Raw genomic sequence first — 56,765 nt, 5'->3', positions numbered from 1 at the left:
CATGGCCGCTCAGATCTACAAATGGGTCGACGCCCAAGGTGTCACGCATTTCGATGCGCAGCCGCCAGCGGGTCAGCCATCCACCACGCTACAGACACCCTCCTCGCCCCCGCCCAAAGCTGCGCCAATGCCTGGCAGCGGCGTGCTCGGCGACCAGAAGGCGATTGATGACCAGGTGAAGAAACAGGTCGCGGATCAGCAGGCGCAGCTCAAGCAGTTTTGTCAGCAGGCACGGACTAACCTTGCGCAGTTGCAGAACAATCCGCGTTTGAGGGAGGAAGTGCAGGGACAGATGCGACGGCTGGATGATGCGCAGCGTCAGGAGCGGATTGTTGAGGCGCAGAAACAGATTGCACAGAATTGTGAATAGATATGTGTTGGAGCTGCCGAAGGCTGCGATCTTTTGATGTTGTTTTTAAAACAGGATCAAAAGATCGCAGCCTTCGGCAGCTCCTACAGTTTCCGGTGTACACGCCGACAGGGTCGGGGTTACCGGGCCCCGAAAAGGATCGGGGGTTAACGTGAGGCGGTGATCAGCAGGTCGAACTCTTTGAGCAGCACCTGCAACTGACGATCCTTGCCACCCAGGTTGCGCTGGGCGAAGACCATTTCGGCCATTTCCTGAATGCCCGAGGCATTCGGCAGTGGCAGATCCTGCTCAAGGATCATTTTCATGCGCGGCAGGAAGATCCATTGCAGCCATTGTTCGAAGTCCAGCGTATCGACCGAAAACGGTTCGACACTGCTCAAGGCTTCTGCCGACGGCTGCACCTCATCCCACCAGCCCTGTGTGCGCAGTTCGCGCTCGATCAGCAGTAACTGATCGGCGATTTTCGGGAAACGTGCATCCATCACAGCGAAACCTTGGCCTTCTGACGGGCCTGAGCGGCGCCGGCGGAATCGCCTTGTTTCTCACGGGACTGCGCGATCAGTTCCCACAGACTGGCCTGCAGATCCGGACGACCGTTGGCCATGGTCAACGCGCGACGGGCGAACTGCTCGGCTTGCGGTGCATCGCCTTGAGCCATGCGTACCTGCGCGAGGCGATAAAGCACTTGCGGCTCACGCGGCGCGACACGTTGCGCACGCTCGAGGCTGGAGGACGCACCGTTGAGGTCGCCACCGGCCTGTTGCTGTTGCGCAGTGGTCAGCAAGGCGAGCACCGGACCGTCCAGTTGCTCGTCAGCCGACAAACCGCCGCCGCTGCTGGCCGAAGGAATCCCGCTCGGCGTCGACGGCATGTTGTAGGTGCCGGTATTGACCGGCGCCGACTCGACTGGCGCAGGGTTGTAAGGCCCCGCCGTGATACCGCCGGACGCCGGGCCCGGCACGATCGGCGAAGAGCTGATCGGCGTCGACACGGCAGCGCCGCCACCCGGCACCATCACCACCACGCCGGTATCACCCTGCGGAATGGCCTGAGTCTGGCCCTGCGCAGGACGCTTCACCGTGGTTTGACGGAAACCGCCATTGGCCGAAATGCGTTCGCTGTTGGACACCGCAGTCCCGGAATCAACCACCGGAATCGAACCACGCTGTACGGTAGAGCAGCCGCTGAGCAAAGCCACGGCGGTCACCGCTGGAATCAACCACTTGTTCACTTGAAACCCTCTTTGCTTAATTCATCCAGCCCTTGACCCAATCCATCACCGACTCGCCGGAAGCAGGCGTTTCGCTTGCGCACGCGGCGCCGGGTGGTGGTTCGCTGCCGCGAATATACGGCATCTGCACCGCGCCCGGGCAGTTGGCATCGGAGCCTTGTCCGGTGCGCGAATCCACCCATGCCTGAACGATGTTGTCCGGTTGCGGCATGTCCAGCGGCAGCGGGTCGGCCTTGCGCATGAAACTGGTCCAGACCTGCAACGCACCGGTAGCACCGGTGAACGGCGTCTTGCCGTTATCGTCGCGACCCAGCCAGACCACGGCCAGCAAGTCTTGGCTGAAGCCGGCGAACCAGCTGTCCCGCGAATCGTTACTGGTACCGGTCTTGCCCGCCAGCGTCAGGGTTTTCGGCAAGACGTTGTAAACCGAGCTACCGGTACCTTCACGCATCACGCGCTGCATGGCGTTCTGGATCAGGTAGATCGACGCCGGATCGAAACGCTGCTCGATCTGGAACGGATAACGCTTGAGCGGTTCGCCCTCGGCGGTCAATACGCTGCGAATCCCGCGCATCGGCGTGTTGAAACCGCCGTTGGCGAGGGTCTGGTACATGGTTGCCACTTCGATCGGGGTCATGCCGCCGGCACCCAGCAACATTGACGGGAACGCCGGGAACTCACGGGTTACGCCGAGGCGCCCGAGGGTTTTCAGCACGTTCGGCACACCAACTTCCAGACCCAGACGCGAGGTCGACAGGTTGTAGGAATGCGCCAGACCTTGATAGAGGAACACCGTGCCGTGGGAGCGACGATCGTAGTTCTGCGGTTTCCACACCTGACCGTCCGCGCCTTTGACCGACAACGGGTCATCCGACAGCCAACTGGTCAGCGTGTACTTGCTCGGTTTTTCCAGCGCGGTCAGGTACACCGCCGGTTTGATCAACGAACCCACCGGCCGCACGGCATCGAGCGCGCGGTTGAAGCCTGCGTAACTGGCCTGACGGCTGCCGATCATCGCCTGCACTTCGCCGGTTTCCGGGTTGGTCACGACCATCGCCGCTTCGACATCGTCGGAGCCTTTGCGCCCGGACAGACGTTTGAAAGTGTCGTTGACCGAGGCTTCCGCCTTCATCTGCAGAATCGGGTCGAAACTGGTGAAGATGCGCAGGCCTTCTTCGGTCAAGTCTTCGTCGCGATAGTCTTCACGCAACTGACGTTTGACCAGATCGATAAAGCCCGGGAAGGAACTGTCGGCCAGTTTGCCGCGGGTGGTTACACCCAGCGGCATTTTCTTCGCCGCCGCGACTTGCTCGGCGGTCGCCACACCTTGTTGCTCAAGCACGTCGAGCACCAGGTTACGACGCTCCAGCGCACGCTCCGGGTTACGACGCGGGTTGTAGTAGGACGGGCCTTTGACCATGCCGACCAGCAGCGCAACCTGATGCAGCTTCAGCTCGGACAATGGCTGGCCGAAGAAGAACTGGCTGGCCAGACCGAAACCGTGCACCGCACGCTGACCGTCCTGACCGACAAAGACTTCGTTGAGGTAGGCCTCAAGAATTTCTTTTTTGTCGTAATGCAGCTCCAGCAGCATCGCCATCATCGCTTCGGTGAGCTTGCGGGTCAGACTGCGTTCGCTGGTCAGGTAGAAGTTTTTCACCAACTGCTGGGTCAGCGTACTGCCGCCCTGAGTCATTTTGCCGCCCGAGGTGTTGACCCAGACAGCGCGGGCAATCGACTTCGGCGACACGCCCCAGTGGCTATAGAAATCGCGGTCTTCGACAGCCACCAGGGTTTCGAGCAGGTACGGCGGCACTTGATCAAGTTTGATCAGAATGCGGTCTTCAAGATTTTTCGGATAAATGCCGCCGATCATCAGCGGTTCAAGACGCACCACCGACAGCTTGGAACCGTTGGTCGCCGACAACTCGGCGACGTAATCGCCGGAGAAGCGCACGCGCACCGGTTGCGGTTTTTCCAGGCCTTCATAGAACTGGAAGCCACGGGTGTTCAGATCAACCGTGTTGCCGTTGACCGCAGCAGCACCGGGGCCGTTGCTCACGGCTTCGCGGCGATAGCCGAGGGCATCGAGTTCAGTGAGGAAATCGTCCTTGCTGAGCTTCTGTCCGACGAACAGCTCAAGCGGGCGCGCGTAAACCTTGGCCGGGATGGTCCAGCGCTTGCCGGAGAACTTCTCCTGCACCACGGCATCGAGGTAAACGGCGAAGCCGGCCAGCACGACAAGGCCGACCAGACTGAGTTTAATGGCCCAGCTCAACCACGGGCTAAGGCCCTTGGAAGGTGGTTTTTTCTTGGTACGGGGAGATCGAGTTCGAGTCATGGCGGCGGATTATACGCACTTTATTCATCCTCAACAGGAGCGCTCCGAGGTTTGCGTCAGGCTGGCGAGCGGCCATAATAGCCGCCTCGAATTTCCCCCCTCTCTGAAGGATCGCCCGTGAGCCAGTCACTGATCGCTGCCCTGCAAAACCCGGCCCTCTACCCGCACCCTGTCGAAGGGTTTCAGGTCATCGAAACGCACATCTCGTGGGTAATCCTCACCGGTCCGTTTGCTTATAAAGTGAAGAAGCCAGTGAATTTCGGCTTCCTCGACTTCACCGGCCTCGAATCGCGCGCGCACTTTTGCGCCGAAGAACTGCGTCTGAACCAGCGCCTGACCGATGATTTGTATCTGGAAGTGTTGCCAGTCACCGGTAGCGTCGAAGCACCGCAACTGGGCGGTGACGGCCCGGCCATCGAATACCTGCTGAAAATGCGCCAGTTCCCGCAGACCGGTATGCTCAGCACCCTGCAAGCGAATGGCGAGCTGACCACCCAGCACATTGATGAGATGGCGCAGCAGATCGCGCACTTCCACCTCACCGCGCCAAAAGTCCCGGCCGAACACGATGCTGGCACCCCGGAAAGCGTGATGGCGCCGGTGTCGCAAAACTTCGAACAAATCCTGCCGTTCCTCAGCGACAAAAATGACCTGCTGCAACTCGACGCACTGAAAGCCTGGGCCGAAAGCAGCTTCGAGCGCCTCAAGCCGCTGTTCACCCAGCGCAAGGCCGACGGTTTCACCCGTGAATGTCACGGTGACATCCACCTCGGCAACGCTACCGTCATCGACGGCAAAGTGGTGATCTTCGACTGCATCGAATTCAACGAGCCTTTCCGTTTCACTGACGTCTGGGCCGACACCGGTTTCCTCGCGATGGACCTGGAAGACCGTGGCCTGAAATCCCTCGCGCGCCGCTTCATCAGCCAGTACCTGGAGTTGACCGGCGATTACCAGGGTCTGGAAGTGCTGAACTTCTATAAAGCCTACCGTGCAATGGTTCGCGCAAAAGTGGCGCTGTTCAGCATGCCGGCCGACGCGACTCCGGTGCAGCGCGCGACCACCCTGCGTCAGTACCGCAACTACGCCAACCTGGCGGAAAGTTACAGCACCATTCCTTCGCGTTTCATGGCCATCACTCACGGCGTTTCCGCTGTCGGCAAGAGCCACGTGGCCATGCGTCTGGTTGAAGCACTGGGTGCCATTCGCCTGCGTTCCGACGTTGAGCGCAAGCGTCTGTTCGGCGAGCAAACCGTTGCCAATGATGTACAGGCCGGCATTTATAGCGCCGACGCCAGCACCGCGACTTACGCGCGCCTGCATGAAATCGCTGAAGTGATCCTGCACGCCGGTTTCCCGGTGGTTATCGACGCGACTTACCTCAAGCGCGAACAACGCGACAACGCGGCAAAAATTGCTGAAGCCACTGGCACGCCGTTCCTGATCCTCGACTGCAACGCGCCGCAAGCGGTGATCGAGAGCTGGCTGGCGATTCGTCAGGCCGACAAACAGGATCCGTCCGACGCCACGCTGGCTGTGATTGAAGCGCAACAAGCCAATCGTGAAGCGCTGACGCCGGAAGAAATTCTGCGCAGCAAACGCGTGCAAACCAACGAATCCGGCACCCTCGACACCGTGGTCGCACAGATCCGTCAACGCCTGCCGGGCCTGTAAGAAACTATTTCGGCCGTGAAGCCCTCGCTTGCTTCACGGCCGTCAAATAGTGGCACTATACTGGCGTCATAAAACCAACAGGTGATGTGACATGAGCCAGCCGAAACTTCTCGACACCCCGCTGTATGCCTTGCTGCATAAAGACGACATCACTGGTTTCAACAAGGAACGCCCGCAGGACGGCCCGATCGACATGGTCGGCGGCGATTTTCGTGGTCTCGATCTGCGCGAGCTGAATGCTGATGGCGTGGACTTCCGTGATGCGTATTTCCGTTCTGCTGATTTGCGCGGGATTGATTTCCGTAATGCATCGCTTGAAGGGGCGAGCCTCGCTCATGCGCAGATTTCCGGGGCGTATTTCCCGGCGGAGTTGAGTGCGGACGAGATTTTGATGTCGATGAATTTTGGTACGCGTTTGCGTTATCGCACTCGCTGACATACTCATCAGTCCCTGACACAGCACATTTCCTGTAGGAGTGAGCCTGCTCGCGATAGCGGTTCAACATTCAACAAATGTGCTGTCTGGATGTCCGTCATCGCGAGCAGGCTCACTCCTACACTGATATGTGTTTATCCCTCCTTTCTGCGTTCGCAGCCCTTTCAAGCGCCCTTTCTTAGAAGCTTTTGCGTCGAATCCGACCAAACAACCACGCTTTTCCTACTGATGGCTACACTCCTGAGAAGCTCGCCCACGCACCGTTCGGCCGTCGCAAGGAGGCTTGATGAATGATGAACTGCAACACCTGAAGAATCTTGGCAAGACGTCGGCGCAATGGCTGCATGCTGTGGGCATCCACAGCGCCTCGGACTTGCGTCGCCTGGGCGCGGTGGACGCCTACCGGGCCGTGCGTACCCGCGGGTTTCGCGCATCGAAGGTGTTGTTGTATGCGATCGAAGGCGCGCTGATGGACGTGCACTGGAACGACATTCCCGCCGAGCGCAAAGACGCGTTGAACAAGCAGCTCGACGCCATCTCCGCGCGTCACAAGAACTGACCGCTATGTATTTGCTGGGGGAACAATCGGCGCCAGTGGATGCGCTGATCAATCGCTTGCAGAATCTGCCCGCGCAATGGCTGCAAGGCCTTGAGCCGTGCAGTTTGGAGATCGAAGTCGAGGCGACTGAGGATTTGCTGGGGCAACTGCCGAGTGATCAGCTGTTTCTGCTCAGCGAGGGCGTGATCAGCGGCAGCATCGCTGGTCGAGCCCTGTTCTATTGGCAGGAAGGCGACTTGATCGGTCTGCAACGTGGCGAAGCCTGGATGGATTGCCGCTTGAGCAGTGACGGCGCACTGCGTCTTCTGCCTTATCGGCGCCGTGATCTGTTTCAGCATTTGTATGCAGAGCCCGCTCGGGCCGAGCAATTTCTCGAATACCTGCTGGGGCACACCGCGATACTGGCCCACGCCGTAGCAGAACTGAAGCCGCGCGAGTTTCGTAGTACCAATGGTTTCAAACGGGTCGAGGCCGGCGAAATCCTGATTCAACAAGGTGACGCCGCTGATCATGTTTTCGTGATCATCGACGGGCACGCCGAAGCGTTTGTTGATGGGCAGAAAGTCGGCGAAGTGCCCAAGGATGAAATTTTCGGCGCGATGGCGGTGTTCACCCGCGAGCCGCGCAACGCCACGGTGATCGCCCGTGAACCGAGTACCATCATGCTGATCCCCGGTGATCAATTTTTGAGCATGACCCGCAGCAATCCAAAGATCGCCCACAGCCTGATCGAGAGCATGGCGCGGCGCATCGGCCAGTTGAACCGGCAGATCACCCAGTTGATGTCGACTAACGGTTAACGCTCAAGTCCCTTGTTTACGGGGCGTTCTGGCCATTTCTCAGACTAAATCAAATAAATCCAGAATCAGGTGTTGACTCGGTAATGAGAATCGCTATGATTATCACAACTGGTCGCGAGATCAGTCGATATTCTGAAAAGCCCTTGGTTCGGACTCTCAGATTATCTCCTCATCAGGCTAATCACGGTTATTTGACCCGGTTTTTACCGGGTCTTTTTTTGCCCGTGGAAAAGTCATTTGCCGAACTGTTTGCGCATTTGCTCGCAGTAATCCTGCTTCGGCGTGACAGGAGTGAACCAGACGTAATCGGCCATTGCCGCAGTCATCTCACTGCCCTGCTCTGCCAACATCAAAACCGTCGGTGCTGCAGTGGCACCCAAATCCTCGACATGCACCGGCACACCGACATCCTTGCGCGCATGCCAGGCACCGGCGAGCAACAGCGAAGGCGTCGGTGCCGCGAACAAACGCTCAGCCATACGCCGATCACGCTGTTGCTGCACCGCCAGCATCGCCGGCATTTGAGATTCCGGAAGCAGGCCACAGTGCGAATCACTGATCTGCTCAAGCAACGTGCTTTTTACCGAGGCGGCACTGCTACGCTCCCCCTTCAAAACCGGCGGGTTGCGGTAGAAGGTGTGGATTTCGGCGGTGTCCAGATTTGCCGCCAGCAGCGGATACGGTTGCGTGAGCGCGAAACGAACGATCGGCCCGTAGAGATTCCAGTCCCAACCGTCCTGCCAGGCCAATGCAGCAGGAAGATCAGCAGGAGGCGTAGCGGCATGGCGCACTTGATCAACTTTCGATTGCTGCTCCGGCGTGAGCATTTCCAGCAACAGACTGCCCTGCGGCCGTTGCTCGCCGAGTGCCTGCAATAACCACAACTGCACCGCGTGATGATCGGCATTGTCATGTTGCTCGCCGACGATCACACGCTCAGGCTCGGCCAGTCGCATCAGCAATTGCTGCGCTGTCAGCACCTGACCGTTGCGCAGATCAAGAATTTCTCCAGCGGGCGGCGGCGCCACAGCCACATGCTGACACCCCGCCAACCACAACACCGCCAACAACCAGAATGCGCGCATGCACTCACCTCGATGAAAAACTCAGCGGGCGATGATCAGCGGATGCCCACGCTCCGGGTGCGGTTGCACCAATACTTCGAGACCGAACACGGCTTTGAGTGCGTCCGGGCGCAGCACTTGCTCCGGCGTATCCAGCGCGACCGGGCGCCCACCTTCAAGCAGCAACACCCGATCACAATAGCGCGCCGCCAGATTCAGATCATGCAGGATGACCAACACGGCGGCGCCGCGATCAGCGAACTCGCGCACGGCTTGCAACGTGGTGTGTTGATGCAGCGGATCGAGCATCGAAGTCGGCTCATCCAGTAACAACGTTTGCCCGGCTTGCCCCGGCCACAGTTGCGCCAACACCCGAGCCAGATGCACGCGCTGACGTTCGCCGCCGGACAACGCCAGATAACTGCGTCCGCTCAAATGCCCGGCATCGGCGGCTGCCAGCGCGGCAGCAATAATCTCGTCATCGCGCACTCGACCGCTTTGATAAGGCAAGCGGCCCATGCCGACCACTTCTTCAACGCGAAACGCAAAATCCAGCGTCGACACTTGCGGCAGTACGGCCAGACGTTGCGCCCGTTGCGTGCCCGTCCAATGCGTCAGCGCCTGGCCGTCGAGTGACACCTCGCCCTCGCTCGGTTTCAATTCACCGCACAAGGCGCCGAGCAACGTACTTTTGCCGGCACCATTGGGCCCGAGCACGCCAAGCACTTCACCCGGTTCGAGTTGCAGCGAAACTTCGCTGAGCACCGTTTTGCGGCCGCGATGGATGTGCAGATCGTGCGCTCGCAGCATCAGGCACGTCCTCGCAACAGCAGGTAAAGAAAGAACGGCGCACCGATAAACGCGGTGACGATACCGATCGGCAATTCCGCCGGCGCCAGCGCCAGCCGCGCCACCAGATCGGCGAGCAACAACAGGCTCGCCCCCGCCAGCACCGACGCCGGCAACAACACCCGATGATCCGGCCCCGCCAGCAAGCGCACCAGATGCGGCACTACCAGGCCAACAAAACCGATCATCCCGGCCGCCGCCACCGCCGCGCCAACACCCAGCGCCGTGCAGAACACCAACTCACGCTTGAGCTTCTCGACATCGATACCCAAATGCCCGGCTTCCGACTCGCCGAGCAATAACGCATTCAACGCCCGCGCCCGACGCGGCAGCCACAAGGCGACAGCGGCGCTGATGATCAGCAACGGCCACAACCGCGCGTAACTCGCACCATTGAGGCTGCCCAGATTCCAGAATGTCAGCGTGCGCAGAGTCGCGTCGTCCGCCAGATAAGTGAACAGTCCCACCGCCGAACTGGCCAGTGCCGTCAGGGCAATACCCGCCAGCAGCATGGTGGCGACATTGGTCTGGCCATTACGGCGACCGAGTCGGTACACCAGCGCCGTCACACCGAGGCCGCCGAGAAACGCGCACACCGACAACAGGTAAGGCCCGAACCACTCCGGCATGCCACCAAAAAACGAGCCGCCGACAATCGCGATCGCCGCGCCCAACGCCGCGCCACTGGAAACGCCGACCAGGCCCGGATCCGCCAGCGGATTGCGAAACAGCCCCTGCATCGCCACGCCGGACAACGCCAACACACCGCCGACCGCCAGGCCAAGCAAGGTTCGCGGCAGACGAATCTGCCCGAGAATCAGCTCAGCCTGTTCCAGCCCGTCCGGCGCCAGCGGCACACCGATCAGGCGCAACGCCGCCCGCAGCGTATCGAACAGCGGCAGGCTGACCGGCCCCAATGCCAACGACAACCAAATCGCCAGCAAACAAAGGAGGGTCAGGCCGATGAACAAGCCGCGGGGTTTGACCAGTGTGGTCATTGGCCGCTCTTGGCCGGGTAGAAACCGTCAGACAGGGTTTTCAACGCCGCCGGCAAACGTGGGCCGAGGCCGCCGACCAACAGCGTCGGATCCAACTCCAGCACCCGCCCGGTTTTGGCCGCGCGGCTTGAATTGAGAATCGGGTTTTCCTTGAACAACGCCGCTTTCGCCGCGTCACCGGTCAAGGCACGGTCGGCGAATACCAGGACTTCCGGATCAAGACTGGCAAGGGATTCCACCGAGAACGGTTTGTAACCGGTGTGCGTCGCCAGGTTATGCCCGCCCGCCTGTTGCAGCAGCCAGTCGGCGGCGGTGTCCTTGCCGGCGATCAACGGTTTACCACCGGCATGCCCGAGCAAGAGCAGCACGCCCGGGGCTTTCTGTTTCGAATGCGCGCCGGCAACCCGCACTTTTTGTGCGTCGAGTTGCTGTTGATAACTTGCCAGCAGTTGTTTGGCCTGAGCTTCAGCGCCGAGCAATTGACCGAGACGGGTCACGTTTATCTCAACCGTCGGCAGATCGGGCTGCGCCGAGAACAATTCCACCTGCACCTTGGCCGCTTTGACTTGCGACAGTACCGGCGGCGGGCCCATTTCTTCGGTGCCGATCAGAATGTCCGGGCGCAAACTGAGAATGCCCTCGGCGGAAAGGCTGCGCTGATAGCCGATGCTCGGCAGCGCTTTCAAAGATTCCGGATGCTGACTGGTGGTGTCGACGCCGACCAGTTTCGCCTCGCCGCCCAAGGCCGAAACCCACTCCGACAGCGCGCCGCCGGCACTCACCCAACGTTGCGGCAACTCAGCCGCTGCAGCCTGGTGGCTGACGAAAAGTCCGACACACAGCACAGCAACGCGGGTACTCAGGCGCATACACAGCTTCCTTGAACGTGGTTTTCCCGGGCATCGGGACGACAGGCCAAGTATCCTCGGCATCTGCCAGCCGCCCTGCGGACGAAGGCCGTCATTTGATAATTGTTTGCATTTAAACGTCAAGCTCGGACATATCCGGACACGAGCGGACACTAGAGGATAGTCATGAAGTTTCTCTGCGCAGGCGCCGATCTGGCCGAAGCGAAAAGCCGTGGTTTCGAGATCGATGGCAACAAGCTGTTCGCCGTGCGCCGCAGCGGCCAGGCCTACGTCTACCTTAATCGCTGCCCGCACCGGGGCGTGGGGCTGGAATGGCAACCCGACCAGTTTCTCGATTCGAGCAACAGCCTGATTCAGTGCGCCACCCACGGCGCACTGTTTCTGATCGAGGACGGTGAATGCGTGGCCGGGCCTTGCGCCGGGCAATCACTCACCGCCATCCCTTGCCGCGAGGACGCGCAAGGCCTGTGGATCGATGTTTAGCCGTTGAGCAGCACATCGAGGCGCCGATCGATGACCATCTCTTCATGGCTCAAGCGCACACCGTACGCCAGCACCTCGACGCCACACGCGACCGCTTCATGCAGTGCTTCGGCATACGCTGAATCAATTTCCCTGGCCGGGCGCACCGCCTCGATCCCGCTGAGATTGACGCAATACAACTGCACCGCTCGAATTCCGTCCCGCGCCAGATGCGCCAGCTCCCGCAGATGCTTGGCGCCGCGCTGGGTCACCGCATCCGGAAACGCTGCCACCGGCGTACCGTCGAAACCCAGCGTGACACTTTTCACTTCCACGTAAGCTGGGCCGCTCGGGTATTCGAGGCGAAAATCGATGCGACTTTTTTCCTGACCATAAGCGACTTCACGCTTCAACGCGGTAAAGCCGTTTAGCTCGGTGATGACACCAGTCTGCAAGGCTTCCTCGACCAAACCATTGGCCCGCGCGGTATTCACGCAAAACAGCCGGCCCTGCGGGGTTTCGCCGATTTCCCAGGTGCCGGGCAACTTGCGTTTGGGGTCATTAGAGCGGCTGAACCAGACCTGCCCGCCCTCGACCTGACAATTGAGCATCGAACCGGTGTTCGGGCAGTGAATGGTCAGTAACTCACCGTTAACCGTTTCGATATCGGCGAGGAAACGTTTGTAACGACGGATCAGTCGCGCTTCTTCAAGCTCTGGATAAAAGCGCATCAGCCTTGCCAACTCTTCAAGCCACGCGCGATGCGTTCCACCGCTTCTTGTAGGCGAGGGAGGTTTTGCGTGTAGGCAAAACGCACATGATGACTGGCCTGATAGCGACCGAAATCCAGCCCAGGCGTAAAAGCGACGTGCTCGGTTTCGAGGAAATGTCGGCAGAACGCGAAGGCATCACCGCCGAACTGGCTGATATCGGCGTACAAATAGAACGCGCCTTCAGGCTCCACGGCAATGTTGAAACCCAACTCGCGCAAGGCCGGCAACAGGAAGTCGCGACGACGGCCGAACTCGGCGCGACGTTCTTCGAGAATGGCGATGGTGTCCGGTTCGAAACAGGCCAGCGCGGCGTACTGGGCCATGCTCGGGGCGCTGATGTAGAGGTTCTGCGCGAGTTTTTCCAACTCGCTGACCGCTGCGTCCGGTGCCACCAGCCAGCCGAGTCGCCAGCCGGTCATGCCGAAATATTTGGAGAAACTGTTCAGCACGAAAGCACTGTCATCGACCTCCAGAACACTCGCCGCATCGGTGCCGTAGGTCAGGCCGTGATAGATCTCGTCCACCACCAGATGCCCGTGTCTGGCCTTGATGGCTGTGGATAACCCGGCGAGTTCATCGCGGGTCAGGATGGTGCCAGTCGGATTGGCCGGTGAGGCGACCAGTGCGCCGACGCTGTCGTGATCCCAATGACGCTCGACCAGATCCGGGGTCAGTTGATAACGCACGTCAGGCCCGACCGGCACCAACTGCGCCGCGCCCTCGACCAGACGCAGAAAGTGGCGGTTGCACGGGTAACCCGGATCCGCCAACAGCCAGTGTTTCCCGGGATCGACCAGCAACGCACTGGCGAGCAGTAACGCCCCGGAACCGCCCGGCGTGATCAGAATCCGCCGTGGATCGATGTTCAAACCATAACGCGATTGATAGAACCCGGCGATCGCCTCGCGCAGCTCAGGAATGCCGCGCGCGGCGGTGTAACGGGTTTTCCCGGCAGTTAGCGCCGCCTGCCCTGCGCGAATGATCGGCTCGGCCGTGGTGAAGTCCGGTTCGCCGATCTCCAGATGGATCACGTCGTGGCCTTCCGCCTGCAACTCATTGGCCCGCGCCAGCAACGCCATGACATGAAACGGTTCGATCGCACGACTGCGCGCACTGTAGGGCTGAGCCATTGGGTCTTTCCTTCAACGGAAAAAAGAGACGATTCTACCCATCTGCCGGAACGAGCGAGAACCCGCAGCGGTCACAGCCTCAAGAACGCTGGACTGTAACGATACGAGCGTACGCTCCAGGATTGACTAAAATCAGTGATTGAACAGGTCTCCACCACCGCCAGACACAGCTTGCCTGACTTTTACAAGCGCCACCCGCCGGGGCCTCGACATCCGGGAGTAGCGCGGGCCGAATTGATCTGGTAAGTTCGCCCGCTTGCAGCCGCAGGGCCGGCAGGTGTCGGTGATGGAGCAATCCTGCGCAATGGATTACAAGAGTAGAGGCGGTCGATTTCATGCCCACCCAAGCAAAGCAACAGCAGCAAACCACGATCAGCGGTTTCGAACCTTACGTTCCGGCGAAAGGTGAAGAGTACATGGGCGCCCCGATGCGCGCGCACTTCACCAAGGTTCTGAACAAGTGGAAACAGGAGTTGATGCAGGAAGTCGACCGCACTGTTGACCACATGAAAGACGAAGCTGCGAATTTCCCGGATCCGGCCGACCGTGCCAGCCAGGAAGAAGAGTTCGCTCTTGAGCTGCGCGCCCGCGACCGCGAGCGCAAGTTGATCAAGAAGATCGACAAGACGCTGCAACTGATCGAAGACGAAGAGTACGGCTGGTGTGATTCGTGCGGCGTCGAGATTGGTGTGAAGCGCCTCGAAGCACGCCCTACAGCCGACATGTGTGTCGACTGCAAGACCCTGGCGGAAATCAAGGAAAAGCAGGTCGGCAAGTAATCTCGACCTGAACGAAGAACGGAGCGTGCGAACGCTCCGTTTTTGTTTCTGCCTTTTGTCTTTGCCTTTGCCTTTGCCTTTGCCTTTTGTAGGAGTGAGCCTGCTCGCGATAGCGGTGGGTCAGTCAATATCGGTGTTGAATGTCACACCGCTATCGCGAGCAGGCTCACTCCTACAGGTTGACCTGCGTATAGCCTGAAAAGTAGCTTCGTTTCCATGACTGCCAAAAAATCCCCCGCCTATATAGGCCGCTTCGCCCCGACCCCCAGTGGCCATCTGCATTTCGGCTCGCTGGTCGCCGCCCTCGCCTCTTACCTCGACGCCCGTTCAGTCGGCGGTCGCTGGCTGGTGCGCATGGAAGATCTCGATCCGCCGCGTGAAGAACCCGGTGCGCAGACCGCGATTCTCAAGGCGCTGGAAAGCTACGGGTTCGAGTGGGACGGCGACATGGTGCGCCAGAGTGATCGGCACGACGCCTACGCCGACGTGCTCAACAGCCTGTTCAATCACGGTCTGGCCTACGCCTGCACCTGTTCGCGCAAACAGCTCGAAGCGTACAACGGCATTTATCCGGGCCTGTGCCGCAACGCCGGCCATGATCAACAAGACGCGGCGATCCGCCTGCGCGTGCCGGAACTGGAATACCATTTCATCGACCGCGTGCAGGGCGAGTACCGCCAGCACCTAGGCCGCGACGTCGGCGATTTTGTCATCCGCCGTCGCGACGGCCTCTACGCCTATCAACTGGCCGTGGTGCTCGATGATGCGTGGCAAGGCATCACCCACATCGTCCGTGGTGCCGATCTGCTCGACTCGACACCGCGCCAGCTCTACCTGCAAGAACTGTTGGGGCTGCGCCAACCGCGCTACCTGCACCTGCCGCTGATTACCCAACCGGACGGCAACAAGCTCGGCAAGTCCTACCGTTCGCCGCCGCTTGAAGCAGATCAAGCCACGCCATTGCTGCTGCGGGCCCTGCGTGCTTTGGGGCAAAATCCCGGCGCCGAACTGGCCCACGCCTCGCCGCAAGAATTGCTCAGTTGGGGCAGCAAGCATTGGGATGCGACGAAGATCCCGCGCACACTGACCCTGCCCGAAGCGCAACTGCTATGACGACACTTGCAGTCGCGCGCCCATCCGTTACCATCGCCGCACGTTTTCGGGCACGCGCATAAAAAAGAGAGGCCGGGATGTACATCTATCGCTTGGTCCTGCTTTTAGTCGTGGGGATCTACCTGTTTTCCCCCGCCATCATGGATTGGTGGATCGACGCTACGGGCGCCTGGTATCGCCCCTATCTGCTTTGGCTGATCCTGATTGTTGTGACCTTCATCCTGCAGAGCCAAAAAGATGCCGATGAGCTTTAGCCTGACCCAGATGATCCTGATCAGCGCCGCGTACCTGGCGGTGCTGTTCGGCGTTGCCTGGGTCAGCGAACGGGGCATGATCCCGCGCGCGATCATTCGCCACCCGCTGACGTACACCTTGTCGCTGGGGGTTTACGCCAGTGCGTGGGCGTTCTACGGCACGGTCGGCCTCGCGTATCAGTACGGCTACGGCTTTCTGTCCAGTTACCTCGGCGTGTCCGGCGCGTTTCTGCTGGCGCCGGTGTTGCTCTATCCGATCCTGAAAATCACCCGCACCTATCAACTGTCGTCGCTGGCGGATCTGTTTGCCTTTCGCTTTCGCAGCACCTGGGCCGGTGCGCTGACCACGATCTTCATGCTGATTGGCGTGTTGCCGTTGCTGGCGTTGCAGATTCAAGCGGTCGCCGATTCCATTGGTATCCTCACTGGCGAGCCGGTGCAGAGCCGCGTAGCGCTGGCGTTTTGTGCGCTGATCATCCTGTTCACGATTTTCTTCGGCTCCCGCCACATCGCCACCCGCGAGAAACACGAAGGGCTGGTGTTCGCGATTGCCTTTGAATCGGTGATCAAACTGGTTGCCCTCGGCGGCGTCGGTTTGTATGCGCTGTACGGCGTGTTCGACGGCCCGCAACAACTTGAGGTGTGGCTGCTGCAAAACCAGACCGCCCTCGCCGCGCTGCACACGCCATTGCAGGAGGGCCCGTGGCGCACGCTGTTGCTGGTGTTCTTCGCTTCGGCGATCGTGATGCCGCACATGTATCACATGACGTTTACCGAAAACCTCAATCCACGCTCGTTGGTCAGTGCGAGCTGGGGTTTGCCGCTGTTCCTGCTGTTGATGAGCCTGGCGGTACCGCTGATTTTGTGGGCCGGTCTGAAACTGGGCGCGACGACCAATCCGGAATATTTCACCCTCGGCATCGGCATCGCCGCCAACAGCAAACCGCTGGCGTTGCTCGCTTACGTCGGTGGTTTATCAGCGGCCAGCGGCCTAATCATCGTCACCACGCTCGCGCTGTCGGGCATGGCGCTGAACCACCTGGTGCTGCCGCTTTATCAGCCGCCGGCCGAAGGCAATATCTACCGTTGGTTGAAATGGACGCGCCGCGCGCTGATCGTCGCGATCATCATGGCTGGTTTCGGTTTCTACCTGATGCTTGGCGCCGAGCAGGATCTGGCCAACCTTGGCATTGTTGCGTTTGTCGCGACCCTGCAATTCCTCCCGGGCGTGCTGTCTGTGTTGTATTGGCCGACCGCCAATCGCCGTGGCTTTATTGCCGGCCTGTTGGTGGGGATTCTGGTCTGGGTCGTGACCATGCTGTTGCCGCTGGTCGGCAATCTGCAGGGTTTCTACATCCCGCTGCTGAACATGATTTACGTGCTCGACGACACCAGTTGGCACATGGCCGCGATTGCCTCGCTGGCGGCCAACGTGTTGATGTTTACGCTGATCTCGCTGTTCACCAACGCCAGCCCCGAAGAAGCCAGCGCCGCCGAAGCCTGCGCTGTGGATAACGTGCGTCGCCCGCAACGCCGCGAATTGCATGCCGCATCGCCGCAAGAATTCGCCACGCAATTGGCGAAACCGCTGGGCGCCAAGGCTGCGCAGAAAGAAGTCGAACAAGCGTTGCGTGACCTTTATCTGCCGTTCGATGAACGTCGTCCGTACGCGTTGCGCCGTTTGCGCGACCGCATCGAGGCCAACCTTTCCGGCCTGATGGGCCCGAGCGTGGCGCAGGACATGGTCGAAACCTTCCTGCCTTATAAGGCGGGCGGCGAAAACTATGTCACCGAAGACATCCACTTTATTGAAAGCCGTCTAGAGGATTACCACTCGCGCCTCACAGGTTTAGCCGCCGAACTCGATGCCTTGCGCCGTTACCACCGGCAGACCCTGCAGGAACTGCCGATGGGCGTCTGCTCGCTGGCCAAGGATCAAGAGATCCTGATGTGGAACAAGGCCATGGAAGAACTCACCGGGATCGCCGCGCAGCGCGTGGTCGGTTCGCGCCTGAGCACCATCGGCGAGCCATGGAAAGAATTGTTGCAAGGCTTCATCAATCTGCCCGACGAGCATTTGCACAAACAGCATCTGGCCCTCGACGGCCAGACCCGCTGGCTGAACCTGCACAAAGCGGCCATCGATGAGCCGCTCGCACCGGGTAACAGTGGTCTGGTGTTACTGGTTGAAGACTTGACCGAAACACAGATGCTCGAAGACAAACTGGTGCACTCCGAACGTCTGGCGAGCATCGGGCGCCTCGCAGCGGGTGTGGCCCACGAAATCGGCAACCCGGTCACCGGCATCGCCTGTCTGGCGCAAAACCTGCGCGAAGAGCGCGAAGAAGACGACGAACTGACGGAAATCAGCGGGCAGATTCTCGAACAGACCAAACGCATATCGCGCATCGTCCAGTCGCTGATGAGTTTCGCCCACGCTGGCAGCCATCAACACAGTGACGAGCCGGTTTGTCTGGCGGAAGTGGCGCAGGACGCGATTGGCCTGCTGGCGCTGAACCGACGAAATTTCGAAGTGCAGTTCTACAACCTGTGCGATCCCGATCACTGGGTCGAAGGCGATCCGCAGCGGCTCGCGCAGGTGTTGATCAATCTGCTTTCAAACGCCCGCGACGCCTCGCCGCCGCACAGTGCGGTACGGGTGAAAAGCGAAGCCGGCGAACACACGGTCGATCTGATCGTCGAAGACGAAGGCAGCGGTATTCCGAAGAACATCATGGACAGATTGTTCGAACCCTTCTTCACCACCAAGGATCCTGGCGAAGGCACCGGTCTGGGCCTTGCACTGGTCTATTCCATCGTTGAAGAGCATTATGGACAAATCACCATCGACAGCCCGGCTGATGTACAAAGCCAACGCGGCACCCGTATTCGGGTGACATTGCCGCGTCATGTCGAAGCGACGTCCGCTGTGAACTGAGACCGTCGAGAGTATCGAATCAATGCCGCACATTTTGATCGTCGAAGACGAAACAATTATCCGCTCCGCCTTGCGTCGCCTGCTGGAACGTAACCAGTACCAGGTCAGCGAAGCCGGTTCAGTGCAGGAAGCACAAGAACGCTTCACCATTCCTACGTTCGACCTGATCGTCAGCGATCTGCGTTTGCCGGGCGCGCCGGGCACCGAGCTGATCAAGCTCGGCCAGGGCACGCCGGTGCTGATCATGACCAGTTACGCCAGCCTGCGCTCGGCGGTCGACTCGATGAAGATGGGCGCGGTGGATTACATCGCCAAGCCTTTCGACCACGATGAAATGCTCCAGGCCGTCGCGCGAATCCTGCGTGATCGCCAATCGGCCCCGGCTGCCGGCGAAGCGCTTGCCAGCAAACCGGCCAATGGCAGCGGCAAACCCGCCACTGACAACAGCAACGGCGAAATCGGCATTATTGGCTCGTGTCCGCCGATGCAGGATCTGTACAGCAAGATCCGCAAGGTCGCGCCGACCGATTCCAATGTGTTGATTCAGGGCGAGTCCGGCACCGGTAAAGAACTGGTGGCGCGCGCCCTGCACAACCTGTCGAAACGCGCCAAGGCACCGATGATCTCGGTTAACTGCGCCGCCATTCCGGAAAGCCTGATCGAGTCCGAACTGTTCGGCCACGAAAAAGGCGCGTTTACCGGCGCCAGCGCCGGGCGTGCCGGTCTGGTCGAAGCAGCGGACGGCGGCACGTTGTTCCTCGACGAAATCGGCGAACTGCCACTGGAAGCTCAGGCCCGTCTGCTGCGCGTGTTGCAGGAAGGCGAAATTCGCCGCGTTGGCTCCGTGCAGTCGCAGAAAGTCGATGTGCGCCTGATCGCCGCAACGCACCGGGATCTGAAGAGCCTGGCGAAAATCGGCCAGTTCCGTGAAGACCTTTATTACCGTCTGCACGTGATTGCCCTGAAATTGCCAGCGCTGCGCGAACGCGGTGCCGACGTCAACGAAATCGCCACAGCCTTCCTCGCTCGCCAGAGCGCGCGCATCAACCGTACCGACCTGAAATTTGCTGCCGATGCCGAACAGGCCATTCGTCACTATTCCTGGCCGGGTAACGTGCGCGAGCTGGAAAACGCAGTCGAGCGCGCGGTGATTCTCAGCGAAAGCCCGGAAATCTCTGCCGAACTGCTGGGCATCGACATTGAACTGAGCGATCTGGACGACGACGAGTTCATCGGCCTGCCACCGCAAACCGGTGGTAACGCCAGCAACAGCAGCCATGAGCCGACCGAAGACTTGTCGCTGGAGGACTACTTCCAGCACTTCGTCCTTGAGCATCAGGATCACATGACCGAGACCGAACTGGCGCGCAAACTGGGCGTCAGCCGTAAATGTCTGTGGGAACGCCGTCAGCGTCTGGGCATTCCACGGCGCAAGACCGGGGTCGCCAGCGAGAGCTGAACGTTACCTGTCGAGTGTGCGGGTAACGCTTGAAGAGGTGAAAAAACTGTTACCTCAGTCTTTTCACGTAACAGAAGCCGGGGTTATCGGTAACGAAACCCCGGCTTTTTTTCGCCCCGAGAAAACGGTTATATCGACCTAACCCTTTGTTTTACGGGGTTTCGCAAAAGTTGGCACGACCCCTGCTATATGTTTGGTACAAGAACAATAACAAGCAATGCACAAGACAATAAAAATAAGACGAATCGACTCACGCACAATAAAAACAAGACGGCGAGAGGCGCAGCTAACTGATTCTTTTGGAGAGGCGTTGTATTTGGGGCTTGCCCCACGACCAGGCCGAGAACAACAAAAACTGTCCTAAGACAGAGCCTGTACTGGTTGGATCGTAAGATCACTGCAATTCAGCGACCAAAGCAATCCGTTTGCTCTTGGCTCCCGATTGGGAGGGTCACGAAGGAAAAGCTTCGTGGCGAGGGCACTCAACAAAAACAAGAAGCCCGAATCAATAATAAAAAGAGCACGCAACTACTTCTTGGGGAGCTTCGGCTCCCCTTGTAGTTTCTCCCTTCTGTAAAAAACTCCCTGTTTTACCCCCGTTTCACCCTTGTAGCTTGCGGCTTTCAGCTCGAAGCTGCTGTCTCCTACACCATCCCCCGACTAAATGCTAGAATCTGCGCCCATCATGCGGTCATTCTTTGGTATGGCCGAACATTCCTTCAAACAGTGCATCCCATGCTGAAGAAGTTGTTCCAGTCATTCCGAACTCCCGTGCGTCGTACGCAACACATCCGTAGCACCCCTGAAGTGCTCAACAGCGGTCAACATTCGCTGCAGAAAACGCAGTTCAGCCGCTATGCGGTGAATATTGTCGAACGCCTGCAAGGTGCCGGTTACCAGGCTTATCTGGTCGGTGGTTGCGTGCGTGACATGCTGCTGGGCATCACGCCCAAGGATTTCGACGTCGCCACCAGCGCCACGCCTGAGCAAGTCCGTGCCGAATTTCGCAATGCGCGGATCATTGGCCGTCGCTTCAAACTGGTGCATATCCATTTCGGTCGCGAAATCATCGAAGTCGCGACCTTCCGCGCCAATCACCCGGTCAATGAAGACGACGAAGACAGCAATCAGTCTTCGCGTAACGAAAGCGGGCGGATTCTGCGCGACAACGTTTACGGCACGCTGGAAGAAGACGCGCAACGCCGCGACTTCACCATCAACGCCCTGTATTACGATCCGGTCAGCGAGCGCATTCTCGATTACGCCAATGGCGTACACGACATCCGCAATCACCTGATCCGTCTGATCGGCGATCCGAAGCAGCGCTACCAGGAAGACCCGGTGCGCATGCTGCGGGCCGTGCGTTTCGCCGCCAAGCTCAACTTCGGCATCGAGAAGCACACCGTGCAGCCGATCCGCGAACTGGCACCGATGCTGCGCGAGATCCCGTCGGCGCGTCTGTTCGAAGAAGTGCTCAAGCTGTTCCTCTCGGGACACGGCGCGATCACCTTCGAAATGCTGGTCGATCTGCAACTGTTCGCCCCGCTGTTCCCGGCCAGTGCCGATGCACTGGAACACAACCCGGAATACACCCACACGCTGATCAGCGAAGCGCTGACCAACACCGACCTGCGCATCAAGCAGAACAAACCGGTGACCCCGGCGTTCCTGTTCGCCGCGCTGCTGTGGCCAGCTCTGCCGGCCCGCGTGTTGCGCTTGCAAGAACGTGGCATGCCGCCGATCCCTGCGATGCAGGAAGGCGCCCACGAGCTGATCGCCGAACAGTGCCAGCGCATCGCGATTCCGAAACGTTTCACCATGCCGATCCGCGAGATCTGGGACATGCAGGAACGCTTGCCACGCCGCAGCGGCAAACGCGCCGACCTGTTGCTGGACAATCCGCGTTTCCGCGCCGGTTACGATTTCCTGCTGTTGCGTGAAAGCGCCGGCGAAGAGACTGACGGCCTCGGCGAATGGTGGACGGATTATCAGGACGCCAACGAAAGCGAACGTCGCGACATGATTCGCGACCTCAGCGGCAAAGGTGATGACGCCAGCGGCGCACCACGCAAACGTCGCCGCAGCGGCGGTTCCAAGCGCAAACGCGCCGGCGCCCCGAGCGCTTCGACCGGCGAGTAAAAGCATGGAACGCATCTACATCGGCATGGGCAGCAACCTCGCTGACCCCGCCGAACAATTGCGCAGCGCCGTCGAGGCGCTGGGGCAATTGCCGCAAACCCTGGTCGCTGGCGTTTCTGCCTTTTATCAAAGCGATTCATTGCTGCCGGGCCAACCGCGATATACCAACGCGGTTGCAGCGCTCGACAGCTCGCTCTCCCCGATTCAGTTGCTCGATGCCTTGCAAGCGATCGAGAATGATCAGGGCCGCGAACGTCTGGAACGCTGGGGCCCGCGTACGCTGGATCTGGATATTCTGCTGTTCGGTGATCGTTTGATCGACGAGCCACGGCTGAAAGTCCCGCATTACCAGATTCAGGAACGCGCGTTCGTCTTGTATCCGCTTGCCGAACTGGCGCCGGCGGATCTTCATCTGCCCGACGGCCGCACCCTGGCCGACCTGCTCGCCGCCTGCCCGTTCATCGGCCTCGAACGCCTGCCCCAAGCTTAAGCAATCCCTTGTAGGAGCTGCGGAACGCTGCGATCTTTTGATCTTCAAAAGCAACATCAAAAGATCGCAGCGTTCCGCAGCTCCTACAGGGAATGGCCTTCTATATTCAGATTTATTGTCGGACAAAAACTCCTCGAATCAGGCCCGCCGCGCCGCTGAATCGCATCAGTAACGCCGGTAACACTCGCCTCGTAACAATGCGGTAACACACGCAATTGACTTCCTCGGTTCTCCTCACGACTATAGGCGTCCCGCTGCCGCCAACCCGGCACATACGGGCGCAATCCAGGCCTTATAAGCACGACAAAAGAGCGTGCGCCTGAGTAAATGAAGAATCACGCGCGTTACTCGCAGTAGTTTCCAGAGCGCCTGAACGAGGATTTTTTACATGCCAGCCATCACCCTGACCACGCTCCAGAGCCTCAAGCAGAAAGGTGAAAAAATCACCATGCTGACCTGCTATGACGCGACCTTCGCCCACGCCTGCAACGAAGCCGGTGTCGAAGTGCTGCTGGTGGGCGACTCCCTCGGCATGGTGCTGCAAGGTCACGACAGCACCTTGCCGGTGACCACCGCAGAAATGGCCTACCACACCGCGTGCGTAAAACGCGGTAACACCGACGCCCTGATCCTGGCTGACTTGCCGTTCATGGCCAACGCCACCCTCGAACAAACCATGATGAACAGCGCCATGCTGATGCAGGCCGGTGCGCACATGGTCAAGGTCGAAGGTCAGCTGTGGCTGGCGGAGTCGATTCGTCTGCTCGCCGAACGCGGTGTGCCGGTGTGCGCGCACATGGGCCTGACCCCGCAAGCGGTGAACATCCTTGGTGGCTATAAAGTGCAGGGCCGCAACGAAAACCAGGCGCGGCAGATGCGTGCCGATGCGATCTCGCTGGAGCAGGCCGGCGCGTCCATGCTGCTGCTCGAATGCGTGCCAAGCGAACTGGCTGCGGAAATCACCCAGGCGGTGAAAATTCCGGTTATCGGCATTGGCGCCGGCGCGGATACCGACGGTCAGGTGTTGGTGCTGCACGACATGCTCGGTCTGTCGATCACCGGTCGCGTACCGAAATTCGTCAAAAACTTCATGCACGACCAGGACAACATCCAGTCCGCATTGAAGGCTTACGTCAGTGAAGTCAAAGCCGCCACGTTCCCTGGCATCGAACACGGATTCTCTGCATGAACACCGTAAAAACCGTACGCGAACTGCGCGCCGCCGTCGCCCGCGCGCGCAGTGAAGGCAAGCGCATCGGCTTCGTGCCGACCATGGGCAACCTGCACAGCGGCCACGTCGCCCTGGTGACCAAAGCCACGCAACGCGTGGACTTCGTGGTGGCGAGCATCTTCGTCAACCCGCTGCAATTCGGCGCCGGTGAAGACCTCGACAAGTACCCCCGCACCCTCGCGGCGGATCAGGAAAAACTGCTTGAAGCCGGTTGCTCCCTGCTGTTCGCGCCGACCGTTGAGGAAATGTACCCCGACGGCATGGCCGGACAGACCCGGGTCAGCGTGCCGCAACTGTCCGAAGGCCTGTGCGGCGCCAGCCGTCCGGGACACTTTGAAGGTGTGGCGACCGTGGTCAGCAAGCTGTTCAACATGGTGCAGCCGGATCTGGCGATTTTCGGTCAGAAGGACTTCCAGCAACTGGCGGTGATCCGCGCGCTGGTGCATGACCTGAACATGCCGATCCAGATCATCGGCGAACCGACCGTACGCGCTGCGGACGGTCTGGCGCTGTCATCGCGCAACGGCTTCCTTAATGAGGAACAACGCGCGGTAGCCCCAGTGGTTTATCGCACGCTGAGCAATATTGCCGAGTCGATCAAGCAAGGCGAGCGTGATTTCCCGGCGCTGATCAGTGCCCAGCTGCAACAGCTGGAAGCGGCGGGCCTGCGTCCGGATTACCTGGAAATCCGCCATGCGCTGACGTTGCGTCCGGCGACGGCTGAAGACCGTGATCTGGTGATTCTGCTGGCCGCGTTCCTCGGTACTACGCGATTGATCGACAACCTGCACCTGAATCTCGACACCCCCTCTTAAAAACACCGCAATCCCCCTTGTGGGAGCGGGCTTGCTCGCGAATGCAATCTGTCAGTTGACCAACATGTCGACTGATACGACGCCTTCGCGAGCAAGCCCGCTCCCACAGTGGTTTTCGGCGCATGAACGATTGCATATCAGCTGTATTGCCGCCCCCAGAGCCTTCGGGCACACTGCCCGCCGTCCGATTCCAACCCGGGAGGTTCAGCTTGCCCGACCTCGCCCTCCCCCTCCGTTTGTCGGCCACTCCCTGTATTGAATGTTAAAAAAGTACAGGGATCAGGTCAGAAGAAGTCAAGACAGATCGCAGCGCGAGGTTTACTGTATTCGCCCTGCGTCGATAAATCGTGTAGACGCAGTTGACCGCGCCCCCAAACATGGCGCGCCGGTCTGATCCGTGTTCAGAAGCCGTTCAAGTAAAAAGGAAAACCGCAGCGATGGCGTATTACCTCACTCCTCAAGACGTTACCGCTCTGCCCGCCTGGCAAGCGTTGAAAGATCACCGCCAAGCCATGCAGGATTTCAGCATGCGCGAGGCCTTCAACGCCGATCCGCAGCGCTTCAATCAGTTCACCCTCAGCAGCTGCGGCCTGTTTCTCGATTATTCGAAGAATTTGATCAACGCCGAGACCCGCAATCTGCTCGTGGGTCTGGCCAATGAAGTCGATCTGAAGGGCGCGATCAAAGCGCTGTTCGAAGGCGAAATCGTCAACACCTCCGAAGGCCGCCCGGCGCTGCACACCGCCCTGCGCCGCCCGGTGGGCGACAAGCTGTCGGTCAACGGCGTCAACGTGATGCCGGAAGTCCACAAAGTACTGAACCAGATCACCGACCTCGTGGGCCGCATCCACGACGGTCTGTGGCGCGGTTACACCGAGAAGCCGATCACTGACGTGGTCAACATCGGCATCGGTGGCTCGTTCCTCGGCCCTGAGCTGGTTTCCGAAGCACTGCTGTCGTACGCGCAGAAAGGCGTACGTTGCCACTATCTGGCAAACATCGACGGCAGCGAATTCCACGAGCTGACGCAGAAACTGCGCGCCGAGACCACGCTGTTCATCGTTTCGTCGAAATCCTTCAACACCCTCGAAACCCTGAAGAACGCTCAGGCCGCACGTGCCTGGTATCTGGCGCAGGGCGGTTCGGAAGCCGAGCTGTATCGCCACTTCATCGCCGTCTCGAGCAACAACGCCGCGGCTGTGGCGTTCGGTATTCGTGAAGAAAACATCTTCCCGATGTGGGACTGGGTTGGCGGTCGTTACTCGCTGTGGTCGGCGATCGGTTTGCCGATTGCGCTGGCGATCGGCATGTCCAACTTCAAGGAATTGCTGTCCGGTGCCTACACCATGGATCAGCATTTCCAGACCGCGCCGTTCGAGCAGAACATGCCGGTGCTGTTGGGCTTGCTGGGTGTGTGGTACGGCAACTTCTGGGGCGCGCAAAGCCACGCGATCCTGCCGTACGACCACTACCTGCGCAACATCACCAAGCACTTGCAACAACTGGACATGGAATCCAACGGCAAGAGCGTGCGTCAGGACGGCACCCCGGTGTCGACCGATACTGGCCCGGTGATCTGGGGCGGCGTCGGCTGCAACGGCCAGCACGCTTACCACCAGTTGCTGCACCAAGGTTCGCAACTGATCCCGGCCGATTTCATCGTGCCGATCGTCAGCTTCAACCCGGTCGCCGATCACCATCAGTGGCTGTACGCGAACTGCCTGTCGCAAAGCCAGGCGCTGATGCTCGGCAAGACTTTGCCGGAAGCAGAAGCCGAGTTGCGCGAAAAAGGCATGAGCGAAGAGCAAGTGCACAAACTCGCACCGCACAAGGTGATCCCGGGCAACCGTCCGAGCAACACCCTCGTCGTTGAACGCATCAGCCCGCGTCGTCTCGGCGCGTTGGTGGCGATGTATGAACACAAAGTGTTCGTGCAGAGCGTGGTCTGGGGCATCAATGCCTTCGATCAGTGGGGCGTGGAGTTGGGCAAGGAACTGGGCAAAGGCGTTTACAATCGTCTGGTGGGCAGCGATGAAACCACCGCTGACGACCCGTCCACCCAAGGCCTGATCAACTACTTCCGCGGTCGTCACCGCGGGTGATAGTGGCCTAAGGGCCAACGCTGTTCCCCTGTGGGAGCGGGCTTGCTCGCGAATGCGCTGTGTCATTCAGCACTTTGTTGACTGATACGCCGCATTCGCGAGCAAGCCCGCTCCCACAGTTGTTTTGCGCATGACTTGAACCTCCGCATCGCTCGGCGCATCTTTATTCTTCGCACAACAAGAATAAGGAACCGTCATGTTCGATATCAGCACGTTCCCCAAAGCCGATGCCGTCCGCCGGGCTGCGCAATTGAGTCAGGATGACTATCGGCGCCTGTACCGCGAATCCATTGGACACCCCGACACCTTCTGGGCCGAGCAAGCCACGCGCTTCCTCGACTGGAGCACCCCGTGGCAGACCGTTCAGCGCTGTGACCTGAAAACCGGTGAAGCCGCCTGGTTTGCCGGGGGCCAACTGAACGTCAGCTACAACTGCATCGACCGCCATCTCGAACAACGCGGCGATCAAACCGCCCTGCTCTGGGAAGGTGACGACCCCGCCGAATCGGCACAAATCACTTACAAAAAACTTCACCACCATGTCTGCCGCCTGGCCAACGTGCTGAAAAGCCGTGGCGTAAAAAAAGGCGACCGGGTGTGCATTTACATGCCGATGATCCCCGAAGCTGCTTACGCGATGCTCGCCTGCACGAGGATTGGCGCGGTGCACTCGGTAGTGTTTGGCGGCTTCTCCCCCGATTCCCTGCGTGATCGCATTCTCGATGCCGACTGCCGCACCGTGATCACCGCCGACGAAGGTGTGCGCGGTGGCAAGTTTGTGCCGCTGAAGCAGAACGTCGACAAAGCCCTGCAAAGTTGCCCGGACGTCAGCACCGTCGTGGTGGTTGAACGCTCTCAAGGCAAGGTCGACTGGGTCGAAGGTCGCGATCTCTGGTATCACCAGGCCGTGCGCGACGTCAGCGACGATTGCCCGCCGGAACCGATGGACGCCGAAGATCCGCTGTTCATCCTCTACACCTCCGGCAGCACCGGCAAACCCAAAGGCGTGCTGCACACCACCGGTGGCTACTTGCTGCAAGCGGCGATGACCTTCAAATACGTGCTCGATTACCGTGACGGCGAAGTGTTCTGGTGCACCGCCGACGTCGGCTGGGTCACCGGCCACAGCTACATCGTCTACGCTCCGCTGGCCAATGGCGCGACCACGCTGATGTTCGAAGGCGTGCCGAGCTATCCGAGCAGTTCACGCTTCTGGCAAGTGATCGATAAACACAAGGTCAACATTTTCTACACCGCGCCCACCGCCCTGCGCGCATTGATGCGCGAAGGCGCCGAACCGTTGCAGGAAACGTCGCGCGCCAGCCTCAGATTACTCGGCAGCGTCGGTGAGCCGATTAACCCGGAAGCGTGGGAATGGTATTTCAACGTGGTCGGCGAACAGCGCTGCCCGATTGTCGATACCTGGTGGCAGACCGAAACTGGCGGCATCATGCTCAGCCCGCTGGTCAGTGCGCAGCGGATCAAACCGGGCTGTGCCACACAGCCGATGTTCGGCGTGCAACCGGTGTTGCTCGACGAGCAAGGCAAGGAAATCCAAGGCGCCGGCAGCGGCGTGCTGGCGATCAAATCCAGTTGGCCGGCGCAGATTCGCAGCGTCTATGGCGACCCGCAACGGATGGTCGACACCTATTTCAAACCCTACCCCGGCTACTATTTCACCGGCGACGGCGCGCGGCGCGATGAGGACGGCGATTACTGGATCACCGGCCGCATCGATGACGTGATCAATGTGTCCGGCCACCGCATTGGCACCGCTGAAGTGGAAAGTGCCTTGGTGTTGCACGACAGCATCGCCGAGGCCGCCGTGGTCGGTTACCCGCACGACGTCAAAGGTCAGGGCATCTATGCCTTCGTCACGCCCATGAACGGCACCGTGCCCAACGACGAACTGAAGAAAGAATTGCTCGCCCACGTCAGCAAGGAAATCGGCAGCTTCGCCAAACCGGATCTGATCCAGTGGGCGCCGGCCTTGCCGAAAACCCGCTCAGGCAAGATCATGCGCCGCATCCTGCGCAAGATCGCCTGCAACGAACTCGACAGCCTCGGCGACACTTCGACCCTGGCCGACCCGAGCGTGGTGCAAGGCCTGATCGACAAGCGCCTCAATCAGTAACACGTCGGGCGCGGTCAACCGGCCGCGCCCGCCCTTCTTCACTGAGTGGTCATGGAATTCATCCGCAGTCGCATCGAAAACCAACTCATGAGCCTGACCGGGTTGTCCCTCGGCCAGCTCGATCTGGAAAACCCCAAGGGCGATCCCGGCCTGTTCGGCCCCGACTCGGTCAGTTGGCAGGTGCACGGCGATTTCAGCAGCATGTTGATCGGCGGTATCAGCGCGTTGTTGCTGCAAGCCCTGCATCCGCTGGCGCTCGCCGGGGTTTGGGATCATTCGAATTTTCGTCAGGACATGCTTGGGCGCTTGCGGCGTACCAGCCAGTTTGTCTCCGGCACCACGTTTGGCTCGCGGCGGGATGCCGAGTGGTTGATCGAGAAAGTCCGCACCATTCACCTGCAAGTGGTGGGCACCGCACCGGACGGCCGGCCTTATGCGGCCAGTGATCCGGACTTGCTGACGTGGGTGCATGTGGCCGAGGTCAGCAACTTTCTGGCGGCGCATTTGCGCTATCGCAACCCGCAGTTGTCGCTGGCTGATCAGGATCGTTATTACGCCGAGATCGCGGTGATTGCCGAGCGACTCGGCGCACGCGATGTGCCCCAGTCGCGGCAGGCCGTGGCCGATTATCTGCAACGCCTGCGCCCGCAATTGCTGTGCGATGAACGCAGCCGCGAGGTTTTGCGTTTACTGCTGGCCGCACCGGCGCCGAGTGTTCTGGCGCGACCGTTTGGCGATTTGATGATGAAGGCTGGCATTGATCTACTGCCGAACTGGGCCAGCGACATGCTCGAGGTGCGGCAGAGTTCGCTGCAACGCCAGTTGATTCGCGCCAGCGTCAAACGCAGCGCACCGATGCTGCGCTGGGCGATGCGCAATGGTTCGGTGCAGAGAGCCAAACGTCGTATGGGCCTGCCGACCTGAAAAGCTTCGCGAGCAAGCCCGCTCCCACATTTGGAATGCGTTCCCATGTGGGAGCGGGCTTGCTCGCGAAGGGCTTAACTCGGTTACTCGCCAAGCTGTTAAACTCCCGCGCCCCAATTCTCTCCAGCAAGGCGCATGCATGTCTTCCTTGAATCAGGCGCTGCGCGCCGCCCTCGATCAACGCCAGGACTTGCTCGCTGTGTTGCACAGCCAAGGCACCGATTGCTATCGGCTGTTCCACGGCAGCCAGGAAGGCGCCGGCGGTCTGACCATCGACCGCTACGGCCCGCAACTGCTGGTGCAGAGTTTTCACCAGACGCTGGAACGCGATGACCTGCTGCAACTGCACGCGATGGTCAATCAAACCCTGGGCCTGGAAACCTTGCTGGTCTACAACGGCCGCTCCCGTGGCAACTCGCGCATCGACCGTGAAGACAGCGTCTACAAAGCCGAAGACGCCGCACTGGTTGATCTGGTCGGTCACGAATGGGGCCTCAATTACCGCGTGCGCGGGCGCCACGCCGGGCAGGATCCGCTGCTGTTCCTCGACCTGCGCAACACGCGTGGCTGGGTCAAGGAGCACGCCAAAGGCAAATCCGTGCTCAACCTGTTCGCCTACACCTGCGGCGTCGGCCTCAGTGCCGCAGCCGGTGGCGCCCGTGAAGTGTGCAATCTGGATTTCGCCGAAGGTAACTTGGCGGTCGGTCGCGAAAACGGTCTGCTCAACCCGCAATTGCCCGAGATGCAATTCATACAGTCCGACTACTTCCCGGCCATCCGCCAACTCGCCGGCCTGCCGATCAGCCAGCGTCGCGGGCAGAAACTGCCAAGCTACCAGCGCCTCGAACAGCGGCAGTACGATCTGGTGCTGCTCGATCCGCCGGCCTGGGCCAAGAGCGCGTTCGGCACCGTTGACCTGCTGCGCGATTATCAAAGCCTGCTCAAACCCGCGCTGCTGACCACCGCCGACAACGGCGTACTCATTTGCTGCAACAATCTGGCGAAAGTCAGCATGGACGACTGGCGCGAACAAGTCCTGCGCTGCGCCGAAAAGGCCGGCCGCCCGGTGCGTGAGTGGAGCGTGATGACCCCGGGGGCAGACTTTCCGTCCATGGATCAGCAACCGCCACTGAAAACCCTGATCCTGCAGCTATAAGAAGATCCCTGTAGGAGCTGCCGAAGGCGGCGATCTTTTGATTTTGTCTTTTTTTAAAACAAGATCAAAAGATCGCAGCCTTCGGCAGCTCCTACACAGTCGTGCATATTTCCAGACAAATCTGAACAATCCTGACCCATGCGATGTACTTCGGAACCAGATTCGCGTGCCATACTCCAAGGCACTTCGATTCAGACAGATGAAGCCGCACATGACCAAAGGATTGATTCGCGCGATTGGCGCCTTGTTGACTGCGCTGGCCCTCTACAGCCTGCTGGGGTTTCTGATTTTGCCGGGCATTGCCCTGCGAGTGGCCAACCAGCAACTGGCCAATTACGCCACGGTGCCGGCGCATATCCAGCGCATCGAACTCAACCCGTTCAGCCTTGAGGTCACCTTATGGGGCCTGGTTATTGGTGAACCGGGCAAAGAGCAGGTGGGCTTCGAACGCCTGTACGCCGACCTGCAAATCGACAGTCTGTGGACCAAAGCCCTGCATCTGGCGAACATCGAACTGGACAAGCCGAAGACCGAAATCCTCTTCGCCAAAGACGGCAAGCTCAATCTGCTCGGCCTGTTCAACGTGCCGGCCAGCGAACCGGTTCCGGCCGATCCCGACGCCAAACCGTTCCCGCTGCGCATCGACAACATCAAACTGGCCAGCGGCATCGTGCACTTTCAGGACGTGCGCCCAAGCGAGCCGATTGAATTCCTTTACGACGACCTCAGCTTCGAACTGAAAAACCTCAGCACCCTGCCCGAAGACAGCGCCGACATGACCCTCGTCGCGATCGGCCCGGCCGGCGGACGAATCGACTGGAGCGGCAATTTCAGCCTGATCCCGTTCACTTCCGAAGGCACCCTGAAAGTCACCGACGGCAAGATGAAAGCCTTCTGGCCTTACGTGCGTGACTCGGTGCCTTTGGTACTCAACGACGGCGTGGTCAGCCTCAGCACCGAATACAAACTCAACCTGTCGAAAGAAACCGAACTGCTGCTGAACAACGTCAACGTCAGCATCGCGCCGTTCGCGATCAGCGCTCCGGATGGCCGCCCGCTGGCCAAGCTTGAGCGCCTCGACGTCAGCGACACCAGCATCGATCTGGCCAAGCAACACGTGGTGGTCGGCAAGATCCGCAGCCAGAAACTGGAAACCTGGGCCGCTCTCGAAGCTGACGGCCAGCTCGACTGGCAAAAACTGTTCGCCAGCCAACCGTCAAAACCCGCCGCCAAAGCCGCCGCCGAACCGGCCAGCACACCGGCCGCTGCCGATTCGCCGAAAGCTGAACCGACGGCGCCAAGCAAGCCATGGCAAGTGCTGCTCAAAGACGTGCAACTGCGCGACTACACCGTTCACCTCGCCGACCGTTCCGCCACGCCTGCGGTGGCGCTGGATATCACGCCGCTGAACATTGATCTGCAGGATTTCGACAGCCTCAACGGCTCGCCCTTCAAGGTCAAACTCGACAGCGGCGTGGGCAAATCAGGCAAGCTCAGCGCCGACGGCACGGTCAATCTGGCGCCGGTCAACGCCCAGCTCAATGTGAAAACCCAGGACATCGACCTGCGTGTCGCACAGTCCTACATCAACCCGTTTATTCGTCTGGAACTGCGCAGCGGCATGCTCGGCAGTGACCTCAAGGTCAACCTCAAGAGCACCGAGCCGCTGGCCCTCAGCGTGACCGGCCGCGCGCAGATCGATCAACTGCACACCCTCGACACCCTGAAAACCCGCGACTTTCTCAAGTGGCAGCAAGTGGTGGTCGAAGGCCTGAATTATCAGCACGGTGACAGCCTGTCGATCGACAAGGTCAACCTGTTCCAGCCGTATGCGCGCTTCATGATCAACGATGATCGCACCACCAACATCGACGATCTGCTGATCCCGCAACCGGCCGACAGCAGCGCGAAATCCGCTGCGGCGAAACCGGCCAGCAAGGACAAGCCGCTGGGCATTCATATCGGCGGCATTGCGATCAATGACGGCTCGGCCAACTTCGCCGACTTCAGCCTGACGCCAAACTTCGCCACTGCGATCCAACAACTGAACGGTCAGATCGGCACCATCGACAGCCGTCAGGCGAAACCGGCCAGCGTCGACATCAAGGGCAAGGTCGACCGCTATGCACCGGTGACCATCAAGGGTGCGGTCAACCCGTTCGACCCGATGGCCAGCCTCGACATCGCCACCAGTTTCAAACGCGTCGAGCTGACCACGCTGACGCCGTATTCCGGCAAGTTCGCCGGTTACCGGATCCGCAAGGGCCGGCTCAATCTCGACCTGCATTACTTGATCACCAAAGGCCAGCTGAAAGCCGAGAACAAAGTGGTGGTCGAACAGTTGCAGCTCGGTGAGAAGGTCGACAGCCCGGACGCCGTGAGCCTGCCGTTGAAACTGGCGATTGCGCTGCTCAAGGACGTCGACGGCAAAATTTCCATCGAATTGCCGGTGACCGGCGACCTCAACAACCCGCAGTTCAGCGTGATGCCGATTGTCTGGCAGACCCTGCGCAACCTGATCGTCAAAGCCGCAGCGGCGCCGTTCAAGCTGATTGGCGGTTTGGTCAGCGGTGGCGGTTCCGAAGACCTCGGCACCGTGTCGTTCGCGCCGGGCTCCAGTGAGTTGAGCAAAGACGCCGAAGGCGCGCTGGTGAAGCTGTCGCAAGCGCTGAAAGAACGCCCTGCCCTGCGTCTGGAAATCGAAGGCACCGCCGCGCAAAGCAGCGATGGTCCGTTGATCGCCGAGCAGCGTCTGGAACGTGAATATCAGTACAACTACTACAAAATGCTCCAGCGCCGTGGCGATAAAGTCCCGGCTCAAGCATCTTTGATCGAAGTGCCGGAAGGCGAAAAAGGCCCGCTGCTCGAAGGCATTTATCGCACCCGTCTGAAAACCCAGCCGCCGGCTGAATGGAAGGATCTGGGCAAGGAAGAACGCACGGCGAAAATGCGCGAAGGCGTGATCAAGTTCTGGAGTGGCAGCGACGTGTTGCTGCGTCAGTTGGGTCAGGATCGCGCCAGCAGCATCAAGGATTATCTGGTCGACAAAGGCCAACTGGCCGATGACCGCGTGTACTTCATCGACGCCAATCTCGGTCAGGCTGAAAGCGATGGTCGGGTGATCACGCCGCTGCATCTGGACGCCGAGTAATGACAGGCAAGTGGCTGGCGGCGATCGCCCTGACGCTGGCTGCCAGCCACGTCTGGGCGTCGGATACGTTGCGCTGCGGCAGTCAACTGGTCAGCCTCGGCGACCGCGCCAGCGAAGTGCTGCAGAAGTGCGGCGAACCGGTTGGTCGCGATCCGCTGGGTTACAAGCGCAGCGCCAATCGGCGTGAAGAGTTTCAGGTCGAGGAATGGACGTACGGGCCGAACAACGGCATGTACCAATACCTGCGCTTTGAAGGCAACCGCCTGCGGCAGATCACCAGCAAACGCGGTAACTAACCGCTAACACAGATCCCATGTGGGAGCGGGCTTGCTCGCGAAAGCGGTGTATCAGTCAATACATATTTGGCTGACACACCGCCTTCGCGAGCAAGCCCGCTCCCACATTTTGTTTTGTATTGGCCTGTAAATTTTTGCGCCTGAAATAGAACGGGCCCCGACACAAGTGTCGGGGCCCGTAATGACCACATCCGTGTGGCCGTTCGCATGAACTCTAAAGGTGCGGCAGACGTATTGCTCGGCCCGCCTGTCGCGTCTTCTCCCGGTTCAGGCGAGAAGCCTTAGCCTTACTCGGCTTTCAGGCCGTCAGCGGAGACCGCTTTGACGCCTTTGATTTTCTTGGTGATGTTAACGGCGGTGGTTTTCTGAGCTTCGGTGACAGCTACAGTCGACGACAGCGAAACAACGCCTTTGTTGGTTTCTACTTTGATGTCAGTGCCTGGGATGCCTTTTTCGGTAACCAGGTCGCTTTTGACTTTTGTGGTGATCCAGGTATCGGAAGTAGCTTCGGAAGCTTTGGTCATTTCACCGGCGGCCAGAGTCATAGGAGCCTGGGAGGTCTGAGTGGTTTGGGCGAATGCGCCGGAAGCCATGGTCAGGGTCAGCGCGGTAGCAGCAGCGGCAGTGATAGCGAACTTCTTCATACGAGTAACTCCTGTTTTTCTGGAAAGTCTGCTGCGTGTCTTGTCAGCAGGGTTGCCATATACATTGCGAACGCTGTGCCAACTTTTTCGACGACATATAAACCTTATAAATCAATAGCTTAGCAAAAATGTAAATTTCCGGATTCATGCAATTTGCATGACTTGCAGATTAATCGCATGCAAGTTGCGGTTTTTTGGAAAGTTCCTAAGACGCTGAAATTATTGAAGCTTTTATTTATCGCCGGGCAAAGAAAATGCCCCGTAAACGGGGCATGTTTCAGTCGAAGGTCAATGTAGGATCTCTATTAAGTGCCGCTACCTGGGCAGCCTTTAGGCGCGTAGTCGGCGTTGACCGTCGATGCGCAACTCCAGACGCCCGCTGCCGAGCCAGTTCCGGACGAGCGAGTCAGCGTGATCGTTTTGCCCAGCACTGGAGCTGGTGCGTTAGCGAGTGTGCAAACGATACTGCCTGCCCCGGAAGACGCAGTACCCGACGCCGCTACCGTGCCGCAGTTGGTGGTGGTGAAAGTGGCGCTACCGGTGACGTTCGTCAGGCTAGGGTCAGTCCCTTGGTTAATCGTGTCTTCAAACGGAATCTTCAGCGCGCTGATTTCCGCCAGACCCGCCGTGACCTTCGCCCGCGCTTGATACTTGGTGTACTGCGGCAGGGCAATGGTCGCCAGAATCCCGATGATCGCCACTACGATCAGCAGTTCGATCAGCGTAAAACCTTGTTGTTTTTTCATAGACACGCTCCATGCATGAGTCGAAATCTCATGATCTGCAAGGGACGCAGCATAGCCCATGCCAACGCCCGCCAGACCCCGCACGCTGGGCGCACAGCGCTTGCGACGCCGTTTCCTACAACCTCTGACCGCACTATCTGACACTTTTTGTCACCTGCGCCCGGCATGTTTGGCGCTGCCGGTTGACTAGGCTATAAGTCATGAACGGCAAGCGTGCGGAATCCCCATGAATGACATCGCTCTGAGCGGTCTGGCCAAGCAATTGGTGCAGGCCGAACTGCTCACGGAAAAAAGCGCCCAACAAGCCTGGCAACAGGCCCAGCGCAATCGGCTATCGCTGGTCAGCTACCTGGTGCAGAACAAACTGGTAAAGAGCTGGCAGGTGGCCGAGATCGCTTCGGAACACTTCGGCATGGCGTTCCTCGACCTCAATTGTCTGGACAAGGAAACCCAGCCCAAAGGCCTGGTCAGCGAAAAACTGGTGCGCCAGCATCACGCCCTGCCCTTGTGGCGGCGTGGCAACAAACTGTTCGTGGGCATTTCCGACCCGAGCAATCATCAGGCGATCAACGACATTCAGTTCAGCACCGGGCTGAACACCGAAGCCATTCTGGTGGAGGACGACAAGCTCACCGATGCCATCGAAAAATTCTTCGACACCCATGCCTCGGGGCTCGAAGACATGGCCGACGTCGACCTCGACGGCCTCGATGTCGAGGCCATCGACGATGCTAAACAGGAGAGCATGGGCCCGGATGCCGACGATGCGCCGGTCGTGCGTTTCGTGCACAAGATGCTGCTCGACGCGATCAAAAGCGGCTCGTCCGACCTGCACTTCGAACCCTATGAAAAAAACTACCGCGTGCGTGTGCGCACCGACGGCATTCTGCGCGAAGTGGCGAAACCACCGATCCAGTTGGCCGGGCGCATCGCCGCGCGCCTGAAAGTCATGGCCAGCCTCGACATCTCCGAGCGGCGCAAACCGCAGGACGGGCGGATCAAGATGCGCCTGTCGAAGAGCAAGTCGATCGACTTCCGCGTCAACACGCTGCCGACCCTGTGGGGTGAAAAAGTGGTGATCCGGATTCTCGACCCGTCCAGCGCACAGATCGGTATCGACGCGCTCGGCTACGAGCCAGCGCAAAAAGACTTGTACATGGCCGCACTCAAGCAGCCACAGGGGATGATTCTGGTCACCGGCCCTACCGGTTCGGGGAAAACCGTGTCGCTGTATACCGGGCTGAATATTCTCAACACCGTCGATATCAATATCTCCACCGCTGAAGACCCGGTGGAGATCAACATGGAAGGCATCAATCAGGTCAACGTCAATCCGCGCCAAGGCCTCGACTTCGCTCAGGCATTGCGCTCGTTTCTGCGCCAGGATCCGGACGTGATCATGGTCGGTGAGATCCGCGATCTGGAAACCGCCGAGATCGCGATCAAGGCCGCGCAGACCGGTCACCTCGTACTTTCGACCCTGCACACCAACAGCGCCGCGGAAACCCTCACGCGCCTGCACAACATGGGCATTCCCGGCTTCAACATCGCCACGTCCGTCAGCTTGATCATCGCTCAGCGCTTGGCGCGCAAATTGTGCAGCCACTGCAAGAAACCCATCGAGATTCCCCGCGAAACCCTGATCAAGGAAGGTTTCCCCGAGGAACGCATCGGTCATTTCACGATCTACGAGCCGGTCGGTTGCGATCATTGCAACGGCGGGTATAAAGGCCGTGTGGGGATTTATGAAGTGGTGAAAAACACACCCGAGCTGCAACGGTTGATCATGGCCGAAGGCAACTCGCTGGAAATCGATAGTCAAATGCGCCGCGACGGCTTCGATGACCTGCGCACCTCGGGTCTGCACAAGGCCATGCAAGGCATCACCAGCCTTGAAGAAATCAATCGGGTCACCAAGGACTGAACATGGCGGTCAAGGCAGCGAAAATCAGCATCTATGCCTGGGAAGGCACGGATCGCAAAGGCAGCAGAGTTACCGGCGAGCTGAGCGGGCAGAATCCGGCGCTGGTCAAGGCGCAGCTGCGCAAACAAGGGATCAACCCGGGCAAGGTGCGCAAAAAATCCGTGTCGTGGCTGAGTCTGGGCAAACGCATCAAGGCGCAGGACATCGCCCTGTTCACCCGGCAAATGGCAACGATGATGAAGGCCGGCGTGCCGCTGTTGCAGTCGTTCGACATCATTGGCGAAGGCTTCGATAACCCGGCCATGCGCAAACTGGTCGACGAGGTGAAGCAGGAAGTTGCTGCCGGTAACAGCTTCGCCGCCGCGCTCCGCAAAAAGCCGCAGTATTTCGACGAGTTGTATTGCAACCTGGTCGACGCCGGCGAGCAGTCCGGTGCGCTCGACACCTTGCTGGAGCGCGTCGCGACCTATAAAGAAAAAAGCGAAGCGCTTAAAGCCAAGATCAAGAAAGCCATGACCTACCCGACCGCCGTGGTGCTGGTCGCTGCGGTGGTCACCGGGATTCTGCTGGTGAAAGTGGTGCCGCAATTTCAGTCAGTGTTCTCCGGTTTCGGTGCTGAGCTGCCGCCTTTCACCCTGATGGTGATCAGCCTTTCAGAATTCATGCAGCAATGGTGGTGGGCGATTCTCGGCTTACTGATCGCGGCGTTTTTCGGCACCCGTCATGCGCTGAAAAAATCTCAGGCGTTGCGTGATCGGCGCGACACCTGGCTGCTGAAACTGCCACTGGTGGGTGCGATGATGTACAAGTCCGCCGTCGCGCGTTTCGCCCGAACGCTGTCGACAACATTTGCCGCCGGCGTGCCACTGGTTGAAGCGCTGGACTCGGTGGCTGGCGCCGCGGGCAACGTGGTGTTCAAGCGCGCGATTCTGCGTATTCGTCAGGATGTTTCCACCGGCATGCAGCTGAATTTTTCGATGCGCACCACAGGCATTTTTCCCAACATGGCCGTACAGATGACTGCGATCGGTGAAGAGTCCGGTGCACTCGACGAGATGCTCGACAAGGTTGCGGGTTTCTATGAAGAGGAAGTCGACAACATGGTCGACAACCTCACCAGCCTGATGGAGCCGTTCATCATGGTGGTACTCGGGGTGATTGTTGGCGGTCTGGTGGTGGCGATGTACTTGCCGATCTTTCAACTCGGCTCAGCGATCTGATATGCCCATCGACGAACTGTTTGCCCTGTATCCGCTGGCCTTTGTCATCACCGCGCTGTTGCTCGGGCTGGTGGTCGGCAGCTTCCTTAACGTGCTGATCTGGCGTCTGCCGAAGATGCTTGAACGCGATTGGCGCCAGCAGGCCCAGGACGTCCTCGGCCTGCCCGGCGAAACGCCGCTGCCCACTTACAACCTGATGCTGCCGCACTCGCAATGCCCGCATTGCGCGCATCGAATTCGGGCGTGGGAAAATATTCCGCTGCTCAGTTACCTGTGGCTGCGCGGCCGCTGTTCCGCGTGTGCAGCGCCGATCAGCAAACGTTACCCGTTGACCGAACTGGCCTGCGGCCTCCTCTCGGCATTTATCGCCTGGCACTTCGGCTTTGGCTGGCAGGCGTGTCTGCTGATCTTCCTGACCTGGGGTCTGTTGGCGATGAGCCTGATCGACACCGAACATCAATTGCTGCCCGATGTGTTGGTGCTGCCCTTGTTGTGGCTGGGGTTGATCGTCAACAGTTTCGGCTTGTTCGTGCCATTGCACGCTGCGCTGTGGGGCGCGGTGGCTGGTTATCTGCTGCTGTGGTCAGTGTTCTGGCTGTTCAAATTGCTCACCGGCAAGGACGGCATCGGCCACGGTGATTTCAAGTTGTTGGCGCTGCTCGGCGCGTGGGGCGGCTGGCAGATTCTGCCGCTGACCATTCTGTTGTCATCGCTGGTCGGCGCGATCATCGGCGTGATTTTGCTGCGCCTGCGCCAGCAGGAAACCTCGACGCCGATCCCCTTCGGCCCCTATCTGGCAATTGCCGGCTGGATTGCCTTGCTCTGGGGTGGTCAAATAACCGACTTCTATTGGCAGTTTGTCGGTTTGAAATGAATACCCCTGTGGAAAAACCCTGGATTCTCGGCCTGACCGGCGGCATCGGCAGCGGCAAAAGTGCCGCTGCCCAGCACTTTATCGACCTCGGCATTCATGTCGTCGACGCGGATCACGCCGCGCGCTGGGTGGTCGAACCGGGCCGGCCGGCGCTGGCCAAGATTGCCGAGCATTTCGGCTCCGGCGTGCTACAAGCGGACGGCACACTGGATCGTGCGGCCCTGCGCAAACTGATCTTCGAGATTCCAGAACAGCGGCGCTGGCTCGAAGCCTTGCTGCATCCGTTGATCGGCGAAGAAATCGCTCATCATCTGGCGCTGGCAAAATCGCCTTACGCGATTCTGGTGTCGCCGCTGTTGATCGAATCCGGGCAATACGCGATGACCCAGCGAATCCTGGTGATCGACGCCCCGCAACAACTGCAGATCGAACGCACCTTGCAGCGTGACCAGACCAGCGAACAGCAGGTTCAGGCGATCCTCAAGGCCCAGTCGAGCCGTGAAGACCGCGTGAGCCGCGCCGACGACGTGGTGGTCAACGACCGCGACCTCGCCTGGCTGCACAGCGAAGTCGAGCGTCTGCATCACTTTTACCTGACTTTATCCGGAGGCCAAGCATGAGCCAGATTCCTACCGTTGAATGCCCAACCTGCGGCGCCCCCGTCGAATTCACCCCTGAAAACAAGTTTCGCCCGTTCTGTTCCGATCGCTGCAAACTGATCGACCTCGGCGCCTGGGCGTCCGAAGAACACAAGATTCCGGTCGCACCGGACGCTGAAGACGAACTGTTTTCCGGCGATTTCGATCCTCGTCACTGATCCCGCTTAGGGCCGCATAAAGCTGTAGTCCTGATCGTCTTCGAGGTTTTCCGCGAGAAAACGCAACTCGTCGGCCAGGTCTTCGGCGTTGCGCACAGCCTTGCTCTGTTGCACCACCGCACTGAGCAAGGCACGCAAACTCAGGCCCGGGTCGAAGCCCACCTCTTGCGCCATTTCCAGACTCTGCCGGGTTTCCTGCCTCGCCCATTCGTACACACTCATACCGCCGCTCCTGTTGGGATTTGCGCGAGCATGAGATTTTGTGTGGGTGGTCGGTTTGATGTGGATCAACGCTTGGGATCGTCGTCCTTCCACGGCGCCGAAAGATAGCGTGTGCGGTTGAAGGTCTCCAGCCATTCCGGGCTGAAGACCACCAGCGCGCTGATGACCATGCCGTTGATAAACGCCTCGGGGAAAATGATCAGCCACAGGTAACCGATGAAATCTTCCAGCCATTCCGGCATGGCGAAGACGCCGTCGTACCACAGCAGCGTCAGACTCAGCAGCAGGCAAAACAATGCCGACAGCGCGGCAGCCAAAAACCCCGAACAGAAGATATACACGAAGGGATTACGCGGTTGTGCACGCTCGACGAGAATTGCCACGCACTCGGTGATCAGCACCGGCAGCAGAATAAACAGCGAGCCGTTGACCCCCATCGCCGCGAGATCCTGACGCCCGAGCAACACCAGACCGATCTGCGCCACCAGTCCGCCGACAATCGCCAGCGGCCAGTCCAGCAGCAAAGTCACTGCGGTCATGCCAATAAAGTGATACGACACGCCGGTATCGAAATCCCTGCGCACCAGCCACAGCAGAAATAACGCGAACACCGTGCCGAACAACAGATGCTGACGGCGGCTGTCACTGAACAACTCGACCCACGGCGCACGCACGATCGCCCAGAGCAACACCGGCAGGTAAATCAGCCAGCCGAGCGTCAGGCTTGCCGTCGACAGCAGTTCAGCTCCAATCATGACTCCCTCACCCTCCATCGACATTCCCACTGTAGGAGCTGCCGAAGGCTGCGATCTTTTGATTTTTTATTTAACAGCAAGATCAAAAGATCGCAGCCTTCGGCAGCTCCTACAAGGGCGAGGTGAACCGGCGGTTCAAGCAAAGCTTTCTGCTTGTCGCATTTGAACGCTAAGCTTGGGCCTATGGATGACTCAGATTATTTACGCCTGCTGACCATCGCGGCCGAGCAAGCCAACGCGTTCCTGTCCAATGCCCGCAAATGGGAGCGTGAGCGTTGGGTCTGCCAGCGCCTGCTGCAAGGCTTGAATATCCCCTATCGCGCCGACGAGTTCGCCCCGGCCGGTGAGCCGCCGGACGTATTGTTTCGTGATGCCAATTTCGAAGTGTTCTTCGTCCTTGATGAAGGCCGTCGCCTCAACGATGAGTGGCGCGACGAACTGCAGCGTCGGCGCAGCGCTTTTTCGCTCAGCCAACTGGTGCGCCGCGAGGCCAAGCCCAAGCGCATCCCGGCCAATGAATTCCTTATGCGACTGGCGCCGACCTTGCGTAAAAAAGCCCACAACTACAAAGAACGCGGCATGGATCTGGGTGAGCTGGACATCATCGCCTTCGCCAGCCTCAAGCGCGAAGTGCTCGACTTGAACAGCCACTTCCCGCCGCCCACCGAGTATCTGCGTCAGGGCTGGCGCTCGCTGTCCCTGGTCGGCCCGACCTTCGCCCGCGTACTGTTCGCCCATCCGGATGCGCCGGATTTTCTGCGCAGCAACCTTGGTCGCAGTATTGTTTTTGATGTGGGGATCAGCCTGTGACGCCGCTTCAGCAGTTGATCGCCGATGTGCCGCAAACCGGACGTGTGCGCTGGATCGGCGTGCGCCCCGAATCCCGTGGGCCGATGATTGAGCTGGATGCAGTGGAGGCACGGCTCGAGGCCGGGCTGACTGGCGATCACGCACGCCCCGGTGTACGCAATGCGCGGCAGGTGACGCTGATTCAGTGGGAGCATCTGGCGGTGATCAATGCATTGATGGGCCGCCCCGACGATCAACCGGTCAAGCCTGAAGATCTGCGGCGCAATCTCGTTATCAGCGGTATCAATTTGTTTAGCCTGAAAGGTCGGCGCTTTCGCATCGGTCAGGCCATCTTCGAAACCACCGGTTGGTGTCAGCCTTGTGCACGCCTGCAAAACAACCTCGGCCCCGGCACCTTTCAAGCCGTGCGCGGGCATGGCGGAATTACCGCGCGGGTGTTACAAAGCGGGATCATTCGCCTCGATGATGGCGTGTCTGTCGAGCCGGTTCCGGACAGCGGCTATGCTGCGTTCAACCCCGGATAAAAACCGCTGTAGCTTCTGCCCATTCAGCAACGTCTACCTGACGAGACATTTATGACCAGCCGCCTGAACCCCGAAGACCAGAAACATGTCGAAGAGTACCTGCAACTGTCCCAACACCGAGTCGAGCGCCGGCCTTTCCGGCCGTGGATGCTCCTCGTGCTGGTGCTGGCAGTGACCATTGGTCTGGGCCTGTTGAGCCGATTTATCAGTTACCTGACGCTATGAGCTGCTTCGCGCTCGCTTGGGTAACCGCACCGATTTCCTTTAAAAACCTTGCGAGTTATCCCTATGTCCCATCGTATTGTTATTGTCGGCGGCGGCGCCGGCGGTCTGGAGTTGGCTACCCGTCTGGGTAAGACTCTGGGCAAACGCGGCACCGCCAGCGTGATGCTGGTCGACGCCAACCTGACGCACATCTGGAAGCCGTTGCTGCACGAAGTGGCCGCCGGATCGCTGAACTCCTCCGAAGACGAACTCAACTACGTTGCCCAGGCCAAATGGAACCACTTCGAGTTCCAGCTGGGGCGCATGAGCGGGCTCGATCGCGCTCAGAAGAAAATCCAGCTGGCCGCGACTTACGACGAAAACGGCGTCGAACTGGTGCCGGCGCGAGAAGTGCAGTACGACTCGCTGGTGATCAGCGTCGGCAGCACCACCAACGATTTCGGCACTCAGGGCGCGGCGCAGCACTGTCTGTTCCTCGATACCCGCAAACAGGCCGAGCGTTTTCATCAGCAATTGCTTAATCACTATCTGCGCGCACATGCCGGGCAAACCGATGTGGTCGAGCAGATCAGCGTGGCGATCGTGGGTGCTGGCGCAACTGGCGTTGAGCTGGCGGCAGAGCTGCACAACGCGGCGCATGAACTGGCGGCGTATGGGCTGGATCGGATCAAACCGGAAAACATGCACATCACCCTGATCGAAGCCGGGCCACGGGTGCTGCCTGCCCTGCCGGAGCGCATCAGCGGGCCGGTGCACAAGACCCTGGAGAAACTCGGGGTCAATGTGATGACCAACGCCTCGGTCAGCGAAGTGACGGCGGACAGCCTGATCACTGCCGACGGCAACGAGATCAAGGCCAGTCTGAAGGTCTGGGCCGCCGGGATTCGCGCGCCGGGTTTCCTCAAGGACATCGATGGTCTGGAAACCAATCGCATCAATCAGCTGCAAGTGCTGCCGACGCTGCAAACCACCCGCGATGAAAACATCTTCGCCTTCGGTGACTGCGCGGCCTGCCCACAACCGGGATCGGATCGCAACGTACCGCCGCGTGCTCAAGCGGCGCACCAACAGGCGTCGTTGCTGGCCAAATCGCTGAAGCTGCGCATCGAAGGCAAAACCCTGCCGGAGTACAAGTACACCGACTACGGCTCGCTGATCTCGCTGTCGCGTTTCTCGGCTGTGGGTAACTTGATGGGCAACCTGACAGGCAGCGTGATGCTCGAAGGCTGGCTGGCGCGGATGTTTTACGTCTCGCTCTACCGCATGCACCAGATGGCGCTGTACGGGCCGTTCCGCACGGCGATGCTGATGCTCGGCAGCAAGATTGGTCGCGGCACGGAGCCACGCCTGAAGCTGCATTGATGATCTAAAAACAGAGGGAGCTGGTTAGCTCCCTCTTTTTTTGCGCCATCCACAAATCCGCAGTCAACCACGGTCCATGTGGGAGCGGGCTTGCTCGCGAAGAAGTCGTGTCATTCAACATTTATGTGGACTGATACATCGCTTTCGCGAGCAAGCCCGCTCCCACAGGTTCCAGCGCCGAACACAAACCCCGAGCACACCCAAATCATTGTAGGAGCGAGCTTGCTCGCGAAAGCGGTGTGTCAGTCGGTATTGATTTCGACTGTGCTGCCGCCATCGCCAGCAGGCTGGCTCCCACAGGTTCCACCGTCGAACACAAATCCCCAAACATACCCAAATCATTGTAGGAGCCGAGCCTGCTCGCGAAAGCGATGTGTCAGTCGACATTGATTTCGACTGTGCTACCGCCATCGCCAGCAGGCTGGCTCCCACAGGTTCCACCGTCGAACACAAATCCCCAAACATACCCAAATCATTGTAGGAGCCGAGCCTGCTCGCGAAAGCGGTGTGTCAGTCGACATTGATTTCGACTGTGCTACCGCCATCGCCAGCAGGCTGGCTCCCACAGGTTCCACCGTCGAACACAAATCCCCAAACATACCCAAATCATTGTAGGAGCCGAGCCTGCTCGCGAAAGCGGTGTGTCAGTCGACATTGATTTCGACTGTGCTGCCGCCATCGCCAGCAGGCTGGCTCCCACAGGTTCCAGCGTCGAACACAAATCCCCGGACATACCCAAAACATTGTAGGAGCCGAGCTTGCTCGCGAAAGCGGTGTGTCAGTCGACATCATTTTGAATGACACACCGCTTTCGCGAGCAAGCCCGCTCCCACATTTTTTTTGCGGCGTTCTCGGGTTTTTCGCGGACAAAAAAAATCCCCGTATCTTTCGATACGAGGATTTTTAATATGGTCGGGGTAAGGGGATTCGAACTCCTGACATCCTGCTCCCAAAGCAGGCGCGCTACCGGACTGCGCTATACCCCGGTAAAAAAAAGGCGACCTTTCAGTCGCCTTCTTCGATCAGCGCTTTTGGCCTCTGATCTTAAGATTCGATTCCAGCGTTAACTGGTTTCAAAAATGGTGGGTCGTGTGGGATTCGAACCTACGACCAATTGGTTAAAAGCCAACTGCTCTACCAACTGAGCTAACGACCCAAAAATGGTCGGGGTAAGGGGATTCGAACTCCTGACATCCTGCTCCCAAAGCAGGCGCGCTACCGGACTGCGCTATACCCCGGCTTGAAATTGGCTCCGTGACCAGGACTCGAACCTGGGACCCAATGATTAACAGTCATTTGCTCTACCGACTGAGCTATCACGGAACTACATATTTCAATTTACAACGGTGAAACTTACTGCTTCCAGTCACTCGTTCGCATCGCTGCGTTCGTGTGTCTGAGGCGCGCTATTCTACAACCTAGAACACCTCTGTCAACCCCCTAAATTGCTTTCAAGTTAATGATTTGCAACTTATTTCAGATTTCAGCTCAGTGAGTTGAAACCGTCTTGGCGACTGACTGCGGGGCGCACTTTACAAGCCTTTTCCTTTGAGTTCAACAGCCTAACGAAAAAAAAGGCCCCACAATGTGGGGCCTGCCAATTTTCATTGGCGTTTGGACTTAGTTGAAAACGATTTCGTCGCTCTCAACCACGCCGGTTGCCGTGTCACCTGGCAGGAAATGCCCCGACAGGATCAGCTGCGCCAACGGGTTTTCGATCCAGCGCTGAATCGCACGTTTCAACGGACGTGCGCCATAGACCGGGTCGTAGCCCACCGCAATCAGCTTATCCATCGCTTCCGGGCTCAGTTCCAGCTTCAGCTCACGCTCAGCCAGACGCGTACGCAGGCGACCCAACTGGATCTCGGTGATGCCCGCGATCTGATCCCGTGCCAGAGGCTCGAAGATCACTACTTCGTCGACCCGGTTGATGAACTCCGGACGGAAGTGTGACGTCAGCGCGTCCATCACTGCTGCACGCTGTGCCTCACGATCACCGACCAGTTCCTGGATCTGACCGACCCCAGGTTCGAGGTCATCACGATCACCGTGTTGCGGAAGTCAACGGTACGGCCGTGGCTGTCGGTCAGGCGACCATCCTCAAGCACTTGCAGGAGGATGTTGAACACATCCGGGTGCGCCTTCTCGACTTCGTCCAGCAAGATCACCGAATAAGGCTTGCGACGCACAGCCTCGGTCAGGTAACCGCCCTCTTCGTAGCCGACATATCCTGGTGGCGCACCGATCAAGCGAGCCACGGAATGTTTCTCCATGAACTCGGACATGTCGATCCGCACCATCGCCTCTTCAGTATCAAAGAGGAATTCGGCCAGCGCCTTGCACAGCTCGGTTTTACCGACACCGGTCGGGCCGAGGAACATGAACGAGCCGCTTGGACGATTCGGGTCAGACAACCCGGCTCGCGAACGCCGCACGGCGTTGGCCACGGCGACCACAGCTTCTTCCTGACCAATCACACGTTTGTGCAACAGGCTTTCCATCTTCATCAACTTGTCGCGCTCGCCTTCGAGCATTTTCGACACGGGGATGCCGGTCGATTTCGACACAACCTCAGCGATCTCTTCCTCAGTCACCTTGCTGCGCAGCAACTGATTTTCGCTCTTGCCGTGCTGATCGACCATTTGCAGGCTGCGTTCCAGATCCGGGATCACCCCGTACTGCAACTCGGCCATGCGGTTCAGGTCGCCTTTACGGCGTGCCGCTTCCAGTTCCTGACGCGACTGTTCGATCTTCTGCTGAATCTGTGCAGAACCCTGCACCTCGGCTTTCTCCGAGTTCCAGATTTCTTCCAGATCGGAATACTCGCGTTCGAGGCGGACGATTTCTTCCTGGAGTTTCTCCAGACGTTTCATCGCCGCTTCGTCGCTTTCTTTCTTCAGCGCCTGCGATTCCACCTTCAACTGAATCAGGCGACGTTCCAGACGATCGAGCACTTCCGGCTTGGAATCGATTTCCATGCGGATACGGCTCGCGGCCTCGTCGATCAGGTCGATGGCCTTGTCCGGCAACTGCCGGTCAGTGATGTAGCGATGGCTGAGCTTCGCCGCCGCAATGATCGCGCCGTCGGTGATCGCCACTTTATGGTGAACCTCGTAACGCTCTTTAAGCCCGCGCAGGATCGCGATGGTGTCTTCTTCGCTCGGCTCATCCACCAGGACTTTCTGGAAGCGTCGCTCAAGCGCCGCGTCCTTCTCTATATATTGGCGGTACTCGTTAAGCGTGGTCGCGCCAACGCAGTGCAACTCACCGCGAGCCAGTGCAGGCTTGAGCATGTTGCCGGCGTCCATCGAACCTTCGCCCTTACCGGCGCCGACCATGGTGTGCAGTTCGTCGATAAACAGAATGATCTGCCCTTCCTGCTTCGACAGCTCGTTGAGCAGCGATTTCAGGCGTTCTTCGAACTCACCGCGATACTTGGCACCGGCGATCAGCGCGCCCATGTCCAGCGAAAGCAGACGCTTGCCTTTAAGGCCGTCCGGCACTTCGCCGTTGATAATGCGCTGGGCCAGACCTTCGGCGATTGCGGTTTTACCCACGCCAGGTTCACCGATCAGCACCGGGTTGTTCTTGGTGCGGCGTTGCAGAACCTGAATGGTGCGACGAATTTCGTCATCACGGCCAATCACCGGATCGAGCTTGCCGTCTTCGGCGCGCTTGGTCAGGTCGACGGTGTATTTATCCAGCGCCTGACGCGACTCCTCGTGGTTGGCGTCATTCACCGCTTCACCACCACGCAGGTTAGTGATGGCGTTTTCCAGAGCTTTTTTGCTCACGCCCTGGCCGAGCAACAACTTGCCGAGCTTGCTGTTCTCGTCCATTGCCGCGAGCAGTACCAGTTCGCTGGAAATGAACTGGTCGCCCTTCTGCTGCGCCAGACGATCAGCCTGATTGAGCAGGCGTGCCAGATCCTGCGACATGTTGACGTCGCCAGTCGGGTTCTGGATTTTCGGCAATTGGTCGAGCTCTTTGGTCAGCTCTTTGCGCAAGCTGTTGACGTCGAAGCCCACCTGCATCAGCAGAGGTTTGATCGAACCACCCTGCTGTTCAAGCATGGCTTGCATCAAATGCGCCGGCTCAATCGCCGGATGATCGTGGCCGACTGCCAACGACTGGGCGTCGGACAAAGCCAACTGTAATTTACTGGTTAAACGGTCTATTCGCATAAGTCACCTTCCTTTTGAGCAGGCCGGGCCTAAGAAACCATCCTGAATAAAGAAACCTGCCAGATACCCCTATAGATGCGGTCGATTCTGGAAGATTCAAGCGTCAGAGAGTTGATGCAGATCAGACAGTCTAGCGGGTGAGCCAAACTAAGGAGGCGAAGCGTCCGGTGCGCGAAGCACGGCGATAGGAGAAGAAGCGCGGATCGGTCACGGTGCAGAAACCGCCACCATAAACAGCAGTGACACCACGGGCTGCCAGACGCAGGCGCGCCAGCAGATAGATGTCCGCCATGAACTTGCCGGCATTGGCGCTCGGCACGAAGGCGTTTGCCGCTTCCGGCAACTGACTTATGAAGACTTCACGAACTTCCGGGCCGACTTCAAAGGCTTTCGTGCCAATCGCCGGGCCGAGCCAGACCAAAACGTCATTAGCCGGAATATCGAGGCTATCGAGCGTCGCTTCAAGGACACCCGCCGCCAGACCACGCCAACCGGCATGGGCCGCCGCCACGCGAGTGCCAGCGCGATTGCAGAACAATGCCGGCAAGCAATCCGCCGTCATCGCCGCGCAGGCAATACCGGGCGTTGTCGTCCAGCTGGCGTCTGCGGTCGCAACAATGCCCGGATCAGCATGTGCCACGGTAATCCCGTGAACTTGCTGCAACCAGGCAGGCTGTATAGAGAAGTGTTCGGTGAGACGGCGACGGTTTTCGGCAACGGCCTCAGGACGATCATCGACATGATCGCCCAGATTGAGGCTGTCGAACGGCGCCTCGCTGACACCGCCCTCGCGGGTGGTGACGCAGGCTTTGACGCTGGCCGGCGCGGGCCAATCCGGCGTCAGCCAGTTCATCCGATGAACGCCTCGCGATCCTGCTTGAGCAGGGTCAGCAGCCAGACGAAATCTTCTGGCAGCGGCGATTCCCAGCTCATGCGTTCACCGGTCGTCGGATGATCCAGCTCAAGGAAGCGCGCGTGCAGGGCCTGACGCGGGAAATGCTTGAGCGATTCCACCATCGTCGGGTTGGCCGCTGGCGGAATGCGGAAACGACCGCCGTACGCCGGATCGCCGACCAACGGGAAGTTGATGTGCGACATATGTACGCGAATCTGGTGAGTACGACCGGTTTCCAGTTTCACCCGTACATGGGTATGGGAACGGAAGCGCTCCAGCACGCGGTAGTGGCTGACGGCAGGCTTGCCGCCTTCCATCACCGCCATGCGCTGGCGCTGCTGGCCGTGGCGACCGATCGGGGCGTTGATCTTGCCACCGGCCGTTACCACGCCAATCACGATGCACTCATAGATGCGGCTGACGCTGCGACTCTGCAATTGAGTAACAAGCTTTGTCTGCGCCTGAATGGTCTTGGCCACCACCATCAAACCGGTGGTGTCCTTGTCCAGACGATGCACGATACCGGCGCGCGGGACATTGATGATGTCCGGCACGTGGTGCAGCAAGGCGTTGAGCAGCGTGCCATCGGCGTGACCGGCAGCCGGGTGTACCACCAGGCCCGCAGGCTTGTTGATCACCAGAATGTCGTCGTCTTCATAGACGATGTCGAGCTCGATGTCCTGGGCGATCCACTCGCCCTGGGCTTCCTGCTCGGCAGTCAGCTCAAGGATGGCACCGCCGTGCACGATGTCGCGAGGGCGGATGACCGCCCCGTCCACAGTCAGGCGACCTTCTTTGATCCAGGCGGAAAGGCGCGAGCGAGAGTGCTCAGCGAAGAGTTGGGCAGCGACTTGATCGAGGCGTTGGCCGCCCAATTCGGACGGCACCTCTGCGCGAAGTTCAATTTTATCGGACATGCTCTGACTGTGCGTCGGCACAGCTTTTGGTTTCGGCTGCGCGCTTGTGGTTAAATACGGCGTCTTTTGCCCCGAGGCTTTTCAACGGGGCGCTCATCATAACAGGACGGCCCCGCCCAAGACAGCGGCCGTCATAGGGACGCAAGCCGCCATGCAAGTGAAACACCTGCTGCTGATCGCCATCCTCGCATTGACCGCTGCTTGCTCATCGAAGGAAGTCGTAGACGAAAACCTCAGCGAAGCCGAGCTGTATCAGCAGGCTCAGACTGACCTGGACAACAACAGCTACACCAGCGCCACAGCCAAGCTGAAGGCTCTGGAGTCGCGTTATCCGTTCGGTCGCTACGCCGATCAGGCACAGCTGGAGCTGATCTACGCCAACTATAAGAACGCCGAGCCGGAAGCTGCAAAATCCGCCGCCGAGCGTTTTATTCGTTTGCATCCGCAGCACCCGAACGTGGATTACGCGTACTACTTGAAAGGTCTGACTTCTTTCGACCAGGACGTCGGCCTGCTGGCGCGCTTCCTGCCGCTGGACATGACCAAGCGTGACCCGGGCGCTGCCCGCGACTCGTACAACGAGTTCGCCCAGCTGACCAGCCGCTACCCGAACAGCCGCTACGCGCCGGACGCCAAGCAGCGCATGATTTATCTGCGCAACCTGCTGGCAGCCTACGAAATCCACGTGGCCGACTACTACCTGACCCGTCAGGCTTATGTAGCCGCTGCCAACCGTGGTCGTTACGTGGTGGAAAACTTCCAGGAAACTCCATCGGTCGGTGACGGCCTGGCGGTGATGACCGAGGCTTACCAGCGTCTGCACCTGGACGAACTGGCCAACACCAGCCTGGAAACCCTGAAGCTCAACTACCCGAACCACCCTAGCCTGCAAGACGGCCAGTTCGTGCCTTCGGTGGCTGAAGCGGACAACCGTTCGTTCCTGAGCAAGGCGACCCTCGGTCTGATCGAGTCGCGTCCACCGCTGCCGCCGGGCGAAACCCGCGCCAACCAGGACGTGCAGAAGCAGTACCAGGACGCGAAAGATGCGATCCCGAACGAGCTGAAGCCTAAAGACGAAAACGGCGACGTGATCGAAGAGCCGGAGCCAGAGTCGAGCGACACTGACCGTTCGTGGTTCAGCTACATGACCTTCGGCGTGTTCGACTGATCACACCGGATGGACAAAAAAGGGAGATCTCAGGATCTCCCTTTTTTATTGCCGCGCGTTAATAGGCTGTGCGCTTGTCGGGAGCTTGGCTAAACTGCCGGATCATTAGTCGGAAAGCCGCTCATCATGCTTCGTTTATTGTTCTGGATCGTCCTGATTTTCGCCGCTGTCTGGCTGTGGCGTAAATTCAAGGCGCCCGCCGCCAATCAATCCAATCGCGCCCCTCGCGAACAGGACGCCGCGCCGATGGTGCGTTGCGCCCACTGCGGCGTGCACCTGCCGCGCGACCGTGCATTGAGCGTTCAACAACAGTGGTATTGCAGCCAGGCTCACCTTGAGCAAGGCCCGGGCCCCCGTGATCGCTGAGGCCAACGCCGACAGCAAACAGGCTCAGCGTCTGCTGCGCCTTTATCACCTCTACCGTTTAAGCGTCGGCATCATGCTGGTGCTGCTGATCTCCAGCAATATGGACAACCGCCTGCTGACGTCGATTGACGACGATTTGCTGCGCAGCGGCAGTTGGCTGTACTTGGTGCTGAATATCCTGCTGGTGGTGTTCCTAGAGAGCACCCGGCGCCCGGCGCAGTTGTTCAGCCTGGCGCTGGTCGACGTGTTGCTGCTGTGCGGTTTGTTCTACGCCGCCGGCGGGGTTGCCAGCGCCATCGGCAACTTGCTGATCGTTTCCGTGGCGATCTGCAACACCTTGCTGCGCCGGCGCATCGGTTTGCTGATTGCTGCCATAGGCGCGCTCGGCATCGTCGGCTCGAGCTTTTTGCTGAGTTTCAGCCATCCCCTCACGGCCAACGATTATCTGCAGGCCGGCACCCTCGGCGCGCTGTGCTTTGCCGCCGCTTTGCTGGTGCAAGGGTTGATTCGTCGGCTTGAAGTCAGCGAGACCCTGGCCGAACAACGCGCCAGTGAAGTCGTCGGGCTTGAGGCGCTCAATGCGCTGATCCTGCAACGCATGCGCACCGGCATTCTGGTACTCGACGAGCAACGCCGCGTGCAACTGGCCAATCACAGCGCGCAGACCTTGCTGGCGCGCACACACCTTCAGGGCCATTTGATCGACGACTATTCGCCCGCCCTCGTCGATCGCCTGCAACTGTGGCTGAACAACCCGACCTTGCGCCCACAAAGTCTGAAGATTCCCGGCAACGGTCTGGAATTGCAGCCGAGCTTTATCGCCCTCGAACAAAGCCCAAACCAGCAAACCCTGGTGTTTCTCGAAGACCTCGCGCAAATCGCTCAACAAGCGCAGCAACTCAAACTCGCCGCGCTTGGACGACTGACCGCCGGCATCTCCCACGAAATCCGCAATCCATTGGGCGCCATCAGTCATGCCGCGCAGCTATTGGGTGAATCCGAGGAACTCGATGGCGCCGACCGGCGTCTGACGCAGATCATTCAAGATCACTCCAAACGCATGAATCGAGTCATCGAAAACGTCCTGCAACTGTCCCGCCGCCAGCAAAGCGCACCGCAACGGCTGGATCTCAAGCCGTGGCTGGAAAACTTCGTCAACGAAAGCCGCGAGCAGGCCAATGAACAGCAACAGATTCATCTGCGGATCAACTCTGGGGATTTCACCACGCTGATGGATCCTGCGCAGCTCACACAAATTCTCGACAATCTGCTGCGTAATGGCTGGCGCCACAGCGCCCTGCTGCACGAGCAGGCCGAGGTCTGGCTGGCGTTGTTTGTCGACACCGAAAGCCAACTGGCAGTGCTCGAAGTGCAGGACAACGGCCCCGGCGTGCCCGTCGATGAGCAGGCGCATCTGTTCGAACCGTTCTTCACCACCAGCAGCCAGGGCACCGGCCTTGGGCTTTATCTGTCCCGTGAGCTGTGCGAAAGCAACCAAGCGCGCCTAGACTTCAAACCACGCCAAGGCGGCGGCTGCTTTCGCATCACCTTTGCTCACGGACGGAAACAAAGTTGAACACGAGCCCACGGCAAAAAATTCTCATCGTCGACGACGAACCGGATATCCGCGAACTCCTGGAAATCACCCTGGGACGGATGAAACTCGACACCTTCAGCGCGCGTAATCTGGCTGAAGCCCAAGCGCTGTTGCAGCGCGAGCAATTCGATCTGTGCCTGACCGACATGCGCCTGCCCGACGGCACGGGGCTGGATCTGGTGCAGCACATTCAACAACGTTATCCACAACTGCCGGTGGCGATGATCACCGCTTACGGCAGCCTCGAAACGGCGATCAATGCGCTGAAGGCCGGGGCGTTCGACTTCCTCACCAAACCGGTGGATCTCACCCGCTTGCGCGAACTGGTCGCCACCGCGCTGCGCATGCCGGTGGCGGGCGCCGTGTGCACGTCGATTGATCGACGTTTGCTCGGTGACTCCCTGCCGATGCGTAGCTTGCGCAAGCAAATCGACAAACTCGCCCGCAGTCAGGCGCCGGTGTACATCAGCGGTGAGTCCGGAAGCGGTAAAGAACTGGTCGCACGACTGATCCACGAACAAGGGCCACGCGCGAGCCAGCCGTTTGTACCGGTGAACTGCGGGGCGATTCCGTCGGAACTGATGGAAAGCGAGTTTTTCGGCCATCGCAAAGGCAGTTTTACTGGCGCAGTTGAAGACAAGCCGGGACTGTTTCAGGCGGCAAATGGCGGCACCTTGTTTCTCGATGAAGTGGCGGACTTGCCGCTGTCGATGCAGGTGAAACTGCTGCGCGCCATTCAGGAAAAAGCCGTGCGTAGCGTCGGTGGGCAGCAGGAAACCGTGGTCGATGTGCGGATTCTTTGCGCGACGCACAAGGATCTTGATGCGGAAGTGGCTGCCGAGCGGTTTCGGCAGGATCTGTATTACCGGCTCAATGTCATTGAATTGCGTGTGCCGTCTCTGCGTGAACGGCGCGATGACATTGAAGTGTTGGCGGCGCACATGCTCAAGCGTCTGGCCAAGGACACCGGGCAACCGGCGGCACGCTTGCATGAACAAGCGCTGGAGACGCTGAAGAATTATCGTTTTCCGGGGAATGTGCGCGAGCTGGAAAACGTGCTCGAACGCGCGCACACCTTGTGCGAGAACCGCACGATCGAGGCTGGGGATTTACGCCTGAGCGAGGGTAATTGCGCGGCGGAAGGCGGGATTGCGGATCTGACGCAGATCGACAATCTTGAAGATTATCTGGAGAACGTTGAGCGGAAGCTGATTTTGCAGGCGCTGGAGGAAACGCGCTGGAATCGCACGGCGGCGGCGCAGCGCTTGAGTCTTTCGTTTCGGTCGATGCGGTACAGACTGAAAAAACTTGGTCTGGATTAGATCGCAAAAGATCGCAGCCTGCGGCAGCTCCTACAGGAAACGCATTCCAAGGTAGGAGCTGCCGAAGGCTGCGATCTTTTGATCTTGCTTTAAATGCGGCCCGCAGGCGCATAAGGCGCCAGCACCAATCCGATTGAATCTTTCGTTTTGGTCGATGCGCTATCGGCTGAAGAAATTGGGTCTGGATTAGATCGCAAAAGATCGCAGCCTTCGGCAGCTCCTACAGGAAACGCATTCCAAGGTAGGAGCTGCCGAAGGCTGCGATCTTTTGATCTTGCTTTAGATGCGGCCCGCAGGCGCATAAGGCGCCGGATCAATAATCGGCGCACGACCCAACATCACATCTGCAAACAACTGACACGACGCCGGCGCCAGCACCAATCCGTTACGGTAATGCCCGCAGTTCAGCCACAACCCTTCATACCCCGGCACCCGGCCAATGTACGGAATCCCTTCCGGCGAACCCGGGCGCAGCCCCGCCCAATGCCCGACCACTTCGGCATCCGCCAGCGCCGGAATCAGCTCGACCGCTGAAGCCTTGAGGCTCTCCAGCGCCACATCGGTCGGCGTTTTGTCGTAGCCTTCATGCTCCAGCGTGCTGCCAATCAGAATATGCCCGTCACGCCGCGGAATCGCGTACCGCCCCTTGGCCAGCACCATGCTCGGCAAGAAATCCGCCGCGCACTTGTAGAGAATCATCTGCCCTTTCACCGGTTCGACCGGCAGTGTCAGATCCAGCGTCTTGAGCAGATCACCGCTCCATGCACCCGCCGTCAGCACGACCTGATCACCCTTGATCACGCCGCCGGAGGTTTCGACGCCGATGACCTGCCCACCTTCACGAACAAACCCGCTGACTTCGCACTGCTCATGAATCGTCACGTTCGGCATCGCTTGCAGCGCCGCTTTCAACGACTTCACCAAGCGCGGATTACGCACGTTGGCGACGTCAGCCATGTAGATCGCGCGGGAAAATCCACCGCCGAGTACCGGCACCGCGTCGTGCGCTGCCGAGATATCCACAGCCCGCAGCGGCCGGTTTTCACGCTTCGCCCAGGCCAGCGCTTCGGCTTCATCGTCAAGATCCAGCCAGTACAGGCCGGTGGTGTGGACTTCAGGATCAACCCCGGTATCAGCAAACAGACGCTCGCCAAGCTGTGGATAAAAATCCTGCGACCAGTGCGCCAGCGCGGTGACTGCCGGGCTGTAGCGCCACGGGTACAACGGCGAAACGATACCGCCGCCCGCCCAGGACGATTCCTGGCCGAGGTTCGAACGATCGAGCAGCACCACGCTGCGCACTTCGGAGGCGAGGTTGTAGGCGGTCAGCAGGCCAATCACCCCGCCGCCGACTATCACCACTTGTTGTTGCCTGGTCATGTTTGATCCAACCGTAAAAAAGACAGTGGGCGCAAAAGGCGCCCGAAAGAAAGCGCCTCAGCGGCCCCAGCAATCCTTGGTGGTCAACCCGGTGGTCGCGTTGTTCATGCTTCTGACACCGGTGTTGGTCAGGGTGAAATCCCCGCACTTGTCGGTGGCCATGGTCGTACCGGTTTTACGGGTCGCGGTCAGCAGGAAAGTCTGATCAGCGATGGTCGGGGTGATGGTGTAGAAATCATTGCCCGTGCTGAGCCCGGTGATGCCGGTGTAGACATT

General features: G+C 59.4%; 51 protein-coding genes, 4 tRNA genes and 1 pseudogene (2 of these 56 cut by a window edge). 34 read left to right on the top strand and 22 right to left on the bottom strand.

Going from position 1 to position 56,765, the window contains the following annotated elements; all coding sequences use genetic code 11:
* Positions 1 to 370 carry the 3' portion of a DUF4124 domain-containing protein gene (locus ACZZ0D_RS01095; protein WP_463552264.1) on the top strand. 47 nt of this gene lie to the left of the window's left edge, so the window shows 370 of its 417 coding nt (coding positions 48-417); its start codon lies off the left edge, out of view; the stop codon is at positions 368 to 370.
* A gap of 146 nt (positions 371 to 516) precedes the next feature.
* On the opposite strand, the gene ACZZ0D_RS01090 is transcribed toward ACZZ0D_RS01095, so the two are convergent.
* From ACZZ0D_RS01090 to mrcB, 3 genes are read right to left on the bottom strand one after another with little or no spacing between them, the layout of a single operon-like run.
* On the bottom strand, positions 517 to 852 hold the full coding sequence (locus ACZZ0D_RS01090) for a YqcC family protein (protein WP_053123861.1): 336 nt from the start codon (positions 850 to 852) through the stop codon (positions 517 to 519).
* Positions 852 to 1,601 (bottom strand): hypothetical protein, encoded by a 750-nt coding sequence (locus tag ACZZ0D_RS01085; RefSeq protein WP_053123863.1) that lies wholly within the window; start codon positions 1,599 to 1,601, stop codon positions 852 to 854. Before ACZZ0D_RS01085 ends, ACZZ0D_RS01090 begins: the two co-directional genes overlap by 1 nt.
* Before the next feature lie 16 nt (positions 1,602 to 1,617).
* Positions 1,618 to 3,942, bottom strand: a complete 2,325-nt coding sequence (gene mrcB, locus ACZZ0D_RS01080) for a penicillin-binding protein 1B (protein WP_212550780.1) — start codon at positions 3,940 to 3,942, stop codon at positions 1,618 to 1,620.
* A gap of 117 nt (positions 3,943 to 4,059) precedes the next feature.
* Between mrcB and ACZZ0D_RS01075 the strand changes: the two genes are divergently transcribed.
* The 4 genes from ACZZ0D_RS01075 (at position 4,060) to ACZZ0D_RS01060 (ending at position 7,411) form a co-directional block, all read left to right on the top strand.
* Complete coding sequence (locus ACZZ0D_RS01075) at positions 4,060 to 5,616, top strand: bifunctional aminoglycoside phosphotransferase/ATP-binding protein (protein WP_463552263.1); 1,557 nt, start codon at positions 4,060 to 4,062, stop codon at positions 5,614 to 5,616.
* A 91-nt stretch (positions 5,617 to 5,707) separates the two neighbouring features.
* Entirely contained in the window at positions 5,708 to 6,052 is a 345-nt protein-coding gene (locus ACZZ0D_RS01070) for a pentapeptide repeat-containing protein (protein ID WP_053123868.1), read from the top strand.
* Positions 6,053 to 6,338: 286 nt separating this feature from the next.
* A complete protein-coding gene (locus ACZZ0D_RS01065) occupies positions 6,339 to 6,611 on the top strand; it encodes a TfoX/Sxy family protein (RefSeq protein WP_053123870.1) in 273 nt (90 codons plus the stop codon).
* Positions 6,612 to 6,616: 5 nt separating this feature from the next.
* Positions 6,617 to 7,411 (top strand): Crp/Fnr family transcriptional regulator, encoded by a 795-nt coding sequence (locus tag ACZZ0D_RS01060; protein WP_463552262.1) that lies wholly within the window; start codon positions 6,617 to 6,619, stop codon positions 7,409 to 7,411.
* Positions 7,412 to 7,644: 233 nt separating this feature from the next.
* On the opposite strand, the gene ACZZ0D_RS01055 is transcribed toward ACZZ0D_RS01060, so the two are convergent.
* Genes ACZZ0D_RS01055 through ACZZ0D_RS01040 form a run of 4 tightly spaced genes read right to left on the bottom strand, consistent with a single transcriptional unit; the run spans position 7,645 to position 11,191 of the window.
* Entirely contained in the window at positions 7,645 to 8,496 is an 852-nt protein-coding gene (locus tag ACZZ0D_RS01055; RefSeq protein WP_463552261.1) for a ChaN family lipoprotein, read from the bottom strand.
* A 21-nt stretch (positions 8,497 to 8,517) separates the two neighbouring features.
* On the bottom strand, positions 8,518 to 9,285 hold the full coding sequence (locus tag ACZZ0D_RS01050) for a heme ABC transporter ATP-binding protein (RefSeq protein ID WP_463552260.1): 768 nt from the start codon (positions 9,283 to 9,285) through the stop codon (positions 8,518 to 8,520).
* Positions 9,285 to 10,268, bottom strand: coding sequence for a FecCD family ABC transporter permease (locus ACZZ0D_RS01045; RefSeq protein WP_212545838.1), 984 nt, complete (start codon positions 10,266 to 10,268; stop codon positions 9,285 to 9,287). Before ACZZ0D_RS01045 ends, ACZZ0D_RS01050 begins: the two co-directional genes overlap by 1 nt.
* Before the next feature lie 50 nt (positions 10,269 to 10,318).
* The gene (locus tag ACZZ0D_RS01040; protein ID WP_463552259.1) at positions 10,319 to 11,191 is read right to left on the bottom strand and encodes a heme/hemin ABC transporter substrate-binding protein; all 873 of its coding nucleotides are present in this window, start codon (positions 11,189 to 11,191) and stop codon (positions 10,319 to 10,321) included.
* A gap of 165 nt (positions 11,192 to 11,356) precedes the next feature.
* Here ACZZ0D_RS01040 and ACZZ0D_RS01035 point away from each other — a divergent pair, with 165 nt between their 5' ends.
* Positions 11,357 to 11,674, top strand: coding sequence for a Rieske (2Fe-2S) protein (locus tag ACZZ0D_RS01035; protein WP_463552258.1), 318 nt, complete (start codon positions 11,357 to 11,359; stop codon positions 11,672 to 11,674).
* Here ACZZ0D_RS01035 and sfsA read toward each other — a convergent pair.
* The gene (gene sfsA / locus ACZZ0D_RS01030) at positions 11,671 to 12,384 is read right to left on the bottom strand and encodes a DNA/RNA nuclease SfsA (RefSeq protein WP_212550786.1); all 714 of its coding nucleotides are present in this window, start codon (positions 12,382 to 12,384) and stop codon (positions 11,671 to 11,673) included. The genes ACZZ0D_RS01035 and sfsA overlap by 4 nt on opposite strands.
* Positions 12,384 to 13,556, bottom strand: coding sequence for a pyridoxal phosphate-dependent aminotransferase (locus tag ACZZ0D_RS01025; RefSeq protein WP_053123886.1), 1,173 nt, complete (start codon positions 13,554 to 13,556; stop codon positions 12,384 to 12,386). The genes sfsA and ACZZ0D_RS01025 overlap by 1 nt, the downstream gene beginning before the upstream one ends.
* Before the next feature lie 335 nt (positions 13,557 to 13,891).
* Between ACZZ0D_RS01025 and dksA the strand changes: the two genes are divergently transcribed.
* The 15 genes from dksA (at position 13,892) to ACZZ0D_RS00950 (ending at position 34,537) form a co-directional block, all read left to right on the top strand.
* The gene (gene dksA, locus ACZZ0D_RS01020) at positions 13,892 to 14,335 is read left to right on the top strand and encodes an RNA polymerase-binding protein DksA (RefSeq protein WP_053123888.1); all 444 of its coding nucleotides are present in this window, start codon (positions 13,892 to 13,894) and stop codon (positions 14,333 to 14,335) included.
* Between the two features lie 216 nt (positions 14,336 to 14,551).
* The gene (gene gluQRS, locus ACZZ0D_RS01015) at positions 14,552 to 15,448 is read left to right on the top strand and encodes a tRNA glutamyl-Q(34) synthetase GluQRS (RefSeq protein ID WP_463552257.1); all 897 of its coding nucleotides are present in this window, start codon (positions 14,552 to 14,554) and stop codon (positions 15,446 to 15,448) included.
* 77 nt (positions 15,449 to 15,525) lie between these two features.
* A complete protein-coding gene (locus ACZZ0D_RS01010) occupies positions 15,526 to 15,702 on the top strand; it encodes a hypothetical protein (RefSeq protein WP_003176118.1) in 177 nt (58 codons plus the stop codon).
* Complete coding sequence (locus tag ACZZ0D_RS01005; protein WP_463552256.1) at positions 15,686 to 18,640, top strand: sensor histidine kinase; 2,955 nt, start codon at positions 15,686 to 15,688, stop codon at positions 18,638 to 18,640. Before ACZZ0D_RS01010 ends, ACZZ0D_RS01005 begins: the two co-directional genes overlap by 17 nt.
* Positions 18,641 to 18,662: 22 nt before the next feature.
* Positions 18,663 to 20,099 (top strand): sigma-54-dependent transcriptional regulator, encoded by a 1,437-nt coding sequence (locus tag ACZZ0D_RS01000; protein ID WP_212545821.1) that lies wholly within the window; start codon positions 18,663 to 18,665, stop codon positions 20,097 to 20,099.
* A 735-nt stretch (positions 20,100 to 20,834) separates the two neighbouring features.
* Positions 20,835 to 22,238 carry a polynucleotide adenylyltransferase PcnB gene (locus ACZZ0D_RS00995; protein ID WP_053123896.1) on the top strand — a complete coding sequence of 468 codons (1,404 nt, stop codon included), beginning with the start codon at positions 20,835 to 20,837 and terminating at the stop codon, positions 22,236 to 22,238.
* Between the two features lie 4 nt (positions 22,239 to 22,242).
* Positions 22,243 to 22,728, top strand: a complete 486-nt coding sequence (gene folK, locus ACZZ0D_RS00990; RefSeq protein WP_463552255.1) for a 2-amino-4-hydroxy-6-hydroxymethyldihydropteridine diphosphokinase — start codon at positions 22,243 to 22,245, stop codon at positions 22,726 to 22,728.
* A 388-nt stretch (positions 22,729 to 23,116) separates the two neighbouring features.
* Positions 23,117 to 23,917 (top strand): 3-methyl-2-oxobutanoate hydroxymethyltransferase, encoded by an 801-nt coding sequence (panB, locus tag ACZZ0D_RS00985; RefSeq protein ID WP_159815137.1) that lies wholly within the window; start codon positions 23,117 to 23,119, stop codon positions 23,915 to 23,917.
* Positions 23,914 to 24,774 carry a pantoate--beta-alanine ligase gene (gene panC, locus ACZZ0D_RS00980; protein WP_463552254.1) on the top strand — a complete coding sequence of 287 codons (861 nt, stop codon included), beginning with the start codon at positions 23,914 to 23,916 and terminating at the stop codon, positions 24,772 to 24,774. Before panB ends, panC begins: the two co-directional genes overlap by 4 nt.
* Positions 24,775 to 25,211: 437 nt before the next feature.
* The gene (gene pgi / locus ACZZ0D_RS00975) at positions 25,212 to 26,876 is read left to right on the top strand and encodes a glucose-6-phosphate isomerase (protein WP_053123903.1); all 1,665 of its coding nucleotides are present in this window, start codon (positions 25,212 to 25,214) and stop codon (positions 26,874 to 26,876) included.
* 196 nt (positions 26,877 to 27,072) lie between these two features.
* Complete coding sequence (gene acs, locus ACZZ0D_RS00970; protein WP_463552253.1) at positions 27,073 to 29,010, top strand: acetate--CoA ligase; 1,938 nt, start codon at positions 27,073 to 27,075, stop codon at positions 29,008 to 29,010.
* Positions 29,011 to 29,061: 51 nt separating this feature from the next.
* The gene (locus ACZZ0D_RS00965; RefSeq protein ID WP_463552252.1) at positions 29,062 to 29,934 is read left to right on the top strand and encodes an oxygenase MpaB family protein; all 873 of its coding nucleotides are present in this window, start codon (positions 29,062 to 29,064) and stop codon (positions 29,932 to 29,934) included.
* Positions 29,935 to 30,073: 139 nt separating this feature from the next.
* The gene (locus ACZZ0D_RS00960; RefSeq protein ID WP_463552251.1) at positions 30,074 to 31,090 is read left to right on the top strand and encodes a class I SAM-dependent rRNA methyltransferase; all 1,017 of its coding nucleotides are present in this window, start codon (positions 30,074 to 30,076) and stop codon (positions 31,088 to 31,090) included.
* Between the two features lie 199 nt (positions 31,091 to 31,289).
* Positions 31,290 to 34,241 (top strand): DUF748 domain-containing protein, encoded by a 2,952-nt coding sequence (locus tag ACZZ0D_RS00955; RefSeq protein ID WP_463552250.1) that lies wholly within the window; start codon positions 31,290 to 31,292, stop codon positions 34,239 to 34,241.
* A complete protein-coding gene (locus ACZZ0D_RS00950) occupies positions 34,241 to 34,537 on the top strand; it encodes a DUF2845 domain-containing protein (protein WP_159815142.1) in 297 nt (98 codons plus the stop codon). The genes ACZZ0D_RS00955 and ACZZ0D_RS00950 overlap by 1 nt, the downstream gene beginning before the upstream one ends.
* A gap of 287 nt (positions 34,538 to 34,824) precedes the next feature.
* Here ACZZ0D_RS00950 and ACZZ0D_RS00945 read toward each other — a convergent pair whose 3' ends face one another.
* The gene (locus ACZZ0D_RS00945; protein WP_463552249.1) at positions 34,825 to 35,181 is read right to left on the bottom strand and encodes a BON domain-containing protein; all 357 of its coding nucleotides are present in this window, start codon (positions 35,179 to 35,181) and stop codon (positions 34,825 to 34,827) included.
* Positions 35,182 to 35,486: 305 nt separating this feature from the next.
* The gene (locus ACZZ0D_RS00940; RefSeq protein ID WP_016986243.1) at positions 35,487 to 35,927 is read right to left on the bottom strand and encodes a pilin; all 441 of its coding nucleotides are present in this window, start codon (positions 35,925 to 35,927) and stop codon (positions 35,487 to 35,489) included.
* Between the two features lie 226 nt (positions 35,928 to 36,153).
* Here ACZZ0D_RS00940 and pilB point away from each other — a divergent pair, with 226 nt between their 5' ends.
* From pilB to yacG, 5 genes are read left to right on the top strand one after another with little or no spacing between them, the layout of a single operon-like run.
* Positions 36,154 to 37,851, top strand: a complete 1,698-nt coding sequence (gene pilB, locus ACZZ0D_RS00935; protein ID WP_401243677.1) for a type IV-A pilus assembly ATPase PilB — start codon at positions 36,154 to 36,156, stop codon at positions 37,849 to 37,851.
* 2 nt (positions 37,852 to 37,853) lie between these two features.
* A complete protein-coding gene (locus tag ACZZ0D_RS00930) occupies positions 37,854 to 39,071 on the top strand; it encodes a type II secretion system F family protein (RefSeq protein ID WP_463552248.1) in 1,218 nt (405 codons plus the stop codon).
* Between the two features lies 1 nt (position 39,072).
* Complete coding sequence (locus tag ACZZ0D_RS00925; protein WP_053123925.1) at positions 39,073 to 39,945, top strand: prepilin peptidase; 873 nt, start codon at positions 39,073 to 39,075, stop codon at positions 39,943 to 39,945.
* Entirely contained in the window at positions 39,942 to 40,565 is a 624-nt protein-coding gene (coaE, locus tag ACZZ0D_RS00920) for a dephospho-CoA kinase (protein ID WP_463552247.1), read from the top strand. Before ACZZ0D_RS00925 ends, coaE begins: the two co-directional genes overlap by 4 nt.
* Positions 40,562 to 40,762 carry a DNA gyrase inhibitor YacG gene (gene yacG, locus ACZZ0D_RS00915; RefSeq protein ID WP_007959585.1) on the top strand — a complete coding sequence of 67 codons (201 nt, stop codon included), beginning with the start codon at positions 40,562 to 40,564 and terminating at the stop codon, positions 40,760 to 40,762. The genes coaE and yacG overlap by 4 nt, the downstream gene beginning before the upstream one ends.
* Before the next feature lie 6 nt (positions 40,763 to 40,768).
* Here the strand turns inward: yacG and ACZZ0D_RS00910 are convergent, their stop codons facing one another.
* Together ACZZ0D_RS00910 and ACZZ0D_RS00905 are read right to left on the bottom strand one after the other, a co-directional pair.
* Positions 40,769 to 40,984, bottom strand: a complete 216-nt coding sequence (locus tag ACZZ0D_RS00910; protein ID WP_463552246.1) for a hypothetical protein — start codon at positions 40,982 to 40,984, stop codon at positions 40,769 to 40,771.
* A 65-nt stretch (positions 40,985 to 41,049) separates the two neighbouring features.
* Positions 41,050 to 41,739 carry an energy-coupling factor ABC transporter permease gene (locus tag ACZZ0D_RS00905; RefSeq protein ID WP_463552245.1) on the bottom strand — a complete coding sequence of 230 codons (690 nt, stop codon included), beginning with the start codon at positions 41,737 to 41,739 and terminating at the stop codon, positions 41,050 to 41,052.
* Between the two features lie 183 nt (positions 41,740 to 41,922).
* Between ACZZ0D_RS00905 and ACZZ0D_RS00900 the strand changes: the two genes are divergently transcribed.
* The 4 genes from ACZZ0D_RS00900 (at position 41,923) to ACZZ0D_RS00885 (ending at position 44,660) form a co-directional block, all read left to right on the top strand.
* Complete coding sequence (locus ACZZ0D_RS00900) at positions 41,923 to 42,549, top strand: DUF1780 domain-containing protein (protein ID WP_008078503.1); 627 nt, start codon at positions 41,923 to 41,925, stop codon at positions 42,547 to 42,549.
* Positions 42,546 to 43,073 (top strand): MOSC domain-containing protein, encoded by a 528-nt coding sequence (locus tag ACZZ0D_RS00895; protein ID WP_053123933.1) that lies wholly within the window; start codon positions 42,546 to 42,548, stop codon positions 43,071 to 43,073. Before ACZZ0D_RS00900 ends, ACZZ0D_RS00895 begins: the two co-directional genes overlap by 4 nt.
* A gap of 51 nt (positions 43,074 to 43,124) precedes the next feature.
* The gene (locus ACZZ0D_RS00890) at positions 43,125 to 43,298 is read left to right on the top strand and encodes a DUF3094 domain-containing protein (RefSeq protein WP_007909875.1); all 174 of its coding nucleotides are present in this window, start codon (positions 43,125 to 43,127) and stop codon (positions 43,296 to 43,298) included.
* 63 nt (positions 43,299 to 43,361) lie between these two features.
* The gene (locus ACZZ0D_RS00885; RefSeq protein WP_159815266.1) at positions 43,362 to 44,660 is read left to right on the top strand and encodes an NAD(P)/FAD-dependent oxidoreductase; all 1,299 of its coding nucleotides are present in this window, start codon (positions 43,362 to 43,364) and stop codon (positions 44,658 to 44,660) included.
* Between the two features lie 909 nt (positions 44,661 to 45,569).
* Here ACZZ0D_RS00885 and ACZZ0D_RS00880 read toward each other — a convergent pair.
* The 7 genes and pseudogenes from ACZZ0D_RS00880 to rluD form a co-directional block, all read right to left on the bottom strand.
* Positions 45,570 to 45,646 (bottom strand) — tRNA-Pro (locus tag ACZZ0D_RS00880).
* 94 nt (positions 45,647 to 45,740) lie between these two features.
* Positions 45,741 to 45,816, bottom strand: a tRNA-Lys gene (locus ACZZ0D_RS00875).
* A gap of 5 nt (positions 45,817 to 45,821) precedes the next feature.
* Positions 45,822 to 45,898: transfer RNA gene (locus ACZZ0D_RS00870), tRNA-Pro, on the bottom strand.
* A 9-nt stretch (positions 45,899 to 45,907) separates the two neighbouring features.
* Positions 45,908 to 45,983, bottom strand: a tRNA-Asn gene (locus ACZZ0D_RS00865).
* Positions 45,984 to 46,280: 297 nt separating this feature from the next.
* A pseudogene (clpB, locus tag ACZZ0D_RS00860) lies at positions 46,281 to 48,844 on the bottom strand (ATP-dependent chaperone ClpB).
* A 130-nt stretch (positions 48,845 to 48,974) separates the two neighbouring features.
* On the bottom strand, positions 48,975 to 49,697 hold the full coding sequence (gene pgeF / locus ACZZ0D_RS00855) for a peptidoglycan editing factor PgeF (protein WP_463552244.1): 723 nt from the start codon (positions 49,695 to 49,697) through the stop codon (positions 48,975 to 48,977).
* Positions 49,694 to 50,656, bottom strand: a complete 963-nt coding sequence (rluD, locus tag ACZZ0D_RS00850) for a 23S rRNA pseudouridine(1911/1915/1917) synthase RluD (protein ID WP_034153865.1) — start codon at positions 50,654 to 50,656, stop codon at positions 49,694 to 49,696. Before rluD ends, pgeF begins: the two co-directional genes overlap by 4 nt.
* A 151-nt stretch (positions 50,657 to 50,807) precedes the next feature.
* On the opposite strand from rluD, the gene ACZZ0D_RS00845 reads away from it, so the two are divergent.
* The 4 genes from ACZZ0D_RS00845 (at position 50,808) to ACZZ0D_RS00830 (ending at position 55,109) form a co-directional block, all read left to right on the top strand.
* Positions 50,808 to 51,824, top strand: coding sequence for an outer membrane protein assembly factor BamD (locus ACZZ0D_RS00845; protein WP_053123943.1), 1,017 nt, complete (start codon positions 50,808 to 50,810; stop codon positions 51,822 to 51,824).
* A gap of 126 nt (positions 51,825 to 51,950) precedes the next feature.
* On the top strand, positions 51,951 to 52,190 hold the full coding sequence (locus ACZZ0D_RS00840; RefSeq protein ID WP_053123945.1) for a PP0621 family protein: 240 nt from the start codon (positions 51,951 to 51,953) through the stop codon (positions 52,188 to 52,190).
* On the top strand, positions 52,180 to 53,766 hold the full coding sequence (locus ACZZ0D_RS00835) for a sensor histidine kinase (protein ID WP_159815278.1): 1,587 nt from the start codon (positions 52,180 to 52,182) through the stop codon (positions 53,764 to 53,766). Before ACZZ0D_RS00840 ends, ACZZ0D_RS00835 begins: the two co-directional genes overlap by 11 nt.
* Positions 53,763 to 55,109: a sigma-54-dependent transcriptional regulator gene (locus ACZZ0D_RS00830; protein WP_463552243.1), complete on the top strand. Its 1,347-nt coding sequence runs from the start codon at positions 53,763 to 53,765 to the stop codon at positions 55,107 to 55,109. Before ACZZ0D_RS00835 ends, ACZZ0D_RS00830 begins: the two co-directional genes overlap by 4 nt.
* A gap of 279 nt (positions 55,110 to 55,388) precedes the next feature.
* Here the strand turns inward: ACZZ0D_RS00830 and thiO are convergent, their stop codons facing one another.
* Positions 55,389 to 56,489 carry a glycine oxidase ThiO gene (thiO, locus tag ACZZ0D_RS00825; RefSeq protein ID WP_463552242.1) on the bottom strand — a complete coding sequence of 367 codons (1,101 nt, stop codon included), beginning with the start codon at positions 56,487 to 56,489 and terminating at the stop codon, positions 55,389 to 55,391.
* Positions 56,490 to 56,546: 57 nt separating this feature from the next.
* On the bottom strand, positions 56,547 to 56,765 hold the 3' portion of the coding sequence (locus tag ACZZ0D_RS00820) for a type IV pilin protein (RefSeq protein ID WP_159815269.1). The gene runs 183 nt beyond the window's last position; the window shows 219 of its 402 coding nt (coding positions 184-402); its start codon lies off the right edge, out of view; it ends in the stop codon at positions 56,547 to 56,549.

This window comes from Pseudomonas sp. AC193 (assembly GCF_979258075.1).
The sequence above is the reverse complement of the archived record's forward strand: the minus strand, read 5'-3'. Positions and strand labels throughout refer to the sequence as shown.

Coding starts and splice junctions, on each gene's coding strand:
- ACZZ0D_RS01000 (WP_212545821.1), top strand. CDS start 18,663: ATGCCGCACATTTTGATCGTCGAAGACGAAACAATTATCCGCTCCGCC.
- dksA (WP_053123888.1), top strand. CDS start 13,892: ATGCCCACCCAAGCAAAGCAACAGCAGCAAACCACGATCAGCGGTTTC.
- coaE (WP_463552247.1), top strand. CDS start 39,942: ATGAATACCCCTGTGGAAAAACCCTGGATTCTCGGCCTGACCGGCGGC.
- ACZZ0D_RS00940 (WP_016986243.1), bottom strand. CDS start 35,927: ATGAAAAAACAACAAGGTTTTACGCTGATCGAACTGCTGATCGTAGTG.
- ACZZ0D_RS00845 (WP_053123943.1), top strand. CDS start 50,808: ATGCAAGTGAAACACCTGCTGCTGATCGCCATCCTCGCATTGACCGCT.
- acs (WP_463552253.1), top strand. CDS start 27,073: ATGTTCGATATCAGCACGTTCCCCAAAGCCGATGCCGTCCGCCGGGCT.
- ACZZ0D_RS00900 (WP_008078503.1), top strand. CDS start 41,923: ATGGATGACTCAGATTATTTACGCCTGCTGACCATCGCGGCCGAGCAA.
- panB (WP_159815137.1), top strand. CDS start 23,117: ATGCCAGCCATCACCCTGACCACGCTCCAGAGCCTCAAGCAGAAAGGT.
- ACZZ0D_RS01070 (WP_053123868.1), top strand. CDS start 5,708: ATGAGCCAGCCGAAACTTCTCGACACCCCGCTGTATGCCTTGCTGCAT.
- ACZZ0D_RS01065 (WP_053123870.1), top strand. CDS start 6,339: ATGAATGATGAACTGCAACACCTGAAGAATCTTGGCAAGACGTCGGCG.
- ACZZ0D_RS00885 (WP_159815266.1), top strand. CDS start 43,362: ATGTCCCATCGTATTGTTATTGTCGGCGGCGGCGCCGGCGGTCTGGAG.
- ACZZ0D_RS01010 (WP_003176118.1), top strand. CDS start 15,526: ATGTACATCTATCGCTTGGTCCTGCTTTTAGTCGTGGGGATCTACCTG.
- ACZZ0D_RS00925 (WP_053123925.1), top strand. CDS start 39,073: ATGCCCATCGACGAACTGTTTGCCCTGTATCCGCTGGCCTTTGTCATC.
- mrcB (WP_212550780.1), bottom strand. CDS start 3,942: ATGACTCGAACTCGATCTCCCCGTACCAAGAAAAAACCACCTTCCAAG.
- ACZZ0D_RS01090 (WP_053123861.1), bottom strand. CDS start 852: ATGGATGCACGTTTCCCGAAAATCGCCGATCAGTTACTGCTGATCGAG.
- ACZZ0D_RS01050 (WP_463552260.1), bottom strand. CDS start 9,285: ATGCTGCGAGCGCACGATCTGCACATCCATCGCGGCCGCAAAACGGTG.
- pgi (WP_053123903.1), top strand. CDS start 25,212: ATGGCGTATTACCTCACTCCTCAAGACGTTACCGCTCTGCCCGCCTGG.
- ACZZ0D_RS01060 (WP_463552262.1), top strand. CDS start 6,617: ATGTATTTGCTGGGGGAACAATCGGCGCCAGTGGATGCGCTGATCAAT.
- ACZZ0D_RS01055 (WP_463552261.1), bottom strand. CDS start 8,496: ATGCGCGCATTCTGGTTGTTGGCGGTGTTGTGGTTGGCGGGGTGTCAG.
- ACZZ0D_RS01005 (WP_463552256.1), top strand. CDS start 15,686: ATGCCGATGAGCTTTAGCCTGACCCAGATGATCCTGATCAGCGCCGCG.
- gluQRS (WP_463552257.1), top strand. CDS start 14,552: ATGACTGCCAAAAAATCCCCCGCCTATATAGGCCGCTTCGCCCCGACC.
- folK (WP_463552255.1), top strand. CDS start 22,243: ATGGAACGCATCTACATCGGCATGGGCAGCAACCTCGCTGACCCCGCC.
- yacG (WP_007959585.1), top strand. CDS start 40,562: ATGAGCCAGATTCCTACCGTTGAATGCCCAACCTGCGGCGCCCCCGTC.
- ACZZ0D_RS00995 (WP_053123896.1), top strand. CDS start 20,835: ATGCTGAAGAAGTTGTTCCAGTCATTCCGAACTCCCGTGCGTCGTACG.
- ACZZ0D_RS00945 (WP_463552249.1), bottom strand. CDS start 35,181: ATGAAGAAGTTCGCTATCACTGCCGCTGCTGCTACCGCGCTGACCCTG.
- ACZZ0D_RS00955 (WP_463552250.1), top strand. CDS start 31,290: ATGAAGCCGCACATGACCAAAGGATTGATTCGCGCGATTGGCGCCTTG.
- ACZZ0D_RS00910 (WP_463552246.1), bottom strand. CDS start 40,984: ATGAGTGTGTACGAATGGGCGAGGCAGGAAACCCGGCAGAGTCTGGAA.
- pilB (WP_401243677.1), top strand. CDS start 36,154: ATGAATGACATCGCTCTGAGCGGTCTGGCCAAGCAATTGGTGCAGGCC.
- ACZZ0D_RS01035 (WP_463552258.1), top strand. CDS start 11,357: ATGAAGTTTCTCTGCGCAGGCGCCGATCTGGCCGAAGCGAAAAGCCGT.
- ACZZ0D_RS00905 (WP_463552245.1), bottom strand. CDS start 41,739: ATGATTGGAGCTGAACTGCTGTCGACGGCAAGCCTGACGCTCGGCTGG.
- ACZZ0D_RS00930 (WP_463552248.1), top strand. CDS start 37,854: ATGGCGGTCAAGGCAGCGAAAATCAGCATCTATGCCTGGGAAGGCACG.
- ACZZ0D_RS00960 (WP_463552251.1), top strand. CDS start 30,074: ATGTCTTCCTTGAATCAGGCGCTGCGCGCCGCCCTCGATCAACGCCAG.
- thiO (WP_463552242.1), bottom strand. CDS start 56,489: ATGACCAGGCAACAACAAGTGGTGATAGTCGGCGGCGGGGTGATTGGC.
- rluD (WP_034153865.1), bottom strand. CDS start 50,656: ATGTCCGATAAAATTGAACTTCGCGCAGAGGTGCCGTCCGAATTGGGC.
- sfsA (WP_212550786.1), bottom strand. CDS start 12,384: ATGCGCTTTTATCCAGAGCTTGAAGAAGCGCGACTGATCCGTCGTTAC.
- panC (WP_463552254.1), top strand. CDS start 23,914: ATGAACACCGTAAAAACCGTACGCGAACTGCGCGCCGCCGTCGCCCGC.
- ACZZ0D_RS01040 (WP_463552259.1), bottom strand. CDS start 11,191: ATGCGCCTGAGTACCCGCGTTGCTGTGCTGTGTGTCGGACTTTTCGTC.
- ACZZ0D_RS00840 (WP_053123945.1), top strand. CDS start 51,951: ATGCTTCGTTTATTGTTCTGGATCGTCCTGATTTTCGCCGCTGTCTGG.
- ACZZ0D_RS00890 (WP_007909875.1), top strand. CDS start 43,125: ATGACCAGCCGCCTGAACCCCGAAGACCAGAAACATGTCGAAGAGTAC.
- ACZZ0D_RS01025 (WP_053123886.1), bottom strand. CDS start 13,556: ATGGCTCAGCCCTACAGTGCGCGCAGTCGTGCGATCGAACCGTTTCAT.
- ACZZ0D_RS00950 (WP_159815142.1), top strand. CDS start 34,241: ATGACAGGCAAGTGGCTGGCGGCGATCGCCCTGACGCTGGCTGCCAGC.
- ACZZ0D_RS00965 (WP_463552252.1), top strand. CDS start 29,062: ATGGAATTCATCCGCAGTCGCATCGAAAACCAACTCATGAGCCTGACC.
- pgeF (WP_463552244.1), bottom strand. CDS start 49,697: ATGAACTGGCTGACGCCGGATTGGCCCGCGCCGGCCAGCGTCAAAGCC.